Source organism: Gemmobacter lutimaris (assembly GCF_003570715.1).
Lineage (GTDB): Bacteria > Pseudomonadota > Alphaproteobacteria > Rhodobacterales > Rhodobacteraceae > Gemmobacter > Gemmobacter lutimaris.
The window spans coordinates 1-42,584 of sequence record NZ_QXXQ01000022.1; the positions used below are offsets into that span (position 1 = coordinate 1).

Consider the following 42,584-nt stretch of genomic DNA (forward strand, 5'->3'; position numbering starts at 1 on the left):
GTATTGGATCAGCGGGCGGTCCACCAGTGTCATGATCTCTTTCGGGATCGACTTCGTTGCGGGCAGGAAACGGGTTCCAAGCCCCGCAACCGGAAATACCGCCTTGGTGACCTTTCTGGGCTTCATGATCTGGCTCAATTCCTTTTGCATTCGCATGTTCTCAATGGCGCAAACGCGCCTCTTTCGGCAATGTTACCGCATTCCCAAGCCCATAACCAAGAAAAGTGACAAAAAGGCGCCATTTTGGAAGCCAACTGTGGGAATGCCGCCAGCTTGTGTCAGGCCTAACGTGGCCACTTGGCGCGCTCAAGATGCGCGTGAGGTGTCGGACGGGCATGGGCGCACTTCCGCCCATCTGTGACATTCCCGTGTAACGCGGCTCTGGAAGGAAACCAGTCGAAAGGCAGGCTCATCTCGCTGCGCCGCCCCGAAAAGACCACCCCATTGCAGCCAGTAGCCATCGGGGTGAAAGCCCGCACGATGACGCAAGGCCGTCGGGCTGAAACGCAACACAGTCGTTACCGCCCCGGAGGCCACGGCGGCCCGCGCCCGATGCGCCAGCTTCATGCGTTGCCAGACGCGCCCCGCGATCACCACACCGGGTCGCGCGCCAGTTGCGGGAAGCGGCAAAAATGCCGCGTCCCCCGCCGGCAGGGGCGGCAGACCTTGCAAGGGACGGGCTGCCCCCTCCGCTATGCCCGCATCCAGCCCGCGCAGCAGCAGTTCCACATCCCTCGGTTCGATCCGGCCGGCAACCATGTGGCGAAGCAGGCGGTGGCGTTGATCCCCCCGCAGTCTGTCCAGCGCCGCAGCCCATTCGCGTTCTCCGGCATGGCGGCGCAGAAACACCATGCTGGAGGCGCCGATTTCGCGCAGATCCAGTGGCACACGGTCAGCACGGCGGCGCGCACTGGCCTCAAACCCGTGATGCACCTGCGCATCGGGCACAATGGCGGTCAGGCCATGCGGTGCGAGCCGCAGCGCGACATCGGCATCTTCAAGATAGAACCGATAGGCGAGATCAAAGCCGCCAATGGCCAGAAGGACCTTGCGGTCAAAGGCACAATTGGTGCCCACGGGCTTCACCGCCTGCCGTGATGTCCCGGCACGCAGGCTGATGCCGGGCGGAAGGTGCAGCGCATGATCCTGCCCGGTCGCATCGACCTCGGCTGCCGTCCACTGGAAGGAAATGCCGTTTCGTCCGCGTGTGAACCCGGTTGCCGCGATTACTCCGGGGGTGCGGAAAGCGGCGGCCAGACGGCTGGCCCAGGTTGGCTCGGCCACGGCATCATCGTCGATGAAAGCCACAACGTCGCCCGCCGCAAGCGCAAGACCCGCATTGCGCGCCACAGACAGGTTGGGCACATCGGCCACAGCCAGCTTGCAGCCCACCCCCGCCGTCCGCATCGGGGCGACCACCGCCTCACAGGCGGCGTGGTCGGCCACGATACAAAGCTCCAGCTGCGGGTGATCCTGCTGCCGCAGCCCGGTCAGGCAGCGGCGCAAGGCATCCGGCCGCTGCCAGCTTGCCACGATCACGCTGATCGTGGGCAGATCGGTCACGCGCTGGCCATCTCGGCCATCATGGCCTCGATCCGGGGCACGTCTTCGGGGTTGTTCAGTTCCCAGAACTGGCGCCCCTTGGCTTCCACCTCGACGCAAAGCACATTGCGCCCCTGTTCAAGGAAGCGAAGTTGCTCCAGCCCCTCCAGGGCCTCCAGCGGACCAACCGGCCAGGACGGATAGGCGCGCAGTGCGCGGGGGCGATAGGCATAGACCCCGACGTGGTGGAAAACCGGCGTCGCATCCTCGTCTGCATAGGTTTTCCCGGTGTAGGGGATCACCTCTTTCGAGAAATAGAGCGCCCGACCACCCGTGCCGAATACAGCGGTGGTGCCGCCGACGCGCCCTGACCGGCGATCCGCCAGAAAGCCGTTCAGCGCCCGGCCATCGCAGCGCAGCACCGGCGTCGCAATGTCGGCCTGACTGTCCGAGCGCAGCCCGGCAATCAGATCCTCGACGAACCATGCAGGCGTCAGCGGCGCGTCGCCTTGCAGGTTCACCACCATCTCGTACCCCGGCAGTTTCGCCGCCACTTCGGCGCAGCGCTCGGTGCCGTTCTGGCAGGCAGAGGAGGTCATCACCACCTCGGCGCCAAAGCTTTCGGCATGGGCCTTGATACGGTCGTCATCGGTGGCAACCACCACGCGATCCACCCCCTTCACGCCCTGCGCGGCCTCCCACGAACGACGGATCAGGGTCTTTTCTCCGTCCGGCCCTTTCAGCGACACCAGCGGCTTGCCCGGATACCGGGTCGAGGCATAGCGGGCAGGGATGGCCAGAAGGACGCTCACTTCTTCAGCTCCACGCCCGGCGCGTAGGCGATGAAGAACGGGTTGTCCCAGCCCGCCTTGCCATAGGCCAGCGGCGTGTGATCATCAAAACGCACGACATGGCCCCCTGCCCCGCGCAGCACCGCATCGCCCGCCGCCGTATCCCATTCCATCGTTCGGCCAAGGCGCGGGTAAAGATCGGCTTCCCCCGTCGCCACCAGACAGAATTTCAGCGACGACCCGGCCGAGGTCATGTCCTTGACGCCATATTTTCCGATGTAATCATCTGTCGCAGCATCGCGGTGCGACTTGGAAGCAACGACCATCAGCGCATCATTGTCCGGCGCGCTGACGCGCAGCGGGGTGACCGGGCCGCGCGCGGCCTTGTCGAAAGCGCCGGTTTCCTCGACCGCAGCGCCATCCTCCTGCGTGTAGAACAGCCGCCCCTTGGCCGGGGCATAGACCACACCGCGCAGCGGCACGCCATTTTCGACATAGGCGATGTTGACGGTAAAATCGCCGCGGCGCTGCACGAATTCCTTGGTGCCATCCAGCGGATCGACGATCAGGAAGGTCGAGGCACGCAGATCATGGCTTGCCGCCTGTTCCTCTGTGATCAGGGTTACATCCGGAAATTCCGCGCGCAGGCCCGCCGCGATGATGGCATCGGCCGCCTCGTCCGCCTCGGTCACCGGGCTGGAATCGCTTTTGGACTTCACCTCGAACTCGGGCGAATTGTAGATCTCCATGATCCGGTCACCCGCTTCAAGGGCAAGGCGGCGAATGACGGGAATGAGGGTCGAATGATCCATGGGCAGGCTCCGGTTGGCCCGTCGGGCCTTAATGTTGCTTCATTTTTCTGATCCCCTTATCATCCGTCGCTAAGGGATCGGCAAGATTTCCCGCGCAAGATGGGAACAGAGCCCAAAGAGGTGCGGCAGAATGTTCGAGGCAGAACGCGCAAGGTCGTCGGCACAGTCGGCCTTTGCCACGCTGGAACTTATTTTCCATGCCAGTGTGCGGCATGTGCGGCAAGGCCACGGCAATGCCGTCATCGGACTGCTTCTGAACATGGTGCAGACCGTCGTTCTGGTTCTGGTCTTCTATACAATGATGACGCTGATGGGTTCGAACCGAGCGGCGGCGGTACGCGGCAATTTCGTGCTTTACGTCATGTCAGGCGTCTTCATGTTCATGACCCATTCCAAGGCGCTTGGGGCCGTGGCGGGGGCCGAGGGGCCGACCTCTGCCATGATGAAACACGCGCCGATGAACACCATCGTTTCGATCGCCTCCTCGGCGCTCAGTTCGCTTTACCTGCAACTGCTCTCGGCCTCGTGTGTGCTATACGGCTATCATGCGGCCTTCACGCCCATCACCATCCATGATCCTGTCGGCGCAATGGCAATGATGCTGTTGTCCTGGGCCTCGGGGGTAGCCATCGGCATGATCTTCCTTGCCGCAAAACCATGGGCGCCGGATATTTTCGGTGTCGTGACAATGGTTTACATGCGCGCGAACATGATCGCCAGTGGCAAGATGCTGATCGCCAATCAGGCGCCACACAAGATTCGGCAATGGTTCGACTGGAATCCGCTGTTCCACACGATTGACCAGGGCCGTGGCTTCGTTTTCATGAATTATCACCCGCATTACACTTCGATCGCCTATGCGCTGAAGGTAACTTGCATTTGCTTCGTCATCGGGATGATGGCGGAATTCTATACCCGGAAACATATCTCGGCCAGTTGGTTCTCCAAACGATGAAGCGGCTCGTTGCTGTCCTGATATCCTGCCTCTGCCTCCCTGCCATGGCACAGGACATGCCCGCATTGTTCGATGTGCAGGGCGTGGCCGTAAACGACGTGCTGAACATCCGTGCCGCGCCTGAAGCCGGGGCTGGCCTGATCGGCAGCCTGTCACCCGGTGCCCGTTCGGTCGAGGTGGTGGAGATTGCGCCGAATGGCACATGGGGCCGCATCAATACGGGCGAGGCATCGGGCTGGGTTTCGATGCGCTACCTGACACCCGCGTCGGGACCCGGGTGGCAAAGCCTTGACCGGCCGATGCGTTGTTTTGGCACCGAGCCCTTCTGGTCGCTGGCCTACGATCCCGCGCGGCGCAATATGACCCTGTCGCAGATGGGCGATGAAAACGGGCCTCTGGGTCTGTGGATCGACTGGCATCTGTCCAGCAGCAGCCGTTCCGGGCAGATCGGCTGGGCCATCGAAGGCCCGGCGCGACGCGGCTTTGCCACGCTGACCGCCGAAGCCTGCAATGACGGGATGAGTGACCGGAGCTATGGCCTTTCGATCAGCCTGTTCGTCAATCCATCACAGGAAAGCAGCGCCGAACCCGTCGCGCTTTCGGGCTGCTGTTCGCTTGCGCCCTGATCCGGCGGAACACCGGGCCGAAATGCCGACGTTCCGCAGAAATTCATCCGATTGTCATGCTTGCAGGGGCTTTTCCCCCTGCCTATATACGCCGGGAAGCCGGTTTGGAGCGGGCCGCTCCGCCGCTTGAAATGGGATCGGGGACGGAAGCCTTTTCAGGGTCCGCCTCCACAACATCGCCGAAAGAAGAGGTATCATATCATGGCCAAAGTCATCGGGATCGACCTCGGGACCACGAACTCCTGCGTTGCCATCATGGATGGGTCGCAACCGCGCGTCATCGAGAACTCCGAAGGGGCTCGCACCACGCCCTCCATCGTGGGCTTTACGGAAAATGAACGTCTGGTCGGACAGGCCGCCAAGCGGCAGGCCGTCACCAACCCCACCAACACCGTTTTCGCGGTCAAACGCCTGATCGGGCGCCGCGTGACCGATGCCGAGGTGGAAAAGGACAAGAAACTGGTTCCCTATTCCATCGTGAACGGTGGCAACGGCGATGCCTGGGTCGAGGTCCGGGGCGAGAAATATTCGCCGGCGCAGGTCAGCGCCATGATCCTTCAGAAGATGAAGGAAACCGCCGAAGCCTATCTTGGTGAAACCGTCACCCAAGCCGTGATCACGGTTCCGGCCTACTTCAACGACGCCCAGCGGCAAGCCACCAAAGACGCGGGCAAGATCGCCGGTCTTGAAGTGCTGCGCATCATCAACGAGCCTACCGCCGCTGCGCTGGCCTATGGTCTCGACAAGAAAGAAACCCGCACCATCGCGGTCTATGACCTTGGCGGCGGCACCTTCGACATCACCATTCTTGAAATCGACGACGGCCTCTTTGAGGTGAAATCCACCAACGGGGATACGTTCCTCGGCGGTGAGGATTTCGACATGCGCATCGTCAATTACCTCGCCGAAGAGTTCAAGAAAGAGCATGGCGTTGACCTGACGCAGGACAAGATGGCCCTGCAACGCCTGAAGGAAGCCGCCGAAAAGGCGAAGATCGAGCTGTCGTCCTCCAGCCAGACCGAGATCAACCAGCCGTTCATCTCGATGGACCGCAACTCGGGCACGCCGCTGCACATGGTCATGAAACTGACCCGCGCCAAGCTGGAAAGCCTGGTGGATGACCTGATCAAGAAGTCGATGAAGCCCTGTCAGGCGGCGCTGAAGGATGCGGGCCTGTCGATCAACGACATCGACGAGGTGGTTCTGGTCGGCGGGATGACCCGCATGCCGAAAGTCATCGCGGAAGTGACCAAGTTCTTCGGGAAAGAGCCCCACAAGGGCGTGAACCCCGATGAGGTCGTGGCGCTGGGTGCCGCCATTCAGGCCGGCGTGCTGCAAGGCGACGTGAAGGATGTGGTTCTGCTGGACGTGACCCCGCTGTCGCTGGGTATCGAAACGCTGGGCGGTGTGTTCACCCGTCTGATCGACCGCAACACCACCATCCCGACCAAGAAAAGCCAGGTCTTCTCGACCGCCGAGGACAACCAGAATGCCGTGACGATCCGGGTGTTCCAGGGTGAACGCGAGATGGCCGCCGACAACAAGCTGCTGGGCCAGTTCAACCTTGAAGACATCCCGCCGGCCCCGCGCGGCATGCCGCAGATCGAGGTGACCTTCGACATCGACGCCAACGGCATCGTGTCGGTTTCCGCCAAAGACAAGGGCACCGGCAAGTCACAGAACATCACGATCCAGGCTTCGGGCGGTCTGTCCGATGACGAGATCGACAAGATGGTCCGCGACGCCGAGGCCAATGCCGAAGCCGACAAGAAGCGCAAGGAACTGGTGGAAGCCCGCAATCAGGGTGAAGGCCTGCTTCACTCGACCAAGAAATCTCTGGCCGAGCACAGCGACAAGGTCGATCCCTCGACCGTCGAGGTCATCGAACTGGCGATGGGTGCGCTTGAGGAAACGCTCAAGTCCGATGATGCGGGCAAGATCCGCGGCGGCATCCAGAACCTGACCGAAGCCGCGATGAAGCTTGGCGAAGCCATCTACAAGGCGCAGCAGGCCGACGGTGACGGCGGTGGCGACGAAGATGGCCCCCGTTCGGTCGATGACGACATTGTCGATGCTGATTTCGAGGATCTCGGCGAAGACAAGCGGAAGTAAGACCGCGGAAATCCGAAGGGGGCGGTCCGGCAACGGGCCGCCCCTCTCCGGTTCCGAAGGGGGATAAGCCATGGCAAAACGTGACTACTACGAGGTGCTCGGCGTCTCGCGCGGGGCATCTGCGGATGAACTGAAGAAAGCCTACCGGGCCAAGGCCAAAGAGCTTCACCCCGACCGCAACTCCGACAATCCCAATGCCGAAGCCGAGTTCAAGGAAGTGAACGAGGCTTATGACGTTCTGAAGGATGCCGACAAGAAGGCCGCTTATGACCGTTTTGGCCATGCGGCGTTCGAAGGCGGCATGGGCGGCGGCGGCGGCCCGCGCGGTGGCGGCTTCAGCGGCAATGGCGATTTCGCCAGCGCCTTCTCGGACGTGTTCGAGGATCTGTTCGGCGATTTCATGGGCGGCGGCGGTCGTGCCGGAGCACGCTCGCGTGCACAGCGCGGCTCGGACCTGCGTTACAACCTGCGGATCAATCTGGAAGAAGCCTACAAGGGTGTCCAGAAAACCATCAACGTCCCGGCTTCGGTACCTTGCGATGCCTGTCACGGCACCGGCGCCGAAGGCGGTGCCGAGCCTGTCACCTGTCCGACCTGCTCGGGTATGGGCAAGGTGCGGGCGCAACAGGGCTTTTTCACCGTCGAACGCACCTGCCCGACCTGCAACGGCATGGGGCAGATGGTGAAGAACCCCTGCAAGGTCTGTCAGGGTGCCGGCCGGGTGGAGAAAGAGCGCGCGCTTTCCGTCAACATCCCCGCCGGGGTGGAAACGGGCACCCGCATCCGGCTGGCTGGTGAGGGCGAGGCCGGTCTGCGCGGGGGGCCGACGGGCGACCTTTACATCTTCATCGAGGTGAAGGAGCACGCGATCTTCCAACGCGACGGCGTGCATCTGTTCTTCCGCGTGCCGGTGCCGATGGCCACCGCTGCGCTGGGGGGCGAGGTCGAGGTGCCGACAATCGACGGGGGCCGCAGTCGCGTGAAGGTGCCTGCGGGCAGCCAGACCGGCAAGCAGATGCGGTTGCGCGGCAAGGGTATGCCTGCGCTGCGCGGGGGCGGCACCGGCGATCTGCTGATCGAACTGGTGGTGGAAACCCCGGTGAACCTGACCGCCCGTCAGCGCGAACTGTTGCGCGAATTCGAGAAGCTGTCGGAAGAAAACAACCCCGAGGCCAGCTCCTTCTTCAAGAAGGTGCGCAGCTTCTGGGACGGGATGAAGAACTGAAATGACCGGGGCGCCCTTGTGGCGCCCCTTTCGTTTCAGGCCCGGCGGATCGGATCTGCCAGTAACCGCAGCCCGTTCAGCACCACCAGAACCGTGCCGCCCTCGTGCCCCAGCACTGCCAATGGCAACGGCAGGTCGAAGAACAACCCGCCCACCACCAGCACCAGCATGGCGCCCAGCGCGAAGATCAGGTTCTGCCGGATGATGCGCGCCGTGCGGCGGGCCAGATGTCGGGCAGCGGCCAGTTGCCCCATCTCGTTCGACATCAGAGCCACATCGGCGGCCTGCAAGGCGACCTCGCTGCCTGCCGCACCCATTGCAATGCCAACATCTGCGCGGGCCAGCGCGGCCGCATCGTTCACCCCGTCGCCGACAAAGGCCACGCGCCCCTGCGCCGCCAGATCACCCACCAGCGCCACCTTGTCCGCGGGCAGAAGATCGGCGTGGATCTCGGCCTCCTGAAACCCCAGTTCGGCCCCGATGCGGCGGGCGACAGCGTGTCGGTCGCCGGTCATCAACGCAAGGTTCAACCCCTCGGCCCGCAGCCGTGCCACAGCGGCGCGCGAGCTGTCGCGCGGTCGGTCTGCCACCGTTACCGCGCCGATCACCTGCGCCTCGCGCCCCAGCCAGATCAGCGTTTCCGCTCCGTCGCTGACACCGCCCAAATGCGGCAGATCGACCCCCATGCGGGCCGCCATCCGGGCGTTTCCGGCCCAGAGCGGGCCATCAGAATGCTGGCCGGTCACGCCTTCGCTGGGATGCGCACGCACCTCATGCACACCGACGGCGGCGATGCCACGCGTGGCGGCCTCGCGGCGGATCGCATCGGCAATCGGGTGCTCGGACTGCGCCTCGATCCCGGCGAGCAGGGCCAGAAAGGCGGTTTCGTCGGTCGTGTGCAGACCCGTCACCTCGGCCCGGCCGGTGGTCAGCGTGCCGGTCTTGTCAAAGGCGAAGGCACGCACCTCGGCCAAAGCTTCGAGGGCGCCACCGCCCTTGAACAGCACCCCGCCACGCGCCGCAGCCGACAAGGCCGACAGGATCGCGGCGGGAACCGAGATCACCACCGCACAGGGGCTGGCCGCGACCAGCAGCGTCGCCGCCCGGTAAAGCGCAGTATCGGTATCGGTGCCGACCGCCAGAAACCCCAGAAAAGCGGCAATCGCCCCCAGCAAGACCGCAATCGTATACCGCTGCCCGAACCAGTCAGAGAACCGCTCCGACGGCGCCTTTTGCGATTGGGCTTCAGTCACCAGCGCAACCATGCGGGCCACCGTGCTGTCAGCGGCGGCATGGCTGACCTCCACTTCCAGCACACCGTTCAGGTTCACCGTCGCCTCGAACACCCGGTCGCCCGGCGCCTTGTGCGCAGGCATCGATTCGCCCGTGATGGTCGAGAGGTCCATCGACGCCTCGCCTTCGAGGATCACACCATCCACCGGCACCCGCGCACCGGGCCGCACCACGACCATATCACCGGGCAGCAGGCTGGCCGAAGGCACCTCCACCACTTTATCGCCCTGTCGTTTCAGCGCTGTATCAGGGCGCAGCGCCATCAACGCCTCGACCGCGCGGCGGGCACGGCCCATCGCCCGCGTTTCCAGCGTTTCGGAAATGGCGAAAAGTGTCAGCAGGACGGCACCTTCCAGCGCCGAATCGACTGCGGCGGCGGCAAGCGCGGCAAGCACCATCAACAGGTCAATGTCGAGCCGCCGCTCTTGGAACAGCGCACCGAGTGCCGAAAGGCCTGTCGGCACACCAGCCGCCAGATAGACAGCGATCAGACCCGCCGGTCCCCACCAGCCGGGCAGCAGGAACGCACTGACCAAGGCCGCCGCCATGCCGGTCAGGACCAGGGCAGTCAACGGCAGATCCATGTCACCATGGTCGTGGGAGTGGCTGTGTTCGGTCATGGCTGTCCCCTTGCGGGACAAGCCTATGCGAGAAGCTGTTCGCCCGCAAAGCCGGTAATGCGCGCCGTGACGATCTGACCCTCGGGTTGATCGCTTTCGAAGCGGACTTCGGCGAAATGCTCTGTCCGGCCCATGCGCGGGGTCTCGGTCAGGATGTGACGCATCTCGCCTGCCTGGCTGGCCAGATACCGCGTCAGTGCGGCTTCACCCTCGGCCCGCAGCCGCGCGGCACGGGCCTTGGTGACCGCACCGTTCACCTGTGGCATACGGGCGGCGGGCGTGCCCTTGCGCGGGCTGAAGGGAAAAACGTGCAGGAAGGTCAAACCACAATCCCTGATCAACCGGACCGAGTTTTCGAACATCTGTTCGGTTTCCGTGGGGAAGCCAGCAATGATGTCGGCGCCGAACACGATGTCAGGCCGCAGACGCCGCGCCTCTTCACAGAAACGGATCGCATCGTCGCGCAAATGTCGGCGTTTCATCCGCTTCAGGATCATGTCATCCCCGGCCTGAAGGCTCAGGTGCAGATGCGGCATCAGGCGCGGCTCGGTCGCGATGGCCTGCATCAGCATCTCATCCGCCTCGATCGAATCGATGGAGCTGATGCGCAGGCGCGGCAGATCCGGCACCAGCCGCAGGATGCGCATCACCAGATCGCCAAGCCGCGGCGTCGCGGGCAGGTCTGCCCCCCAGCTCGTCAGATCAACGCCGGTCAGCACGACTTCCTGAAAACCCTTGTCTACCAGACGCTTGATCTGCTCAACCACGACGCCAGCAGGCACGGACCGCGAATTGCCCCGGCCATAGGGGATGATGCAGAAGGTGCAGCGATGGTCACAGCCGTTCTGCACCTGAACATAGGCACGATGGCGGCCGAACCCGTCGATGAGATGCCCGGCGGTTTCCCGCACCGACATGATGTCATCGACCTGAACCTTCTCGGTCAGACCGATCAGGTCGGGCGCACGCAGGCTTTGCCAGGTGTCGGCCTTCATCTTCTCGGTATTGCCGATGACCTTGGTCACCTCGGGCATTCCCGCAAAGGTTTCCGGCTCGGTCTGCGCAGCGCAGCCGGTAACGATGACCGGCGCACCGGGGTTTTCGCGAGCAAGGCGGCGGATTTCCTGCTTGGCTTTGCGCACCGCCTCTGCCGTAACCGCACAGGTGTTCACAATGACAGCATTATCCACACCCGCCGCTGCGGCGAGTTCCTTCATCGCTTCGGTCTCATAGGCATTCAGCCGGCAACCGAGTGTCGAAAACACCGGTACCGTCATAGCAGGCCCGACAGGAAATCCGGCCGCAGAATGCCGTCAAAGACACGGGCCACCGGCCCCGCCATCCAGACCCCGTCGTCGCGCCAGTCGATTTCCAGCATGCCGCCATCCACCACGATCTCGACCTTGCGCCCGGTCAGACCACGCTCCGCCGCAGCCACCGCCGTAGCACAGGCCCCCGAGCCGCAGGCCAGCGTGATCCCCGCGCCGCGTTCCCACACCCGCATGCGCAGCCTGTCGGGCCCCAGCAGGCTGGCAAATTCGACATTGGTGCGTTCGGGGAACAGCGCATGATGTTCGTAGACGGGGCCTTCGGCAGGCAAATCCACTGCCTCGGCATCCGCGACAAAGAAAACGCAATGGGGGTTGCCCATGCCGACCGCCACAGGCGTGCCGGGCAAGGGCAGGTGCGCGGTATCCTGCGGCGCGGCAAGCGGAATCTCCTGCCAGTCGCGTTGCGGGTGCCCCATGTTCACCGACACACGGCCGTCGGGCAGACGGCGGGCCAGCAACCGGCCGCGCTGAGTCACCAGTTCGACCGCATCACGGGCAAGCTGCCCCATCATGTAATCGCTGACACAGCGCGTGGCATTGCCGCAGGCCCCGGCCCGGCTGCCATCGGAATTCCAGAAATCCAGTGCGAAATCTGCCTCGGCCGAGTCGCGGATTTCAGCAAGCTGGTCAAACCCCACGCCGCGATTGCGGTCCCCCACCGCGCGCGCCAGCGCAGCAGTGACCACCGCCCCGCGCCCGCGCGAGTCGATCACCACGAAATCATTGCCTGCACCGTGCATCTTCATGAAGGGCAGGCCATGGGGGAAAAGCTCTGTCATGCCCGCCTCCTACCCCAGTTCAAAGGATTCTTCCAGAGATGACAATTTTCTGCGGATTGGCCCTTGACCGCCTCGGACGAACTCCGTAGTTAGCCGCTCACAGAAGGCGGGCCCGTAGCTCAGTTGGTAGAGCAACTGACTTTTAATCAGTGGGTCACAGGTTCGAATCCTGTCGGGCTCACCACTGTATCTTCCATTGCAGCATGACATAGACGTTACCCTCAGGGGTTCGTGTTGCGCTGCGGAAATTCATCGGAAAATGGCGCAAAACCCCGCCGTGCTGACGCACCGCGAGGTCGCATGAGTTTGTTTTTGATCTATAATTTGCAGACCGTGCCCCAGGACCATGGTGGAGCCCCCGCCTGACAAATGCGCCCTCCGCCCCTGCGCGTCGGGCCAGCAGTGTGAAGAGCGCGATTGTTGGTTGCAAACTGGGTCAGGTGTGGTTGGGACCATCGTCGCGGCCCCGGCCCCGGCCACCTTTCCGCCCGCCCCTGTCGTCGCCCGGCGCATCATCAGCCCCGCGCCCCTTGCCACCCCGGCGACCGCCCTTGTCGTCGCCCAGATCATGCGTTGCACCGTCATCGGCGCCACGTCCCCTGCGAACCTTCAGGATCTCGGCCCCGTCCTTCATGGAAAGGGAATGACCAAGCCGCGGCAGATGCGGGGTCGCGCCACCTGCACCGGGGGCAAGCGTGATGACGAAGGCGGTGAGCAGTGCGGCAGAAAGGCCGGGCTTCAGGATCTTGGACATATGAAGTTCCTCCAATGAACGCAGGCATCTTGCCTGGGCAAACCCAGCCTGACATTCCGCCCTCCCCGCTGGCGACAGCACCCGGACCCCTGCCCCGGCCACTCAGACCTCCGCTGTCCCTGCGTCGGACCTCAGGCAGACCCGAGTTCGGACCTTGGTCCGATGAGACTTGCAATCCTCCGGTCCCCACCGCCTGATAGATGGCGACAACGAGGATGACCCGATGTGACGACAATGCGCGACGATTTTTCCTCCATGCAGGGGAACAGCCGGGCGGCATCGCTCCGGACGCGGCTCGTCGGCCTGCCCCTGCATTACCGTTTTGCGCTGGCGGGCAGCCTCGTCACCCTGATCGGCATGGCCGTTATCGGCTCGATCGTCAGCAGTAGCATCGAAACGGGCGTTGTCCGCAACTCGGCAATTTCAAGCGCGGTCTACATGGAAAGCCTCGTCGCGCCGATGTCGCAAGAGCTTGTCCGGTCTGCAACCCTGTCGGCGGAAACCATCGAGCGGATGAACGATCTGTTGACCCGGTCCCCGCTTTCAGAGCGGGTCATCTCGGTCAAGATCTGGCGCCCCGGCGGGTTGCTTGCCTTCAGCAGCGATGCAGACCTGATCGGACAGCACTTCCCGCCAAGCGAGGAATTGCAGCAAGCCTGGGACGGGCAGTTGAACGCCTCGTTCGATCAGCTTGAGGGCGCGGAAAGCCTGCGCGAACGCGAAACCGGCGTGCCGCTGCTGGAAGTCTACAATCCCATACATTCCATCGTATCGGGCGAGATCATCGCGGTAGCCGAATTCTACCTTGATGCGACCGAGCTGGAGGCCGATCTGCGCGGCGCCCATGCCCGCGCCTGGGCCGCGGTCGCCATCGTCACCGGCATGACCTTTCTGGCACTTTTCAGCATCGTGCGCTCGGGCAGCCGGACCATAGAAGACCAGACCCGGCGCCTGAGGCATCAGGTGGACGAACTCGCGCGGATCTCGGCCCAGAACGAAGCGCTGCGAACCCGTGTTCAGGGCGCGTCGCAACGGGTAAGCGAGACGAACGAACGCTACATGCGGCGGGTCAGTGCGGAATTGCATGATGGCCCGGCACAAGCGCTGGCACTGGCCTCGCTGCGTCTGGATGCGGTGATGCGCCGGGCTGGCGTGGCCCCCGATGACCCGGAGGCATTGCAGATGCGTGGCTGTCTGGACGAGGCGCTGCGCGACGTGCGCGACCTGTGCAGCGGGCTGACTCTGCCGGAACTTGACAGGCGTTCGGTGGCGCAGACGCTGGACCTTGCCATTTCGGCACACGAACGGCGATCAGGCGCAACGGTGTATCGGTTGTTCGGGCGCGAAGGCCCTCTGGCGGTGCCCGCACCGCATCCCTTCCTGATCTGTATCTACCGCTTTGTGCAGGAGGGCTTGATGAATGCCTACCGCCATGCGCCCGACAGCAAGGTGCAGGTCAGCGCAAGGGCCACCGACGGGCAGATGATCATTCGCGTGACGGATGACGGCCCCGGCTTCGACCCTGCACAGCGCAGCGTCACAGGGCTTGGCCTTGCCGGCCTGCGGGAAAGAGTGGAAAGCATCGGCGGCAGTTTCGAGATTGAAAGCTGTCCGCAGGGCGGCACCCGCCTTGCAATGACGCTGCCATGGGAGGCCACTTGATGCCGGGCAAGGTGCATATCGTGGTTGCCGACGATCACCCTCTGTTTCGCGGCGGTGTCGTGCTGACGCTTCAGGAGCATGGCGGTTTCGCGGTTGTGGCACAGGCCGGAACCGCGAAAGACGCCGTTGCCGCCGTCGAGGCACATATGCCCGACATCGTTTTGCTGGACATCTCGATGCCGGGTTCCGGGCTTGCGGCGGCGGACGAGATTGCAAGGCGTTTTCCTGCGGTCGCCATCGTCATGCTGACCGCCTCGGAGACCGACGAAGACCTGCTGGCGGCGCTGAAGGCCGGGGCGCGGGGGTATTCGCTGAAAGGTGTTGGGGCGGATGAACTGACTGGCATCCTGCTGGGCGTGGCAGAGGGGGCTTCCTATGTGCCTCCGGCGCTGGCGGGCCGCGTACTGGCCGCCTTGCAGGACCGCCGCCGGGCAACCGCATCCCCGGAAGTGGAGGATCTGACGGAACGCGAAGCTGCGATCCTTCGTCATGTCGCGCTGGGGCAAAGCAACAAGGAAATTGCCCGCGCCCTCGACCTTCAGGAAAAGACGATCAAGCATTACATGACGAATATCCTGCAAAAGCTTCAGGTCAGAAACCGCGTAGAGGCGGCCCTGAAAGCGCGCGATCTCGGGCTGTCCTGAGCGGGGCTCAGATCTGTGATGTGTCAGAAATGACCCATCTCTGGCGTCACGCCGACAGGTGCTGGACAAGGGAACGCCCTTTCCGTTTCTGATGAGCCGGGGAGGACGATACTTATGGGCAGTTTCTGGCCCGGCAGGGCGCACCGCAAGGCGGCGCTGGCCGTTTGCATATACGGCTTGGGCCTGCTTGTGGGGATCACACCCGCGCGGGCCGAGGTGCTGCGCATCCTGACCTCGATGCCGCCCGCGATGACCGATCCCTATGTCGCCCGTATCAAGGCACAGATCCCGGAACTGGATGTTCTGGTGCTGAACAAGAACACCGTTTCGGCGGTGGAGGAACTGCTGCGCGGAAATGATCGCGCCTTCGACATCTTCTGGGCTTCCGCCCCCGAGTCGTTCGAGTTGCTGGCGCGGCGCGGACGGTTCGCACATGAGTCCGGCTGCACCGCAATCCCGGCCGAAGGCTATGGCCCCTTCGCGCTGTCTTCGATCGGCTGGACCTTGCGCCGTGACGGACCGCGCGCGCCGCAGGACTGGGACGACCTTCTGGCGCCCCAATGGCGCGGCCAGATCGGCATGGCGCCGCCCTCGCGTTCCGGCACTGCGCATATGACGGTGGAACGCTTTCTTCAGGTGCGGGGCTGGAACGATGGCTGGCGATACTTCCTCGCCCTGACCGAAAACCTTGCCACCATCACCTCGCGCAGCTTCGGGGTGACCGACGGCATCCGCAGCGGGCGGTTCGACATCGGGTTGACCATCGACTTTCTTGCCGGAACGGCGGAACCGGAACTGCAATTCCACTATGGCACGCCCGCCATCCTGTTCCCGGCGCAGATCGGGTTGCTGGCGGGTGCAGGCAATCCGCTAGGTGGCTGCGCCTTCATAGCCGCCGTCACCGATGACGCGGGGCAACGCCTGTTGCTGCAACCCGGCATCGGCCGTATCCCGATTTCCCCCCGCGTGCGCGAAGCGGCGGGCGACCTGATACCACCGGAAATCCGGGCCGCCGTCCGCTCGCAATGGCTGCGCTATAATGCCGGGCTGGCCTCGGAACGCTATTGGGCGGTAAACGTGATCTTCGATCTGGCGATCACCGACCGGCTTGACCGGCGCCGCGCCCTCTGGACACGCCTGCACGCCCTGGAAAGCCGCGCGCCTGCGGCCGAAACAGCCGCTATCCGAAGGGCGATGCAGTCGATTCCGATTTCGGAACTTGAGGTGCGCACCGCGGGCGACACCAGTTTCGCCAATCGCGTGATGGAACTGACAGACCTGCCGACACCCCAGCGCGATCTGGTCCGCGCATGGCAGGCCCGGATCGACCGGCAACTGGCCGAGATTGAGCTCGCGCTGTCCGGTCTTGAACAGCGGGGCCGCCCATGATCCGCCATCTGGGCATTTGGCAGCGCCTGTTGCTGGTCGTGGGGCTGATCATTCTTCTGCTCTGGGTCAATCTGGCGCTGGCAATCTATTTCCTGTGGCAGGCGCAGGGCCGGTATCGCGCCCTTGCCGATACCGAAGTGCCACGCCTTGTGCTGACCGGCGAACTCGCCCGCCATTCGGCGGATCTCGCGGGGCTGGCAACCTCAGTTCTGGGCGGTCAGGCGGATGAGGCCGCGCTACTGGCGGAAACGCGCCGTATCGACGCCGCGCTGACGCAGGCCCTTGCCGCACAGCCCTCGGGCACGGCGCCGGTTACCGGGATGCCACTGCGGGCCAGCATGCAGAAAGTCATTCAGGGCACACAGGCCCAGCTTGCCCTGTCACGCGACATCGCGACATCGCTGGACAGCCTGCGCTGGCTGAACATCGACATTCAGGACGAGATCGAACCGATCTTGCGGGATTTCGATTACAACATCGAAAGCCGGATGCTGGAGCTGCGCCGCGCCGAAAGTCCGCGCGACCGCGATGCCCTTGCCGCCGCCATCTCGCGCGAACGGCGCAACCGTGATGTCTTTGCCGAGATCGGCGCCGATGCGGCCACGGCGATGACCCTGATCGTGCAGGGCGCGGTGGCAGACGACGCCGAGCGGATCGACCAGTTGTCCACGCTGTTGCAGGACTTTGCCACCCGCATGGCAGAACGCCTGTCGCAAGTGCCCGAAGCGCCAGAATATCTGACCCTGCGCCAGTCGTTGCAGCGGCTGTTTGCACTGGTCGAGGGCGACAGGTCGATCCTTGGGCAGCGGCAGATCTGGCTGGAAACGCGGGCGCAATCCTATGCCGCCATCGAAACCACGCTTCAGGGGATCAAGGCGCTGCAGACCCGGCTGGAACGGCTTTCCGCCCATGAAAAGACCGAGGTTCTGGCCCGTATCGAAGCCTCGGCCACCGGCGTCCGGCGCATGGCGCTCTGGCTGATCGGGGGCACTTTTCTGGTGGGTTTACTGGGCGCGATGGCGCTGGACAGGCTGATCCGCACCCGGATCGTGGTGCCGTTACGCAGCCTGACCGAAGATCTGCTGGCGACGGCGGAAGGTCAGGCCCCGCCCCCGCCCGCCAGCGATGACATGGCCCGACTGACCTTTGCGGTGGGTGAATTTCGCCGCGCCATTGCCGCGCGGGATCGCGCCATCGCCGATCTGCGCACCACGCAGGACGAGTTGGTTCAGGCGGGCAAGATGGCAGCGCTTGGCACCCTTGCCGCCGGGATCAGCCACGAATTGAACCAGCCGCTTGGCGCCATGACCTATCGCATGGCGTTGCTGAAATCGGCGGCCGAGGCGGGCGACATGGCTGGGGTGGAACGGCAGGCGCAGCTTGTCACCGCACTGGCCGAGCGGATGCAGGGCATCATCCAGCATCTGCGACGCTTTGCGCGGCGTGGCCGGTTCGAAAGCCAGACGCTGAATCTTGGTGCAATGGCCGATGAGGCGGCAGCCCTGCTGGATACAAGGTTTGCCGAAACCGGCGTCAGGCTGGACATCGCCCCCGGCACCCGCGCAGCGAACGTGACCGGCGATCCGATCCTGACGGAACAGGTGATCCTCAACCTGCTGACGAATGCGGTGGATGCGATCGAGGATCTGGGCCCGGATGCCCCACCCGATCGCCGCAGGATCGAGGTTGCGGCGTTGCGGCAGGGCGCCGACTGGTTGCTGCACATCTCTGATACTGGTGTGGGGTTGGGCAATCTGGATCCCGACAGCGCCATGATGCCCTTCGTTTCCACCAAGGAAGCCGGGCGCGGGCTGGGGTTGGGGCTGTCGATTTCCTACAACATCATGCGCGACATGCAGGGCGATCTGCGCATCTCGTCGCGGGACGAGGGTCAGGGCGCAGTCGCCACGTTGCGCCTGCCCTGCGCGAAAGAGGGTCCGACCGATGGGACATGAAATCTATGTCGTGGACGACGATCCCGATTTCCGCGACGCCACGCTGGAACTTCTGCAAGGCTCGGGCTTTGACACGCGCGGTTTCGCGGCAGGGCCGGATCTGCTGGCGGTGCTGGAGCCGGAATTTGAGGGGATCATCCTGTCAGACCTGCGCATGGCGGGCATGTCAGGGATGGACCTGCTGACCGCCGTGCGCAAGGCCGCGCCTTCTGTTCCCTTCGTGCTGATCACCGCGCATGGCGACATCAAGGCCGCCGTCGGTGCCATCCGCAGCGGTGCCTTCGACTTTCTGGAAAAGCCCGCCCCGCCCGAACTGTTGATCGCTACCGTCCGGCGCGCATTGAACGCCCGTAAACTCGTGCTGGAAAACCAGCGACTGAAAGCCCGGATCGCACGCGGCACTGACATCCGCGCCCGCATTCTTGGCAAGTCAGATCCGGTCAAGACCCTGCGCCGCGAGGTGGAGGCGGTGACCGGGCATCGTGTTGATGTGCTTCTGGTCGGTGAAACCGGCACTGAAAAGGGCCAGATCGCCCGCGTGATCCACGATTTTTCCGGGTCAGAGGGCGAATTCGTCATGCTGGATGGCGGCGGTCTGACCGAGACGAATTTCGATGAAACCTTCCTTGGCAATGGCGCAGGCCGCCCCGGCGTGCTGGAGCTTGCGGCGAAAGGCACGCTGTTCATCGACCGTATCTCCACCATGAGCAAGGCGCTGCAACTGCGTATGGTTTCGCTTCTGACCAGCCCCGAAACCGCGGGAGGGTGCCGGGTCGTGGCCGCGATGCCGCCCGAGGATCTGGCGGATCTGCCTACCGATCTGATCTTCCGGCTGAACCTCGCCGAGATCGAGGTGCCACCTCTGCGCGAGCGTGGCGAAGATTTCTTCCTGCTGTTCGAACATTTCCTGCGCGAGGCCGTCGCCCGTCACAAGCGCCCGTTTCCTGAAATTTCGGCCACCGAAATCCGTCGCCTGCGCAACCACGCCTGGCCCGGCAACCTGCGAGAGTTGCGCGGCGTGGCCGAACGGCTTGTGATCGGGCTGCGCGTTTCGCTGCGCGAAGACAATGCGCAGGCGGCTGGTCCGCAAAGCTATGACGAGGCCATGCGCGAATTTGAAACCGCGCTGCTGATGTCCGCGCTGCGGCACAGCGGCGGCCGCAAGGCCGAAGCCGCTGATTCTCTGGCCATTCCGCGCAAGCGGCTTTACCTGCGCCTGAAAGCCTGCGGGTTGTGACGGCGGGTCAGAACTGACCCGCACCGCGCGTCACAGTTGACCCGAAACTTATAGAAATATCAATTAAAATCAATAATTTGTGCAAACCTCATGCACCCCCTACCCCTAAGCGGGCGAAATGAAACGCTCAAGGGAGGAGAACCATGGGCAAAGCACTCCGCGGGTCCGTCGCTGTCGCGGCGCTGACCTGTCTTGCCAGCACGGCCTATGCGGCCGACAAGGTGGTGATCGTCACATCGTTCCCCGAGGACATGACCTCGGTGATCGAAAAGGCCTTCGAGGCCGCACACCCGGAATATGATCTGGAGGTGCTGAACAAAAGCACCTCATCCGGTGTGAAATACATCAAGGAAATCGCTTCGAACAACACCGCCGACATGTTCTGGGCCTCAGCCCCGGATGCATTCGAGGTGCTGAAGAAAGAGGGCCTGCTGCTGAAGGCCGGTCTTTCGACCGAAGGCATCCCCGACCAGATCGGCAGCTACCCGATCAACGATCCCGACGGGTTCTATTACGGCTTTGCCGCCTCGGGCTACGGCATCATGTGGAACACCCGCTACATGGAGGCGAACGGGCTGGAGCCTGCACGCGAATGGGCGGATCTGGAGAAGCCCGAGTATTTCGGCCATGTCGGCATGTCCTCGCCCTCGCGGTCGGGCACCACGCATCTGACGGTGGAAACCGTGCTTCAGGGCGAAGGCTGGGATCAGGGCTGGGCCGACTGGAAATGGATGGCGGGCAACTTCGCCAGCGTGACCGAACGGTCCTTCGGCGTGCCGGACGGGGTGAACACCGGAAATTTCGGCATGGGCATCGTGATCGACTTCTTCGCCTTTTCGTCGCGCGCCTCGGGCTTCCCGGTCGATTTCGCCTATCCGACGGTCACCGCGCTGGTGCCCGCCAATATCGGCATCGTCGCCAATCCGGCGAACGAGGCGGGGGCGAAGGCTTTCGTATCCTTCCTGCTGTCGGAACCGGGGCAGGAAACGCTGTTCGATCCGGCAATCATGCGTCTGCCGGTCAACCCCTCCACCTATGCCAAGGCACCCGAGGGGCTCCCGAACCCGTTCACCGACAATTCCATCGGCGCGGCGGTGAAGTTCGATGTCGATAAATCGGGCGCGCGTTACTACGTCGTCAGCTCGCTTTTCGACGTCATGGTCACCTACCGGCTGGACGACCTGCGCGCCGCCGTGCGCGCTGTGCAACTGGCTGAAGAAAAGCATGCGGGCAGCGACAATGCCGAAGCCAAGGCGCTGATCGCCGAGGCGCGCAAGCTGATCGAGGCCATGCCGATCACCGAGGAACAAAGCCTCGACCCGGCCTTTGCAGGCGCCTTCACGAAGGTCCGCAAGGAACAGGGCGACGAGATCGGCCAACGTCAGGCCGAGCTTGAACAGCAATGGGATGCGATGGTCGTGGCCAATTACGCCAAGGCCCGTGAACTGGCGGAAAAAGCCGCCGGCATGTGATGCCCGAACCGGCGCCGCGGAAAGTAGGGCCCCGCGGCGCCCGTCAGCGTGGTGCGGCCGCTCCCGGCGGCACCACGCACCCTTTCCAGCAGGACACCCCCATGAGCCACAGACCCGCCACGGGCACGGGACGGCAGACGCTTGCCGACCGGCTTCCCGCCTTCCTGTTTCCGCGCCTCAGCCCCATCGCGCTGACCGGCGTCTTCATCGCCATCTTCCTGATCGGTTTCCTGATCTTCCCGGTGCTTCAGGTCATCCATGTCGCCTTCCAGAACCCGGCGACCGGCGCGCTGACGCTTCAGAACTTCGGTGATTTCTTCGCCACGGCGCTGTTCCGCGAAAGCTTTGTCAATTCCTTCTACGTTTCGGCCATGTCGGTGGTGGTGGCGACGGTAATCGCGCTGCCGCTGGCCTATATCACCACGCGGTTCAACTTCGGTGGCTCCGCCCTGATCCAGAGCCTTGGCTTCATCCCGCTGATCATGCCGCCCTTCGTGGGCGCGGTAGCGATGCAGCTGATCTTCGGGCGCAATGGCACGATCAACCTGCTGCTGCGGCAGCATCTGGGCTTTACCATTCCCTTCATGGAGGGGCTGAACGGTGTGATCCTCGTGCAGTCGATCCACTATTTCCCCTTCATCCTGATCAACCTGTCGGCCAGCCTGCGCAACATCGACCGTTCGATGGAAGAAGCGGCGCAAAACCTTGGCGCGCACGGGCTGCGGCTGTTCCGCCGCGTGGTGTTTCCGCTGGCAACGCCGGGCTATGTGGCTGGGGCCGCACTGGTGTTCATCAAGGTGTTCGATGATCTGGGCACACCGCTGCTGCTGAACGTCAACAACATGCTGGCCCCGCAGGCCTATCTGCGCATCACCTCTGTCGGGATCAGTGATCCGATGGGCTATGTGATCTCGGTCATTCTGGTCGCCTTCTCGATCCTGTCGCTCTGGGCCTCGTTCCTCGTGATGCGCGGCAAGGATTATGCGACGGTCCAGAAGGGCGGCGGCGGTCTGGCAAAGCGCGACCTCGCCCCGCGCGAGAAGGTGCTGGCCTATGGCGTGGTGATGTTCATCCTCGCCGTGGTGCTGTCACCGCATATCGGGCTGTTCCTGCTGTCCATCGGCACGATCTGGAGCTTCGCGCCATTGCCCGACGGCTATACCCTCGCCAATTACGCCCGGATGTGGGAAGCGTCGCAGGATTACGTCGTCAACACCGTCCTTTACGCGGGCCTCGCCGCCACGCTGGACGTGCTGATCGGCACCGCCATCGCCTATATCGTGCTGCGCACCGGCATCGCAGGGCGCAAGTGGCTGGATTACCTTGCCACCGCCGCGCTGGCCGTTCCGGGCGTGGTGCTCGGGATCGGCTATCTGCGCACCTTCCAGGATGTGAACGTGCCCTTCCTCGACAAGCCGCTGGCAAGCTGGTGGGTCATCATCGCGCTGGCGCTGACAATCCGGCGCCTGCCCTACGCGCTGCGCGCCTGCATGGCGGCGCTGCAACAGGTCAGCCTCGCCCTGGAGGAAGCGGCCGAAAGCCTTGGCGCAACCAAGCTGCGTTCGATCCGCAAGATCGTGGTTCCACTGATGACCGGCGGCATTCTTGCGGGCTTCGTGACCAGCTTCGCCACAGCGGCGGTGGAACTGTCGGCCACCATCATGCTGGTGTCCTCGGACAGCGACAGCCCGCTGGCCTATGGCATCTACCTGTTCATGCAGACCCCGTCGGGGCGCGGTGCGGGGGCGGCGCTGGGAATGCTGGCCGTGGTCATCGTCGCACTGGGCACGGTCCTGTCCCAGATCATCATCGAACGCGACAAGAAGCTGCGCACCACCGGGCGCGAGCACTGAGACAAGCTGCAAGGAGTTCTTCACATGCACAGCGAAATGGCCGGAATCGAAATCCGCGACCTGCATCTGTCCTTCGGCAGCACCAATGTGCTGACCGGGGTCAACCTGACCATCGAACCGGGCGAATTCTTCGCCTTCCTCGGCCCCTCCGGCTCTGGCAAATCGACGCTTCTGCGGTCGATTGCCGGCTTCGGGCCACGTCCGCAGGGCGAAATCCGCATCGGCGGGCGACCCGTGGCCGATCTGCCGCCGTGGAAGCGTGATGTCGGCATGGTGTTCCAGTCCTACGCGCTCTGGCCGCATATGTCGGTGCGCGAGAATGTGGCTTTCGGCCTGCGCGAACGCAAGGTGGCCAGCGCCGAGATCCGCCGCCGCGTAGATGAGGCGCTGGAGCTGGTGGGCCTTGCCCATCTGGCCGACCGCATGCCGAATCAGCTTTCGGGCGGGCAGCAGCAGCGCATCGCACTGGCCCGCACGGTGGTCATCGCGCCCAAGGTTCTGCTTCTGGACGAGCCGCTGTCGAACCTCGACGCCAGCCTGCGCGTGCAGATGCGGCGCGAGCTTCTGGCACTGCAACGCAAGCTGGGGCTGACCACGATCTTCGTGACCCATGATCAGGAGGAGGCCAATACCACCGCCGACCGCATGGCGGTGCTGGATGGCGGCGTGATCCAGCAGGTTGGCACGCCGCAGCAGCTTTATGACACGCCAGTCAACCTGTTCGTGGCACAGTTTCTGGGCACGGCGAACATTCTGGAAGGCACGGTCGAGGCTGATACCGGCGGCGCCCGATTCCGCACCCGCACCGGCGATACGCTGTCGCTGCCTTCCAGCGCCGGCCGGACCGGCACGCGCATGGTTCTGCGGCCGCAGAACATCACGCTGCGCCGCGAGGCGGGCGCGAATGCGCTTTCCGGCCAGATCCTGCACCGCGAGTTTCTGGGCAGCCAGATCCGCTATCTGGTGCAGGCAGGCGGTGCCGAAATCGTGGTCGATCAAAGCCACAGCGCCGGGCAGGACTGGTTCGAACCCGGCACCGCCGTGCATCTTTCCGCCAATACCGACAGCGCGGTGCTGCTGTGAGCGCCGCCGAAATCCTGCTGTTGCGCCACGGCGAAACCGAATGGAACCGGGAAGGGCGCATTCAGGGCAGCAAGGACTCGCCGCTGACCGAACTGGGCCTGCGGCAGGCCGAACAACAGGCGCGCATTCTTGCCACCCATCTGCCGGACCTCGGCGGGCATGCCTGTTACGCCAGCCCCCTGCCCCGCGCGCAACGCACCGCCGCCATCGCGCTTGGCGGGGTGGGTCCCGTGACGGATGCGCGCCTGCGCGAACTGGATTGCGGGGCGTGGGAAGGGCTGACCCCCGCCGAACGCGCCGCGCAATTCCCTTCACTGGCGGCCAGTTGCAAGGATGATTTCGACCTCTACCAGAACGCGCCGGGCGGCGAGGGGCTGGAAAAGCTGACCCTCAGGCTCCGATCGTTTCTTGACGACATGCAACGCCCTGCCATCATCGTGGCGCATAAAGTGGTTTTGCTGGTGCTGCGCGGGCTGCTGACAGGGCGGGACATCCCTGCCCTGCACAACCTGACCTCGCCACAGGGGGTCGTCATCCGCCTCGCGGACGGGCAGGAAACCATTCTGACCGGGGCAGATTGTGTCAGCTCCTGAACGGGCCAAGGGCCTACGGATTTTCTGCTGATCGGAACTGAGAAGAAATACGCACCACTAACCGCTTGTCTTCATTTGGTTAGTGGTGCCGGTGAAGGGACTCGAACCCCCGACCCCATCATTACGAATGACGTGCTCTACCAGCTGAGCTACACCGGCATTCTTCTCTGCTGCGGCCTACAACGGGCGGGCCGCGCGCACAAGTCTTTCCTGCTGTCGTGGCCAGTCATCCGACCCAAGCATCGCGGCTTCGTTTAAACGAGCGCAGGAAGACGTGCAACAGCTATTCCTTTGCCACGGGGTCGGCAGCGAAAGGCTGTTGCACACCGATCCTTACAGTAGCTCCAGCGCCACCGCCGTTGCCTCGCCACCGCCGATGCAGATCGAGGCGACGCCGCGTTTCAGGCCATATTTCTGCAAGGCAGACAGCAGCGTGACCATGATCCGTGCGCCGGAAGCCCCGATCGGATGGCCCAGCGCGCAGGCGCCACCATGCACGTTCACCTTGTCATGCGGCAGGTCCAGCTCGCGCATCGAGGCCATGGCCACCACCGCGAAAGCCTCGTTCACTTCGAACAGGTCCACATCGGCCAGCGACCATCCGGCGCGATCCATCAGCCGCCGCGTGGCGCCGATGGGCGCGGTGGGAAACAAGCCCGGCTTGTCGGCATGGGTGGCATGACCGCGAATCGCGGCAAGCGGGGTCAGGCCGCGCTTTTCCGCCTCGGACCGGCGCATCAGCACCAGCGCCGCCGCCCCGTCCGAGATCGACGAGGAATTGGCCGCCGTCACCGTGCCGCCCTCGCGGAACGCCGGGCGCAGGGTCGGGATACGGTCTGGCCGTGCCTTGCCGGGCTGTTCATCGGTGTCGATGACCGTCTCGCCCCCACGGCCCTTCAGCACCACGGGCGCAATCTCGGCCGCAAAACTGCCATCGGCAATCGCAGCCCGCGCCCGCGACAGCGAGGTGAGCGCATAGCCGTCCTGTTCCTCGCGGGTGAAGCCCATGGTCTGCGCGCAATCCTCGGCAAAGGTGCCCATCAGGCGACCCTTGTCATAGGCATCTTCCAGCCCGTCGAGGAACATGTGGTCCATCACCTGCCGATGGCCCATACGGTAACCTGCGCGAGCCTTGGGCAGCAGGTAGGGCGCATTTGACATGCTTTCCATCCCGCCCGCCACGATGATTTCGGCGCTGCCCGCCAGCAACGCGTCATGTGCCAGCATGGCGGCCATCATGCCAGAGCCGCACATCTTGTTCAGCGTCACCGCCCCGGTGGACAATGGCAGCCCGGCGCCCAGCGCGACCTGCCGCGCGGGCGCCTGCCCCTGCCCGGCGGGCAGGACGCAGCCGAAATAAAGCTGCTCCACCGCCTGCGGGTCCAGCCCGCTGCGCGCCAGCGCGCCTTTGGTCGCCACCAGCCCCAGTTCGCTGGCGGAAAGGGCAGCGAAATCGCCCATGAAGCCGCCCATCGGTGTCCGGGCATAGCCGGTGATGACAACGGGATCGTCCGTTCGTGCCATGGTTTCCTCCTGTCCTCAGCGCGGCGAAAGGCGCAGCGCGCCGTCCAGCCGGATGACCTCGCCGTTCAGCATGCGGTTCTCAAAGATATGGCGCACCAGCGCGGCATATTCCTGCGCCTGCCCCAGACGTGGCGGGAAGGGCACCGTGCCGCCAAGGCTGTCCTGCACCTCTTGCGGCAGACCGGCCATCATCGGCGTGGCGAAGAGGCCGGGCGCGATGGTCATGACACGGATGCCGCTGCGCGCCAGTTCGCGCGCGGCAGGCAATGTCATCCCGATCACCCCGCCTTTCGAAGCGGCATAGGCCGCCTGCCCAATCTGCCCCTCGATCCCCGCGATGGAGGCCGTATTGACGATCACCCCGCGTTCGCCATCCGGGCCGGGATCGTTTGCCACCATGGCGGCAGCGGCAAGGCGCAGCATGTTGAAGGTGCCGATCAGGTTGATCGAGATGGTCCGCGCGAAACTGTCCAGTGCGTGCGGCCCGTCGCGGCCGACGATGCGTTCGCCCGGCGCGATGCCCGCGCAGTTCACCAGCGCATCCACCCGGCCAAAGGCGCCCAGCGCGGCGGCAATCGCCGCCTGCCCCTCGGCGTCGCTGGTGACATCGGTGCGCTGGAACAGCGCGACCGCGCCAAGCTCGGCCGCGAGCGTGGTGCCCGCTTCGGCATTCACGTCCAGCAGGACGACCTTGCCGCCGCCCTCCACCACCATGCGCGCCACGGCACCCCCAAGGCCCGATCCGGCCCCGGTCACCAGAACGACCCGATCCCTGATTTCCATGCCTTCGCCTCCCTTCATTCTCCGCGCGCAAGGTTAGGCGGTTGCGGGTTGCATTCAATGACATTCACTATCTAATTCAGTGATCGAAATTACCATATGCGCATGGAAGACCGTCCCATAACCCCCGGCTTTGTCGCCGATGCCCTGTCCTGCCTGCCCCGCGCGGGGCTTGAACCTGCACCCCTGCTGGCCCGCCTCGGCCTGCCGGAGGATACAACCAGCCCGCTTGGCACAGCGGAATATGGCCGCCTGTGGACCGAGATTGCGCGCGTGACGGGGGATGAATTCTTCGGCCTTGCCGCCCGCCCGATGCGGCCGGGCAGTTTTGCCCTTCTGTGCCACGCCAGCCTTGGCAGCGAGACACTGGCCCCCGCGCTGCGTCGGGCCATCGCCTTTCTCGGGGTGGTGCTGGATGACCCGCGCGGGGAACTGACGATCCGCGACGGCCTTGCCGTGATCGAATTGACCACCGCCGAACCGCGCAGCGCCTTCGCCTATCGTACCTACTGGTTGATCCTGATGGGCGTGGCCTGCTGGCTGATCGGGCGGCGCATCCCGTTGCGGCAAGTCACCTTTGCCTGCCCGGCCCCGCCTCAACGCGACGATTATCAAAGCTTTTTCGGCGCCCCCGTGTTGTTCGACCAAGCGCTTACCAGCCTCAGCTTCGATGCAAGCTGGCTGCGCCTGCCGGTCAACAGGGATGAGGCCGCGCTGCAACGGTTTCTGCGCGGGGCGCCGGGCAATATCCTTGTGCGTTACCGCGAGGATGGCGGCACGGCGGCGCGGGTGCGGCACCTGCTGGCAAGCCACGTTCCGGCAGACTGGCCCGATTTTCCCGAACTGGCGCGGGGCTTCGGCATGTCCACCGCCACATTGCGCCGACGCCTGCACGCCGAAGGCCAAAGCTTTGCCGCCCTCAAGGACGCGCGCCGCGCCGCACTGGCGCGGCAGTTGCTGCAAGAAGGATGCCTGTCCGTCGCCGAAGTCGCAACCAAGCTCGGCTACAGCGAACCCAGCGCCTTCTACCGCGCCTTCCGCAAATGGACGGGCGGCAGCCCGGCGGCCTCGCGCCCCTAGCTTGCGCTGCGGACAATCGCCGCGAGGTCGATCGGCTCGTCTTCCTTTGCCTGTTTCGGCGCAGGTTGCGGCGGGTCGATCACCTCCGGCTCGATCACCTCGGCAACTTCAGGTTCCGGTTCCGGGGCAGCAGCCGGCACGGGCGGGTTGACCAGCAGCGGCAGCATTTCCGTCCCGGTGGGCGAAGGTGTCGCGGTCTGCGGCGGTTCGCGCCAGCTCAGCGTGTCGAACCCGCCGCAATTGTCGCAGATCGGGCCCCATGCGGCATGGATCGCCTGACATTTGTCGCAGCACCATTGCGGCCCGCGTGGCGCGGTCAGTGCCTTGGCCAACCAGCCACGCACCGCAGCCTCATCCGCACCTTCGCCACGTTCGATGGCCGCCATCAACGCCAGCGCCCGCCCGGTGGGTTTGGTCTCGACCAGATCGCCCAACGCGCGACGGGCCGCCGGGAAATCCTCGGCCGCGATGTTCAGCTCGGCCAGCAACATCCGGGTTTCCGGGTGATCGGGATGCACCGCCGTCAGCGTGCGGAAGCGTTTCAGACGGGCCTCCGGGGTTTCCTCCGGCTCAATCTCGGCGAAAGCCGCTGCCAGATCGGGATGCGGCTGCGCCTCCCATGCCTTTTTCAGGATGCGGGTCGCGCCCTTGGCATTCCCGGCGGTCGCCAGACTGCGCGCGGCCATGGCGGCGGCGGGGATCAGATCGGGCGATTGCTTGTTGGCGGCAATCGCCGCCTCGCGCGCCTCGATCGAGGCGCTTTCATCCATGATCCCCTGCGCCTCTTGCAGCGCGAGCACCGCATCGCGGCGGCGGAACACATCCTTTGTCAGCCCCCCGCCGCGCATCTTGGCCTGAAGCGTTTGCCGCGCGCCTTTCCAATCCTGCGCATCGGCCTGCAATTTCAACAGAATGTCTTGCGTCTCGGCGTGGCGCGGTTTCAGTGCAAAAGCCTTCTCGGCCAGCTTCAACGCCGTTTCGCGGTCACCTTCGGCCACTTTCTGCGACAGAAGTCCCCGGATGGCGACGAACCGGGTGCGGTCATGTTCCAGCAGCCGCTTGTAAGCCTCGGTTGCCTTGGCATTATCACCCGAAGCCTCGGCCGCCTGCGCCACCAGAAGATCGGTCAGTTCCGGGTCACCCAACAGCTTTTCAGCCTTGTGCGCCCGCGACAGCGCCACGCGGTTTTCCCCTGCCGCCAGCGCCACCATGCCATCGGCCAGCGCGCGATAGCCCTTGCGTTCCCGGTTGCGGTCAAAATAGCGGCTGAGCGCGGTTTCATCGCCGTTGATGAAGCGCAGCAGCGCAAACAACAGGCTGACCGCCTTCAAAAGCAACCACATCCCTGCCAGCAGAACGAACAGCCCGACCACAACCTGAAGCGGGCCAAGCGTCAATTCGTATCCGGCAGCGGCCACACGCACCGGCTCGCCGTTTTCCAGCAGCATGACACCGCCCCAGGTCAGCCCGGCGACGATGGCAAAGAACAGAAGAACTTTAACAAGGGTCCAGATCATCGCGTTCTCCTGTCAGCCGGCGGAAAGAAGGTCGGCAATCGCGGTATTGGCGGCAAGCCAGCGGTCGGCCTCGGTCGTCCAGCCCGCCATTGCGGTCTGCGCCACCTCGGGAAGCTGTGCGACCAGCGCGCGGGCGCCCGCCACGTCCCCCTGACGCAGGGCCGCCTCGGCGCGCGACAGGATCGCATCTGCATCGTCCCCCTCGCGCGGTTCCAGCGACCTTGCGCCTGTCTGGCTGACAAGGAAGCTCGCCATCCGCTCGCCCAAGCCTGCTTCGGCCCCGGTGCTGGTGGCTGCGGCCGAGATCGCGGCACGGGCGGCTTCGGCAAAGCCATCCTGCAAGGCGGTGATTGTCACCGGGGCGGCGGCGAAATCGGCCAGCGGCGCGGGTGTCGTCACCCTGGCGGCCTCGGCCCGGCTGATCGCCGCCGCCAGACCATTGCCGGTGCGCAGCGCAGTTTCCACCTCCAGCAGCGCCGCACGGCGCTCGGCCGCGGCGCGCAGTTGTGCAGTCTCCACCTCGGCCGCATCCAGCCGTTCCTGAACCTGGCTCTGGATTTCCTCGGCAATCCGGCCCGCATCGCCCGCCTGCGCCGCCACTTTGGCGGCAAGGTCGGCCACCTGCGCCTGAAGCGCGGCCAGGGCGGCCCCGCCATCGCCCTGCGATTCCAGCTTCGCCATCCGGTCCTCCAGCGGCGTCAGGTCCGCAACGGGGGCGGGACGCTGCTCCAGCGCGTCGACACGGGCAGCTAGCGCGGTCGCGCCCTCAAGCTGCCCGCGCAGACTGTCGATCTCTTGCTGCATGGCCTCGACCCCGGCTTGCGGCGGCGTGACCAGCGGCCAGCCTTCACGCACGCCATAGGTGGCAAGACCAAAGCCAAGACCCGCCGCCACGACCCCCCCGAAGGTCAGGCCCATAAAGCGGCCGAACCCGCCGCCGCTGGCAGGCTCTGCCGCAGGCGGTGCTGGCGGATCGGACACAGGCGACACAGGCTCGGGTTGCGGATTTTCCGCCGCCGGTTGCTTTTCCGGCTCCGTCAGGGTGACGGGCTCCGCCTGCTGATCCGCCGCGCGGTCCTCGGTCTCGGCCATAGCATCCCCCTTTTCCTGCGTTTCCACTACAGGTTAGTCATTCGATCCCCGTGCCTCAAGGCGCGGATTGTCCCACGGAAGCGGATCAAGCACATCCAGCATCGCCGCGGCCTCAGGTCGGGCCGCTACATCCACCGGCCCAAGACAGGAACGCAGAAGCGGTGCGGCGGTTGCACGGGAAATTGCCGCGAAATGCAGCATGGCCGTCAGCGTCGGCAACGAAGCCAGCGCGATGACAAGCTGTTCTGCTGTTTGCGGCGAAAACACCGGGAAAGCCACGGGCCCCGGTTGTGCCAGCCGGGCCGTGGCCGCCTGTGTCAGTGGCAAGGCCCGCTGTCGATAGACGCACAGCCCCTCTGCCGCCACCCCCGCAGCCATCAACCGCGCCACCAGATCGCCGCGCGGTGCTTCGCCATGCAGGTGCAGAAGCCCACCCTCGGGGCGCTGGTCCAGCAACAGCGCCAGCAAGGCCTCCGCATCGCCATCGGCAGACACCGCATCAAGGCCCAGCGCACGCGCGGCCTCTGCCGTGCGATGCCCCACGCAATAAGCCCGGCGCGGCAGGGCGCCAGTCAGATGCGGCAACGCCTCCAAAGCGGTGCCCGAGGTCAGGATCAGCGCACTGAATGGGCCATCGGGAAGGCGGGTTGCGGGAAACTCCGGCGCCATCAGCGGCGCGGTCAGTATATCGAATCCCTCCCCCAGCCGCGCGCGAAGCTGCGTGGCGAAACGGGCAGATTGCGCAGCGGGCCGGGTCAGGATGACCGCAGGCCGCACCACAGCAGGGGCGCGGGATTGCCTGAGCATGACTGCGGTGTTACCCCGGTCGCATCTGCGTTTCAACGGAAAGCCCATGACCGAAAGCCTGACCCTGCTGGGCATCGAAAGCAGTTGCGACGATACCGCTGCCGCCGTGGTGCGCCGCCGCGCGGGCACCACGCCGGAAATCCTGTCCTCGGTGGTCGAGGGTCAGGTGGCGCTGCATGCCGATTTCGGCGGCGTCGTGCCGGAGATCGCCGCCCGCGCCCATGCCGAACGCATTGACCTTTGCGTCGAACGCGCGCTGGCCGATGCGGGGCTGCGCCTGACCGATCTGGACGGCATTGCCGTGACCGCCGGGCCGGGGCTGATCGGTGGCGTCCTATCCGGGGTCATGTGCGCCAAGGGATTGGCCGCCGCGACCGGGCTGCCGCTGATCGGGGTCAACCATCTGGCGGGCCATGCGCTGACGCCCCGGCTGACCGACGGAATCGCCTATCCCTATCTCATGCTGCTGGTTTCGGGCGGGCATTGTCAGTTCCTGCGCGTGGACGGGCCAGATGATTTTACCCGTCTGGGCGGCTCGATCGACGATGCACCGGGCGAGGCGTTCGACAAGGTTGCCAAGGTTCTGGGCCTGCCACAACCCGGCGGCCCCGCCGTGCAGGCCGAAGCGGCCATGGGCGACGCGAAGCGCTTTGCCCTGCCGCGCCCGCTGCTGGACCGGCCCGGTTGTGACATGTCCTTCTCGGGCCTGAAAACCGCCGTGCTGCGCCAGCGCGACGCACTGATTGCCGAACACGGCGGGCTGAGGCGGCAGGATCGCGCGGACCTTTGCGCAGGATTTCAGCGGGCGGTGGCGGATGTGCTGTTTGAGAAATCGCGCCGTGCACTGGCCGCACATCCGGTGGATGCGTTCGCCGTGGCGGGTGGCGTGGCAGCCAATACCGAGATTCGCGCCCGCCTGACCGCGCTTTGCAATGACGTCGGGGTGAAGTTTCTCGCTCCGCCCCTTGCGCTTTGCACCGACAATGCGGCGATGATCGCCTGGGCGGGGATCGAGCAATTGGCAACCCGTGGCCCTGACGGGCTGGATCTGTCGGCCCGCCCGCGCTGGCCGCTGGACCGCACCAGCCCCGCCCTTCTGGGGTCGGGCAAGAAGGGGGCGAAGGCATGAAGATTGCCATTCTCGGGTCTGGCGCCTTCGGCGCGGCGCTGGCCGCCGCGCTTGGCCGCGAAGGCCCGGTGGTGCTGTGGGGGCGCGGTCAGGCGGGACGCGAGATCCGCCGGCTTCCGGGTCTGGTGCTGCCAGAAACCGTGACCGTGACCGCCGATCTTGCCGAGACCGATAGCGCCGATCTGCTGCTGCTGTCGGTGCCGATGCAGGCCCTTGGCCGCTTCGTGGCGGACCACGGCGCCCGCCTTGCCAGCCGTCCGCTGGTCGCCTGCTGCAAGGGGGTTGATCTGACCACCGGGCTTGGCCCCGTCGAGATTCTTGAAACCCTCGGCGGTCCCGCCCCGGCCGTGCTGACCGGGCCAAGCTTCGCCGCCGACATTGCCATCGGCCTGCCCACGGCGCTGACCCTCGCCTGCCGGGATGATATGCTGGGCGCACATCTGCAAGCGCGGCTTTCAACCCCGGTTCTGCGGCTTTACCGCAGCACCGATGTCATGGGGGCCGAGCTGGGCGGCGCCCTGAAGAATGTCATGGCCATTGCCGCAGGCGTGGTGATCGGCGCAGGGCTTGGCGATTCCGCCCGCGCCGCCCTGATGACACGCGGCTATGCCGAAATGCTGCGTTTTGCGCTGGCGCGGAGTGCGCGGGCCGAAACACTGGCCGGTCTGTCGGGCTTTGGCGACCTTGTGCTGACGTGCACGTCATCGCAATCGCGCAATTTCAGCTTCGGCCTGTCGCTGGGCCGGGGCGAAAGCTTTGACCCCGCAACAACGGTTGAGGGCGCCGCCACGGCGCGCGCCGTGGCAAGGATCGGCCGCACGCAAGCGCTGGACCTGCCGGTTTCGACCGCCGTTGCCGCGCTGGTCGATGGCCGCATCACCGTCACCGAAGCCATCCAGAGCCTTCTTTCCCGCCCCCTGAAACAGGAGTAGCCCATGCGCGTCGCCCTCGTCTGCAAGGACAAACCGCAATCCCTGCATATCCGGCAGGAAAACCGTCCCGCCCATCTGGAACACATCCAGTCGACCGGCGTGGTCGAAATGGCCGGACCGTTCCTGAACGAGGCGGGTGAGATGTGCGGCTCGCTGGTGATCCTTGAGGTCGAGACGCTGGATCAGGCGCGCGCCTGGGCGGAGGCCGATCCCTATGCCAGGGCCGGGCTGTTCGAAAGCGTGCAGATCACCGAATGGAAGAAGGTGATCGGATGAACTACTGGCTGTTCAAATCCGAACCCGACACCTGGAGCTGGGACCAGCAGGTCGCCAAGGGTGAGGCGGGCGAGGAATGGGGCGGCGTGCGCAACTATCAGGCCCGCAACAACATGCGCGCCATGAAGATCGGCGACCGGGGATTCTTTTACCACTCCAATCAGGGGAAAGAGATCGTCGGCATCGTCGAGGTCAGCGCCGAAAGTGCGCCGGACAGCACCACCGACGATCCGCGCTGGGATTGCGTGCATATCCGCGCCATTCGCCCGCTTGCACGGCCCGTAACGCTGGAGGCCTGCAAGACCGAACCGGGGCTGGAGGAGATGGCGCTGGTCAAGACCTCGCGCCTGTCAGTGCAGCCGGTGACGGACGCCGAATGGAAGATCGTCTGCCGGATGGGGGGCGTCGAGCCATAAAAATGGAGGGCCCCAACCCCAAAGGGGCCCTCCATCCACCCCACGCGCTCCCTTGGCACCACGCGTGTTCTGAAAAAGGCCCCGGACATCCTGTCCATGGATTGACGATAGCGCGACTCGGGCAGGCCCTGCAAAGACCAAGTCCTTAAAATGCAAAACGCCCGCAGGATCTGCGGGCGTTGGCAGGAAAGGGAGAGGCATCAGCCGTAAACAGCTTCCTTGCCGAAATGCTTGGTCAGCATGTAGTAGACGACCGCGCGATATTTGTTGCGCTCGGACCGGCCATAGATTTCCACCACAGCATTGATCGCTTCCATCAGCGCCGGGCTGTCGGCCAGACCCAGCTTCTTCATCAGGAAGTTCTTCTTCACGGTTTCCAGCTCGTCCGGCTGCGAGGCCGCAACGGTTTCGGCATCGGCGTTGTAGATCGCCGGGCCACAGCCGATGGTCACCTTGCGCAGCAGATCCATATCCGGGTCCATCTTGCACTTGTTGCGCAGGTCATCGGCATATTTGGCGATCAGTTCGTCTCTTTTGCTCATCCCATGCTCCTTTTCGCCCCTCACGGGCCACGACGGCAGCCTAGGCCATCGCCGGGCCACGACAAAGGGAATTATCGCCGCGGGTTCCCCGCTGGCGGAAGGGTCAGGCTGCCGGGCGGTTGAGCTTAACGATCCACTGGTTCGCCATCAGCTTCAGTTCGGCCTGATCACCGAGTTCCTCCACCATGGCCTCGACCGCGCGTTTCACCGGGGCGCCCTGTGCATCGGACATCCAGTTGAAATCGTCGCCCGAGATGATGCCGTCATGCTTCACCTTCTTCAGGCACAGGGCGATGTCCTGACCGATGAAGGGCTCGTTATGGTTGCCGTCGATATAAACCCAGTCCAGCGAGGCATCGGGCAGCGCGGCCAGCGCCGCATCCGACATGGCGCGATGGATCTTCACCCGCGCGTCATCCCTGAACATGTCGCAGACGTCCTGATACTTCTGCTCCATCAGGTTTTCGTTCTTCTTCCGGCCAAAGCCGGTATTGCCGAATTCGGGTTGATAGAGCCACGGGTCGATCAGGTGCAGTTCTGCCGGTTCGCAGATTTCAAGGATGCGCTTGCTGAAGCCGCCTTCCCAGACGCCGATCTCGGCCACCCGCGCGCCTTTCGGCATGCCTTCCAGCATCCGGCCGCGCAGCTTTTCGCGTTTGGTTTCTTCTGACATGTCCCGCCTCACTCATTGATATGTTTTGCTTCGGATTACCGCGACATCGCCAAATTTTCCAATGAAAGCTGCGATTTTCGTGCAGTATCGACTGCTTGATGCAATCATAACCCAGTTTGCGCGGCACGCAGGCCAGCGCCCTGGCGCGAGACATCCTGCCTCGCGCCAGTCTTGCCGCCTCAGTAGCGGTAATGATCCGATTTGAACGGCCCATCGACGGTGACACCGATGTAATCGGCCTGATCCGGGCGCAGTTCGGTCAGCTTCACACCGATCCGCTTCAGATGCAGGCGCGCCACCTTTTCATCCAGCGCCTTCGGCAGGATGTAGACGCCCGGCGCATATTCGGCGCCCTTGGTCCACAGCTCGATCTGCGCCAGCACCTGATTGGTGAACGAGGCGGACATCACGAAGCTGGGGTGGCCGGTCGCATTGCCAAGGTTCAGCAGACGACCTTCGGACAAGAGGATGATCTTGTTGCCCGAGGGCATCTCGATCATGTCCACCTGATCCTTGATATTGGTCCATTTGTGGTTCTTCAGCGCCGCGACCTGAATTTCATTGTCGAAATGGCCGATGTTGCCGACGATGGCCATGTTCTTCATCTCGCGCATATGCTCGATGCGGATCACGTCCTTGTTGCCGGTGGTGGTGATGAAGATGTCGGCGTCTGCCACCACATCCTCCAGCACCACGACCTCATAGCCATCCATCGCGGCTTGCAGCGCGCAGATCGGATCGACCTCGGTCACCTTCACGCGGGCACCTGCGCCGCGCAAGCTGGCAGCCGAGCCCTTGCCCACATCGCCATAGCCGCAGACCACGGCAACCTTGCCGGCCATCATCGTGTCGGTGGCGCGGCGGATACCGTCCACCAGCGATTCCTTGCAGCCGTATTTGTTGTCGAATTTCGACTTGGTGACCGAGTCGTTAACGTTGATCGCCGGGAAGGGCAGCAGGCCCTTCTTGTGCAGATCATACAGGCGATGCACGCCGGTCGTGGTTTCTTCCGACACACCCTTGATCGCGTCGCGCTGTTTGGTGAACCAGCCGGGGCTGGCGGCAAGGCGCTTCCTGATCTGGTTGAACAGGCAGACTTCCTCTTCCGAGGTCGGCACATCGATCAGTCCGGTTTCGCCCGCCTCGACCCGCGCACCCAGCAGGATGTAGAGCGTCGCGTCACCGCCATCATCGAGGATCATGTTGCAGGTGCCTTCCGGGAACTGGAAGATCCGGTCGGTATATTCCCAATAGTCGGCAAGGGTTTCGCCCTTGATCGCAAAGACCGGGGTGCCACCGGCCGCAATGGCCGCCGCCGCGTGATCCTGGGTCGAGAAGATGTTGCACGAGGCCCAGCGCACATCGGCGCCCAGCGCCTTCAGCGTTTCAATCAGAACGGCGGTCTGGATCGTCATGTGCAGCGATCCGGCGATGCGCGCGCCTTTCAGCGGCTGCGACGGCCCGAATTCCTCGCGGCAGGCCATCAGCCCCGGCATTTCGGTTTCCGCGATGTCCAGTTCCTTGCGGCCGAAATCCGCGAGAGCAATGTCCTTGACGATGTAATCCTGCGGCATCCGCCGGTCTCCTTGCATTTCCGTTTGACGCTGAGATAGCACTCTGTAACTCGAGCGGCAATTGTCGCGGGTCCGGTGGTAAAACTATGACGAGATCAGGAAACAATCGGGGCAAGCCCGCCCGGGCATGGCAGCGCATGCTGTCGGGCCGGCGGCTGGACCTGCTGGACCCGACCCCGATGGACATCGAGATCGCCGACATCGCCCACGGCCTTGCCTTCGTAGCGCGCTGGAACGGGCAGACCTCGGGCGACTGGCCCTATTCGGTGGCCGAACATTCGTTGCTGGTGGAACAGATCTTCGCGCGGCAAAACCCCGGCATCGCCGCGCGCTGGCGGCTGGCGGCCCTGCTGCATGACGCACCGGAATATGTGATCGGCGACATGATCAGCCCGGTGAAGGCCGCCATCGGTCCGGATTATGCCGAGCTTGACCAGCGCCTGACCGCCGCCATCCATCTGCGCTTTGGCCTGCCCGCCGCGCTGCCTGTGGCGGTCAAGAAGGCGATCAAGGCCGCCGATACGGTTTCCGCCTGGGCCGAGGCGGTGCAGATCGCGGGCTTCACGCGGGACGAGGCCGACCGGCTGTTCGGCCGCCCGCCGCATGCGCTGATCCCCGATCTGTCGATCCGGCTGCGCCCGCCGGTGCAGGTGCGCGCGGATTACACCGCCCGCCACCAGCAGCTTCTGGCCGAGATCGACGCCTGACGCGCCCCGCGCTCAGGCATCCAGCCCCAGATCGACCACCGGGGCAGAATGCGTCAGCGCCCCGACCGAGATGTAATCGACCCCGGTCGCCGCCACCTCGGCGATGCGCGGCAGTGCCATGTTGCCCGACGCCTCCAGCACCACCCGCCCCGCCGTCATGGCAACAGCTTCGGCCAGTGTCGCGGTCGTCATATTGTCCAGAAGCACGACATCCGCCACGCCCAGCGCCAGCACCTCCTCCAGCTGGTCCAGACGATCCACCTCGATCTCGACCCGCATCATATGGGACCGCGCCGCCCGCGCGGCCTCCAGCACCGGCCGGATTCCCCCGGCGGCGGCGATGTGATTGTCCTTGATCAGAATGGCATCCGACAGGCCAAAGCGATGGCTGGAGCCGCCACCGTGCCGGACGGCAGCCTTTTCCACCGCGCGCAGGCCCGGTGTGGTCTTGCGGGTGCAGGTGATGCGGGCGCGGGTGCCCCGCGTTTCGGCCACGAAAGCGGCGGTCAGCGTGGCGATGCCGGTCATGCGCCCGGCAAAGTTCAGCGCCACCCGTTCCGCCATCAGGATCGACCCCGCCGCCCCTTCAACGGTCATCAGCGTCGTGCCGGGTTCGAAACGGTCGCCATCCTCAGCCAGCGCCACAACACGCAGCGCCGGATCGACCATGCGGAACGCCATCGCCGCCAGCCGCAGGCCCGAGGCCACCCCGGAACTGCGCGCATTCAGCCGCGCCGCATGGTGCAGCCCCGGCGGGATGACCGCTGCGACGGTCGCATCGCCGGTCGGACCAAGATCCTCGGTCAGGGCATTGCGGACCAAGGGTTCCAGAAGAAGGTCGGGCAGCATCAGGCAGTCACCTTTTCATCACGAAGCGCCTCGGCCTCCGCCAGCGTCAGGCGGCTGCGGCGGGCCAGAGTGGGGTCGGGTTGCGGATGGTCGGCGCGGAAATGCCCGCCCCGGCTTTCGCACCGCAACAGCGCGGCAGCAGCAATCAGCGTTGCCGCCGCCACCATGTTAAGCATCGGTTCCGGCAACGCGCGCCGGGACATCAGGGCCAGATCCCCCAGCGCACGGCGCAGGCCGGATTCGCTGCGGATCACGCCGCAACAATCGGTCATCAGCCCGCGCAGATCGGCCACCATGGCAGGGTCAGGGCCCACGCCTTCGGTCCGCGGTGCCAGATGCACCTCCGGGGCTTCCCCGAGGGGAAGGTTCTCTGCCAGATCCGCCGCCGCGCGCGTGGCCATCACCAGCGCCTCCAGCAGTCCGTTGGAGGCCAGACGGTTCGCACCATGCAGCCCGGTCGCCGCCACCTCGCCCGCCACCCACAGCCCCGGCAGCGAACTGCGGCCACGCGAGTCGCAGGCAATGCCGCCCATATGGTAATGCGCGGCTGCGGCAACCGGGATGGGCTGTCGCGCCGGGTCGATCCCTACCTGCGCACAGGCCGCGGCCACCGTCGGGAAATGCGCTTTGCCGTTCCCGGCAAAGATCGCCCGTGCATCCAGCGCCGGCGCCAGCCCGGCCCGGCTTTGGGCAAAGACCGCACGGGCCACGATGTCGCGCGGCGCAAGCTCGGCCGCCGGATGCGCACCCGCCATGAAGCGCTGCCCCCGGCTGTTGACCAGCAAAGCGCCCTCGCCCCGCAGCGCCTCGGTCGCCAGCGGCGCGGGGTCGCCACCGCAGGCGATGGCAGTGGGATGGAACTGCACGAATTCCGCATCCGCCACTCGCGCACCCGCCCGTGCGGCAAGGCCCAGCCCCTGCCCGCGCACCCGGCCCGGATTGGTAGTGATCGCATAAAGCCCCGCCGCCCCGCCCGAGGCCAGCAGAACCGCAGGTGCCTTCAGGAGAACGGGCTGCGAGGGCACATCCGCGCGACCCAGCCAGACGCCGGTGACGCGGCCAGACGAAAGCGCCAGCCGTTGCGCCGCGAACCCCTCCAGCACCTGAACCGAAGGTGTGGCGCGCAAGGCCATGATCAGCCGCGCCATGATGGCGGCCCCGGCGCTGTCGCCCTGCACCCTTGCGACACGCGCCTGCCCATGCGCCGCCTCGCGCGACAGGGCGAAGGCCCCTGCGGCATCGCGGTCGAACGGCACGCCCAACGCCACGAGTGCCGCAACCGTCTCGGGCGCTGCCTCGGCCACGGCCTGCGCGACGGCGACGTCAACGATGCCCGCCCCTGCCACCACGGTATCGGCCACATGCGCCGCCACGCTGTCATCCGGCCCCAGCGCCGCCGCCACGCCGCCCTGGGCCCAGACCGACGAGGCGCCCTGCCCCAAAGGATCGGGCGAGATCACCAGAACCGGACGCGGGGCCAGCCGCAGCGCCGCCGTCAGCGCGGCAATCCCCGCCCCCAGAATGACGATGCGGCCGGTCTCGATCATGCGGCGGCCTTCGCGGCGGAAAGCGCGATCATCCGCTCCACCGCCGCGCGGGCGGGGGCCACGAGTTCCGCCGCCACCTCGACCGGGGTCGTCATGGAATGCAGCGACCACAGCACCTTTTCCAGCGTGATCATCTTCATGTAGGGGCACATGTTGCAGGGGCCGACAAACTCCACCGCCGGATGGGCATCGGCGATGTTCGAGGCCATTGAACATTCCGTCACCAGCAGCGCCTTCGTCGGGCGTTCGCGCGCGACGAAATCAATGATGCCCGCGGTAGAGCCGGTATAATCCGCCTCCGCCACCACATCGGGCGGACATTCGGGATGGGCGATGATGGTGGTATCGGGCTGGAACGCGCGGAAATCCCGCAGATCCTGCGCGGTAAAGCGTTCGTGGACGATACAGGCGCCATCCCACCAGACCACCCGCTTTTCCGGCACCTGCCGCGCCACGTTCTGCGCCAGATACTTGTCGGGCGCCATGATGACAGTATCGCCCGGCAGCGCCCGCACGATCTGCGCCGCATTGGCCGAGGTGCAGCAGATGTCCGAGGCCGCCTTCACCGCTGCCGTCGTGTTGACATAGCTGACCACCGGCGCCCCCGGATACCGCGCGCGCATTTCGGCGATGCCCTCGGGCGTAATCGCCTCGGCCAGCGAACAGCCCGCCGCCATGTCGGGCATCAGCACCGTTTTGCAAGGGTTCAGGATTTTCGAGGTCTCGGCCATGAAATGCACGCCGCATTGCACGATCACCGGCGCGTCCACCCGCGTCGCGGCAATTGCCAGTTGCAGGCTGTCGCCCACCACATCGGCGATGCCGTGATAGATTTCGGGCGTCATGTAGTTATGCGCCAGCACCACCGCACCGCGTTCCGCCTTCAGCCGGTTGATCGCCTGAACATAGGGCGCGTGCATGGCCCAGTCGGCAAAGGGCACCACCCGCGCCATGCGGCCCCATATGCCGCGCGTCGCCTCTGCCAGATCCAGCGAGGGACTCAGGTCATAGGCGCGGCTCAGGGTTGCGCGGATCTCGGGCAGGCTGGGCGACATGGGGCATCCCTTCGGCTGAAACGGGCTGAGCGGGCTTTACCGAAGAACTGAATGAGTTGCAATATATTGAAAATAATAGATTATTTGTTTGCAGGCAAACAAAACCGCTTGCAGAGATCGCCCAAACTCCCCGGTTTGCGCTAGACCCGATGACCGAACCTGCCCCCGGCAGTATCGAAGCCGGCGCCGCAGCGCACCAGGTCTGCCGAACCTGAACGATCTGCTGCACAGGAGGCTGCCAAGCGTCATGACTCCGCCACGGGTGCAGCCGCCATCATCCCTTGCAGCCCAAAGATACATGGCACGGCGCAAGCCTTCACCGGCCCGACCATACCGTAGCGCATGCCTTTGAAGCCCCTATGTCCAGCACCACCGTATCAGGGCCCTTGCCGAAACGGGTTCTCTGGATCGCCCCGCATTTCAGATGCGCGCCCACCTCCTTGTTCCGGGAAGGACGGATCGGCAGAGAGGAGGTGGCCGTCAGGCCCCGCCCCTGAACTCGTCAGCGCACGGGAATGGGCGGAACGTGCGGGCACCCCGGCGGGGTCGCACCGGGCGGCAATCAGGCAGCGGAAAGTCCAGCCACAGCGTCTGCCGTCAATCGGCCGGGTTTGCGCCTTCCTTCAACAACTGGTCCAGCGCCGCCTCCAGCCCTTCAAAGGCCGCCCCGAGGCGTTTTTCGATCTTTTCCTGATAGGCGCGCGCCAGCGGCAAGAGATCGGCCATCAGAGCCCGGCCCTCTGTCGTCAGGGCCAGCCTGATCAGACGGCGATCCGTCGTGCTGGCTGATTTCGTCACCAACCCCCGTTCTTCCAGCCGCGATGCCGTCCGGCTGATCTCGTATTTCTCCAGTGCGACCCGCGCCTCGATGTCGCGCACTGAAATGTCGCCACCCGCACTTTCCAGATGCACCAGAACACGCCATTCCGGGATCGAGATGCCGAACCGCGTCCGATACTGGATCGCCAGTTCCTCACTGGTGCGCTTGGCTGCCACGGCGAGCCTGTAGGGCGTGAATCTGTCCAGATCGAACACATCGGCATCGGTCATGACCCACGTCTCCTTTGCTATCTGCGCGTGGTTTCTTCGCCCGTGTATCGTCACCATTTTTCGTTGCCGTCGCAATGAGTATGTTGACATCGTTGCACATGCAACAATAATGATCCGCAAAGCTCAAACACAGATTCGGAATTTGCGGAGACCCATCTATGACAGACGAGACCTTTCTCTCCGGGCTTCGGCGTGCTGGTGGTATTTTTGCTGGCGGGCAGTTTGGGTACATGTCTGGTTTTGGGAATGATTTTGAGACGGAGGCCTTGTCGGGTGCTTTGCCTCAGGGTCAGAATTCGCCGCAGA

The 42,584-nt window shown here is 64.8% G+C and carries 39 protein-coding genes, 2 tRNA genes and 1 pseudogene; 21 read left to right on the forward strand and 21 right to left on the reverse strand.

All coding sequences use genetic code 11. The features are described from left to right. The 4 genes and pseudogenes from D2N39_RS20915 to cysQ form a co-directional block, all read right to left on the reverse strand. Positions 1 to 126: pseudogene (locus D2N39_RS20915) on the reverse strand (UTP--glucose-1-phosphate uridylyltransferase); the annotation flags it as partial. Positions 127 to 306: 180 nt separating this feature from the next. After that, on the reverse strand, positions 307 to 1,563 hold the full coding sequence (locus D2N39_RS20920; RefSeq protein ID WP_158589894.1) for a glycosyltransferase family 2 protein: 1,257 nt from the start codon (positions 1,561 to 1,563) through the stop codon (positions 307 to 309). Further along, positions 1,560 to 2,354 carry a 3-deoxy-manno-octulosonate cytidylyltransferase gene (locus tag D2N39_RS20925; protein WP_119136703.1) on the reverse strand — a complete coding sequence of 265 codons (795 nt, stop codon included), beginning with the start codon at positions 2,352 to 2,354 and terminating at the stop codon, positions 1,560 to 1,562. The genes D2N39_RS20920 and D2N39_RS20925 overlap by 4 nt, the downstream gene beginning before the upstream one ends. Further along, positions 2,351 to 3,145, reverse strand: coding sequence for a 3'(2'),5'-bisphosphate nucleotidase CysQ (gene cysQ / locus D2N39_RS20930; protein WP_119136704.1), 795 nt, complete (start codon positions 3,143 to 3,145; stop codon positions 2,351 to 2,353). The genes D2N39_RS20925 and cysQ overlap by 4 nt, the downstream gene beginning before the upstream one ends. Positions 3,146 to 3,275: 130 nt before the next feature. Between cysQ and D2N39_RS20935 the strand changes: the two genes are divergently transcribed. From D2N39_RS20935 to dnaJ, 4 genes are all read left to right on the forward strand, one after another. Further along, the gene (locus D2N39_RS20935) at positions 3,276 to 4,100 is read left to right on the forward strand and encodes an ABC transporter permease (protein ID WP_119136705.1); all 825 of its coding nucleotides are present in this window, start codon (positions 3,276 to 3,278) and stop codon (positions 4,098 to 4,100) included. Positions 4,101 to 4,156: 56 nt separating this feature from the next. After that, the gene (locus D2N39_RS20940) at positions 4,157 to 4,726 is read left to right on the forward strand and encodes an SH3 domain-containing protein (RefSeq protein ID WP_158589895.1); all 570 of its coding nucleotides are present in this window, start codon (positions 4,157 to 4,159) and stop codon (positions 4,724 to 4,726) included. A 201-nt stretch (positions 4,727 to 4,927) separates the two neighbouring features. Continuing rightward, the gene (gene dnaK, locus D2N39_RS20945; RefSeq protein ID WP_119136707.1) at positions 4,928 to 6,838 is read left to right on the forward strand and encodes a molecular chaperone DnaK; all 1,911 of its coding nucleotides are present in this window, start codon (positions 4,928 to 4,930) and stop codon (positions 6,836 to 6,838) included. Positions 6,839 to 6,908: 70 nt separating this feature from the next. Continuing rightward, a complete protein-coding gene (dnaJ, locus tag D2N39_RS20950; protein ID WP_119136708.1) occupies positions 6,909 to 8,063 on the forward strand; it encodes a molecular chaperone DnaJ in 1,155 nt (384 codons plus the stop codon). A gap of 35 nt (positions 8,064 to 8,098) precedes the next feature. Here the strand turns inward: dnaJ and D2N39_RS20955 are convergent, their stop codons facing one another. From D2N39_RS20955 to dapF, 3 genes are read right to left on the reverse strand one after another with little or no spacing between them, the layout of a single operon-like run. Beyond that, positions 8,099 to 9,976, reverse strand: coding sequence for a heavy metal translocating P-type ATPase (locus tag D2N39_RS20955; protein WP_119136709.1), 1,878 nt, complete (start codon positions 9,974 to 9,976; stop codon positions 8,099 to 8,101). Between the two features lie 23 nt (positions 9,977 to 9,999). Further along, positions 10,000 to 11,253 carry a tRNA (N(6)-L-threonylcarbamoyladenosine(37)-C(2))-methylthiotransferase MtaB gene (mtaB, locus tag D2N39_RS20960; RefSeq protein ID WP_119136710.1) on the reverse strand — a complete coding sequence of 418 codons (1,254 nt, stop codon included), beginning with the start codon at positions 11,251 to 11,253 and terminating at the stop codon, positions 10,000 to 10,002. Further along, positions 11,250 to 12,086, reverse strand: a complete 837-nt coding sequence (gene dapF, locus D2N39_RS20965; protein ID WP_119136711.1) for a diaminopimelate epimerase — start codon at positions 12,084 to 12,086, stop codon at positions 11,250 to 11,252. Before dapF ends, mtaB begins: the two co-directional genes overlap by 4 nt. A 108-nt stretch (positions 12,087 to 12,194) precedes the next feature. Here dapF and D2N39_RS20970 point away from each other — a divergent pair. Continuing rightward, a tRNA-Lys gene (locus tag D2N39_RS20970) sits at positions 12,195 to 12,270 on the forward strand. A 252-nt stretch (positions 12,271 to 12,522) separates the two neighbouring features. Here D2N39_RS20970 and D2N39_RS20975 read toward each other — a convergent pair. Continuing rightward, entirely contained in the window at positions 12,523 to 12,840 is a 318-nt protein-coding gene (locus D2N39_RS20975) for a hypothetical protein (protein ID WP_119136712.1), read from the reverse strand. Between the two features lie 234 nt (positions 12,841 to 13,074). On the opposite strand from D2N39_RS20975, the gene D2N39_RS20980 reads away from it, so the two are divergent. From D2N39_RS20980 to D2N39_RS21020, 9 genes are all read left to right on the forward strand, one after another. Further along, a complete protein-coding gene (locus D2N39_RS20980) occupies positions 13,075 to 14,502 on the forward strand; it encodes a sensor histidine kinase (protein ID WP_119136713.1) in 1,428 nt (475 codons plus the stop codon). After that, complete coding sequence (locus D2N39_RS20985; protein ID WP_119136714.1) at positions 14,502 to 15,146, forward strand: response regulator; 645 nt, start codon at positions 14,502 to 14,504, stop codon at positions 15,144 to 15,146. The genes D2N39_RS20980 and D2N39_RS20985 overlap by 1 nt, the downstream gene beginning before the upstream one ends. A 114-nt stretch (positions 15,147 to 15,260) precedes the next feature. Beyond that, entirely contained in the window at positions 15,261 to 16,535 is a 1,275-nt protein-coding gene (locus tag D2N39_RS20990) for an ABC transporter substrate-binding protein (RefSeq protein ID WP_119136715.1), read from the forward strand. Then, positions 16,532 to 18,490, forward strand: coding sequence for a sensor histidine kinase (locus D2N39_RS20995; RefSeq protein WP_119136716.1), 1,959 nt, complete (start codon positions 16,532 to 16,534; stop codon positions 18,488 to 18,490). Before D2N39_RS20990 ends, D2N39_RS20995 begins: the two co-directional genes overlap by 4 nt. Beyond that, positions 18,480 to 19,727 (forward strand): sigma-54-dependent transcriptional regulator, encoded by a 1,248-nt coding sequence (locus D2N39_RS21000; RefSeq protein WP_119136717.1) that lies wholly within the window; start codon positions 18,480 to 18,482, stop codon positions 19,725 to 19,727. Before D2N39_RS20995 ends, D2N39_RS21000 begins: the two co-directional genes overlap by 11 nt. Before the next feature lie 143 nt (positions 19,728 to 19,870). Next, positions 19,871 to 21,199 (forward strand): ABC transporter substrate-binding protein, encoded by a 1,329-nt coding sequence (locus tag D2N39_RS21005; protein ID WP_119136718.1) that lies wholly within the window; start codon positions 19,871 to 19,873, stop codon positions 21,197 to 21,199. 101 nt (positions 21,200 to 21,300) lie between these two features. After that, complete coding sequence (locus D2N39_RS21010) at positions 21,301 to 23,052, forward strand: ABC transporter permease (RefSeq protein WP_119136719.1); 1,752 nt, start codon at positions 21,301 to 21,303, stop codon at positions 23,050 to 23,052. A 24-nt stretch (positions 23,053 to 23,076) separates the two neighbouring features. After that, positions 23,077 to 24,135: an ABC transporter ATP-binding protein gene (locus D2N39_RS21015; protein WP_054301990.1), complete on the forward strand. Its 1,059-nt coding sequence runs from the start codon at positions 23,077 to 23,079 to the stop codon at positions 24,133 to 24,135. Next, positions 24,132 to 24,728, forward strand: coding sequence for a histidine phosphatase family protein (locus D2N39_RS21020; protein WP_158589896.1), 597 nt, complete (start codon positions 24,132 to 24,134; stop codon positions 24,726 to 24,728). The genes D2N39_RS21015 and D2N39_RS21020 overlap by 4 nt, the downstream gene beginning before the upstream one ends. Before the next feature lie 83 nt (positions 24,729 to 24,811). On the opposite strand, the gene D2N39_RS21025 is transcribed toward D2N39_RS21020, so the two are convergent. From D2N39_RS21025 to D2N39_RS21035, 3 genes are all read right to left on the reverse strand, one after another. Then, a tRNA-Thr gene (locus D2N39_RS21025) sits at positions 24,812 to 24,887 on the reverse strand. 174 nt (positions 24,888 to 25,061) lie between these two features. Then, the gene (locus D2N39_RS21030) at positions 25,062 to 26,252 is read right to left on the reverse strand and encodes an acetyl-CoA C-acyltransferase (RefSeq protein ID WP_119136721.1); all 1,191 of its coding nucleotides are present in this window, start codon (positions 26,250 to 26,252) and stop codon (positions 25,062 to 25,064) included. A gap of 15 nt (positions 26,253 to 26,267) precedes the next feature. After that, the gene (locus D2N39_RS21035) at positions 26,268 to 27,035 is read right to left on the reverse strand and encodes an SDR family NAD(P)-dependent oxidoreductase (protein WP_119136722.1); all 768 of its coding nucleotides are present in this window, start codon (positions 27,033 to 27,035) and stop codon (positions 26,268 to 26,270) included. Positions 27,036 to 27,137: 102 nt separating this feature from the next. Here D2N39_RS21035 and D2N39_RS21040 point away from each other — a divergent pair, with 102 nt between their 5' ends. Continuing rightward, entirely contained in the window at positions 27,138 to 28,112 is a 975-nt protein-coding gene (locus D2N39_RS21040) for an AraC family transcriptional regulator (RefSeq protein ID WP_119136738.1), read from the forward strand. Here the strand turns inward: D2N39_RS21040 and D2N39_RS21045 are convergent. From D2N39_RS21045 to D2N39_RS21055, 3 genes are read right to left on the reverse strand one after another with little or no spacing between them, the layout of a single operon-like run. Continuing rightward, positions 28,109 to 29,629 carry a heme biosynthesis protein HemY gene (locus D2N39_RS21045; protein WP_119136723.1) on the reverse strand — a complete coding sequence of 507 codons (1,521 nt, stop codon included), beginning with the start codon at positions 29,627 to 29,629 and terminating at the stop codon, positions 28,109 to 28,111. The two genes, D2N39_RS21040 and D2N39_RS21045, sit on opposite strands and share 4 nt — an antisense overlap. Before the next feature lie 12 nt (positions 29,630 to 29,641). Further along, on the reverse strand, positions 29,642 to 30,721 hold the full coding sequence (locus tag D2N39_RS21050; RefSeq protein WP_119136724.1) for a COG4223 family protein: 1,080 nt from the start codon (positions 30,719 to 30,721) through the stop codon (positions 29,642 to 29,644). Between the two features lie 33 nt (positions 30,722 to 30,754). Continuing rightward, positions 30,755 to 31,564 carry a uroporphyrinogen-III synthase gene (locus D2N39_RS21055; protein ID WP_158589897.1) on the reverse strand — a complete coding sequence of 270 codons (810 nt, stop codon included), beginning with the start codon at positions 31,562 to 31,564 and terminating at the stop codon, positions 30,755 to 30,757. Between the two features lie 10 nt (positions 31,565 to 31,574). On the opposite strand from D2N39_RS21055, the gene tsaD reads away from it, so the two are divergent. Genes tsaD through D2N39_RS21075 form a run of 4 tightly spaced genes read left to right on the forward strand, consistent with a single transcriptional unit; the run spans position 31,575 to position 34,281 of the window. Then, positions 31,575 to 32,657, forward strand: a complete 1,083-nt coding sequence (gene tsaD / locus D2N39_RS21060) for a tRNA (adenosine(37)-N6)-threonylcarbamoyltransferase complex transferase subunit TsaD (RefSeq protein WP_119136726.1) — start codon at positions 31,575 to 31,577, stop codon at positions 32,655 to 32,657. Beyond that, positions 32,654 to 33,589, forward strand: a complete 936-nt coding sequence (locus D2N39_RS21065) for an NAD(P)H-dependent glycerol-3-phosphate dehydrogenase (RefSeq protein WP_119136727.1) — start codon at positions 32,654 to 32,656, stop codon at positions 33,587 to 33,589. Before tsaD ends, D2N39_RS21065 begins: the two co-directional genes overlap by 4 nt. 3 nt (positions 33,590 to 33,592) lie before the next feature. Further along, entirely contained in the window at positions 33,593 to 33,865 is a 273-nt protein-coding gene (locus D2N39_RS21070) for a YciI family protein (RefSeq protein ID WP_119136728.1), read from the forward strand. Beyond that, positions 33,862 to 34,281 carry an EVE domain-containing protein gene (locus D2N39_RS21075; RefSeq protein ID WP_119136729.1) on the forward strand — a complete coding sequence of 140 codons (420 nt, stop codon included), beginning with the start codon at positions 33,862 to 33,864 and terminating at the stop codon, positions 34,279 to 34,281. The genes D2N39_RS21070 and D2N39_RS21075 overlap by 4 nt, the downstream gene beginning before the upstream one ends. Positions 34,282 to 34,481: 200 nt before the next feature. Here D2N39_RS21075 and D2N39_RS21080 read toward each other — a convergent pair whose 3' ends face one another. The 3 genes from D2N39_RS21080 to ahcY form a co-directional block, all read right to left on the reverse strand. Next, a complete protein-coding gene (locus tag D2N39_RS21080; protein WP_119136730.1) occupies positions 34,482 to 34,823 on the reverse strand; it encodes a DUF2853 family protein in 342 nt (113 codons plus the stop codon). 103 nt (positions 34,824 to 34,926) lie between these two features. Then, on the reverse strand, positions 34,927 to 35,496 hold the full coding sequence (locus D2N39_RS21085) for a class I SAM-dependent methyltransferase (protein WP_119136731.1): 570 nt from the start codon (positions 35,494 to 35,496) through the stop codon (positions 34,927 to 34,929). Positions 35,497 to 35,675: 179 nt separating this feature from the next. After that, on the reverse strand, positions 35,676 to 37,070 hold the full coding sequence (ahcY, locus tag D2N39_RS21090; RefSeq protein WP_119136732.1) for an adenosylhomocysteinase: 1,395 nt from the start codon (positions 37,068 to 37,070) through the stop codon (positions 35,676 to 35,678). 86 nt (positions 37,071 to 37,156) lie between these two features. Here ahcY and D2N39_RS21095 point away from each other — a divergent pair, with 86 nt between their 5' ends. Further along, positions 37,157 to 37,777: an HD domain-containing protein gene (locus tag D2N39_RS21095; protein WP_119136733.1), complete on the forward strand. Its 621-nt coding sequence runs from the start codon at positions 37,157 to 37,159 to the stop codon at positions 37,775 to 37,777. A 12-nt stretch (positions 37,778 to 37,789) separates the two neighbouring features. Here D2N39_RS21095 and nadC read toward each other — a convergent pair whose 3' ends face one another. The 4 genes from nadC to D2N39_RS21115 form a co-directional block, all read right to left on the reverse strand. Then, positions 37,790 to 38,626 (reverse strand): carboxylating nicotinate-nucleotide diphosphorylase, encoded by an 837-nt coding sequence (nadC, locus tag D2N39_RS21100; RefSeq protein ID WP_119136734.1) that lies wholly within the window; start codon positions 38,624 to 38,626, stop codon positions 37,790 to 37,792. Beyond that, positions 38,626 to 40,173, reverse strand: a complete 1,548-nt coding sequence (locus D2N39_RS21105; protein WP_119136735.1) for an L-aspartate oxidase — start codon at positions 40,171 to 40,173, stop codon at positions 38,626 to 38,628. The genes nadC and D2N39_RS21105 overlap by 1 nt, the downstream gene beginning before the upstream one ends. After that, on the reverse strand, positions 40,170 to 41,228 hold the full coding sequence (gene nadA / locus D2N39_RS21110; RefSeq protein ID WP_119136736.1) for a quinolinate synthase NadA: 1,059 nt from the start codon (positions 41,226 to 41,228) through the stop codon (positions 40,170 to 40,172). Before nadA ends, D2N39_RS21105 begins: the two co-directional genes overlap by 4 nt. A 597-nt stretch (positions 41,229 to 41,825) precedes the next feature. Next, a complete protein-coding gene (locus D2N39_RS21115) occupies positions 41,826 to 42,278 on the reverse strand; it encodes a MarR family winged helix-turn-helix transcriptional regulator (protein WP_119136737.1) in 453 nt (150 codons plus the stop codon). A 158-nt stretch (positions 42,279 to 42,436) separates the two neighbouring features. Here D2N39_RS21115 and D2N39_RS23465 point away from each other — a divergent pair. Next, on the forward strand, positions 42,437 to 42,584 hold a 148-nt coding region (locus tag D2N39_RS23465), incomplete at its 3' end, for a homogentisate 1,2-dioxygenase (protein ID WP_233557352.1).

Coding starts and splice junctions, on each gene's coding strand:
- cysQ (WP_119136704.1), bottom strand. CDS start 3,145: ATGGATCATTCGACCCTCATTCCCGTCATTCGCCGCCTTGCCCTTGAA.
- D2N39_RS20935 (WP_119136705.1), top strand. CDS start 3,276: ATGTTCGAGGCAGAACGCGCAAGGTCGTCGGCACAGTCGGCCTTTGCC.
- D2N39_RS20940 (WP_158589895.1), top strand. CDS start 4,157: ATGCCCGCATTGTTCGATGTGCAGGGCGTGGCCGTAAACGACGTGCTG.
- dnaK (WP_119136707.1), top strand. CDS start 4,928: ATGGCCAAAGTCATCGGGATCGACCTCGGGACCACGAACTCCTGCGTT.
- dnaJ (WP_119136708.1), top strand. CDS start 6,909: ATGGCAAAACGTGACTACTACGAGGTGCTCGGCGTCTCGCGCGGGGCA.
- D2N39_RS20955 (WP_119136709.1), bottom strand. CDS start 9,976: ATGACCGAACACAGCCACTCCCACGACCATGGTGACATGGATCTGCCG.
- mtaB (WP_119136710.1), bottom strand. CDS start 11,253: ATGACGGTACCGGTGTTTTCGACACTCGGTTGCCGGCTGAATGCCTAT.
- dapF (WP_119136711.1), bottom strand. CDS start 12,086: ATGACAGAGCTTTTCCCCCATGGCCTGCCCTTCATGAAGATGCACGGT.
- D2N39_RS20975 (WP_119136712.1), bottom strand. CDS start 12,840: ATGTCCAAGATCCTGAAGCCCGGCCTTTCTGCCGCACTGCTCACCGCC.
- D2N39_RS20980 (WP_119136713.1), top strand. CDS start 13,075: ATGCGCGACGATTTTTCCTCCATGCAGGGGAACAGCCGGGCGGCATCG.
- D2N39_RS20985 (WP_119136714.1), top strand. CDS start 14,502: ATGCCGGGCAAGGTGCATATCGTGGTTGCCGACGATCACCCTCTGTTT.
- D2N39_RS20990 (WP_119136715.1), top strand. CDS start 15,261: ATGGGCAGTTTCTGGCCCGGCAGGGCGCACCGCAAGGCGGCGCTGGCC.
- D2N39_RS20995 (WP_119136716.1), top strand. CDS start 16,532: ATGATCCGCCATCTGGGCATTTGGCAGCGCCTGTTGCTGGTCGTGGGG.
- D2N39_RS21000 (WP_119136717.1), top strand. CDS start 18,480: ATGGGACATGAAATCTATGTCGTGGACGACGATCCCGATTTCCGCGAC.
- D2N39_RS21005 (WP_119136718.1), top strand. CDS start 19,871: ATGGGCAAAGCACTCCGCGGGTCCGTCGCTGTCGCGGCGCTGACCTGT.
- D2N39_RS21010 (WP_119136719.1), top strand. CDS start 21,301: ATGAGCCACAGACCCGCCACGGGCACGGGACGGCAGACGCTTGCCGAC.
- D2N39_RS21015 (WP_054301990.1), top strand. CDS start 23,077: ATGCACAGCGAAATGGCCGGAATCGAAATCCGCGACCTGCATCTGTCC.
- D2N39_RS21030 (WP_119136721.1), bottom strand. CDS start 26,252: ATGGCACGAACGGACGATCCCGTTGTCATCACCGGCTATGCCCGGACA.
- D2N39_RS21035 (WP_119136722.1), bottom strand. CDS start 27,035: ATGGAAATCAGGGATCGGGTCGTTCTGGTGACCGGGGCCGGATCGGGC.
- D2N39_RS21040 (WP_119136738.1), top strand. CDS start 27,138: ATGGAAGACCGTCCCATAACCCCCGGCTTTGTCGCCGATGCCCTGTCC.
- D2N39_RS21045 (WP_119136723.1), bottom strand. CDS start 29,629: ATGATCTGGACCCTTGTTAAAGTTCTTCTGTTCTTTGCCATCGTCGCC.
- D2N39_RS21050 (WP_119136724.1), bottom strand. CDS start 30,721: ATGGCCGAGACCGAGGACCGCGCGGCGGATCAGCAGGCGGAGCCCGTC.
- tsaD (WP_119136726.1), top strand. CDS start 31,575: ATGACCGAAAGCCTGACCCTGCTGGGCATCGAAAGCAGTTGCGACGAT.
- D2N39_RS21065 (WP_119136727.1), top strand. CDS start 32,654: ATGAAGATTGCCATTCTCGGGTCTGGCGCCTTCGGCGCGGCGCTGGCC.
- D2N39_RS21070 (WP_119136728.1), top strand. CDS start 33,593: ATGCGCGTCGCCCTCGTCTGCAAGGACAAACCGCAATCCCTGCATATC.
- D2N39_RS21075 (WP_119136729.1), top strand. CDS start 33,862: ATGAACTACTGGCTGTTCAAATCCGAACCCGACACCTGGAGCTGGGAC.
- D2N39_RS21080 (WP_119136730.1), bottom strand. CDS start 34,823: ATGAGCAAAAGAGACGAACTGATCGCCAAATATGCCGATGACCTGCGC.
- D2N39_RS21085 (WP_119136731.1), bottom strand. CDS start 35,496: ATGTCAGAAGAAACCAAACGCGAAAAGCTGCGCGGCCGGATGCTGGAA.
- ahcY (WP_119136732.1), bottom strand. CDS start 37,070: ATGCCGCAGGATTACATCGTCAAGGACATTGCTCTCGCGGATTTCGGC.
- D2N39_RS21095 (WP_119136733.1), top strand. CDS start 37,157: ATGACGAGATCAGGAAACAATCGGGGCAAGCCCGCCCGGGCATGGCAG.
- nadC (WP_119136734.1), bottom strand. CDS start 38,626: ATGCTGCCCGACCTTCTTCTGGAACCCTTGGTCCGCAATGCCCTGACC.
- D2N39_RS21105 (WP_119136735.1), bottom strand. CDS start 40,173: ATGATCGAGACCGGCCGCATCGTCATTCTGGGGGCGGGGATTGCCGCG.
- nadA (WP_119136736.1), bottom strand. CDS start 41,228: ATGTCGCCCAGCCTGCCCGAGATCCGCGCAACCCTGAGCCGCGCCTAT.
- D2N39_RS21115 (WP_119136737.1), bottom strand. CDS start 42,278: ATGACCGATGCCGATGTGTTCGATCTGGACAGATTCACGCCCTACAGG.